Annotated in this window: 56 protein-coding genes and 3 pseudogenes (2 of these 59 only partly in view); 26 read left to right on the forward strand and 33 right to left on the reverse strand. The window is 70.7% G+C overall.

Features of this window, described 5'->3' with window-relative positions:
* On the reverse strand, positions 1-830 hold the 5' portion of the coding sequence (locus ACH34T_RS18230; protein WP_395993337.1) for a PRC and DUF2382 domain-containing protein. It extends 235 nt beyond the left edge of the window; the window shows 830 of its 1065 coding nt (coding positions 1-830); the start codon lies at positions 828-830; its stop codon lies beyond the left edge, outside the window.
* A gap of 387 nt (positions 831-1217) precedes the next feature.
* Between ACH34T_RS18230 and ACH34T_RS18235 the strand changes: the two genes are divergently transcribed.
* The gene (locus ACH34T_RS18235; protein ID WP_395993338.1) at positions 1218-2261 is read left to right on the forward strand and encodes a matrixin family metalloprotease; all 1044 of its coding nucleotides are present in this window, start codon (positions 1218-1220) and stop codon (positions 2259-2261) included.
* A gap of 124 nt (positions 2262-2385) precedes the next feature.
* Here ACH34T_RS18235 and ACH34T_RS18240 read toward each other — a convergent pair whose 3' ends face one another.
* The 3 genes from ACH34T_RS18240 to ACH34T_RS18250 all read right to left on the reverse strand — a co-directional run bounded on the left by ACH34T_RS18240 (position 2386) and on the right by ACH34T_RS18250 (position 5423).
* Entirely contained in the window at positions 2386-2970 is a 585-nt protein-coding gene (locus ACH34T_RS18240; protein ID WP_395993340.1) for a class E sortase, read from the reverse strand.
* Between the two features lie 113 nt (positions 2971-3083).
* Positions 3084-4166: a chaplin family protein gene (locus ACH34T_RS18245; RefSeq protein WP_395993341.1), complete on the reverse strand. Its 1083-nt coding sequence runs from the start codon at positions 4164-4166 to the stop codon at positions 3084-3086.
* Between the two features lie 279 nt (positions 4167-4445).
* Positions 4446-5423: a hypothetical protein gene (locus ACH34T_RS18250; RefSeq protein ID WP_395993342.1), complete on the reverse strand. Its 978-nt coding sequence runs from the start codon at positions 5421-5423 to the stop codon at positions 4446-4448.
* A gap of 295 nt (positions 5424-5718) precedes the next feature.
* Between ACH34T_RS18250 and ACH34T_RS18255 the strand changes: the two genes are divergently transcribed.
* Entirely contained in the window at positions 5719-5961 is a 243-nt protein-coding gene (locus tag ACH34T_RS18255) for a hypothetical protein (protein WP_395993343.1), read from the forward strand.
* 336 nt (positions 5962-6297) lie between these two features.
* On the opposite strand, the gene ACH34T_RS18260 is transcribed toward ACH34T_RS18255, so the two are convergent.
* From ACH34T_RS18260 to ACH34T_RS18300, 9 genes are all read right to left on the reverse strand, one after another.
* Positions 6298-7542 carry an NAD(P)-binding domain-containing protein gene (locus ACH34T_RS18260; RefSeq protein WP_395993344.1) on the reverse strand — a complete coding sequence of 415 codons (1245 nt, stop codon included), beginning with the start codon at positions 7540-7542 and terminating at the stop codon, positions 6298-6300.
* 26 nt (positions 7543-7568) lie between these two features.
* Positions 7569-8915: an ATP-grasp domain-containing protein gene (locus ACH34T_RS18265; RefSeq protein ID WP_395993345.1), complete on the reverse strand. Its 1347-nt coding sequence runs from the start codon at positions 8913-8915 to the stop codon at positions 7569-7571.
* 234 nt (positions 8916-9149) lie between these two features.
* The gene (locus ACH34T_RS18270) at positions 9150-10427 is read right to left on the reverse strand and encodes a glycosyltransferase (RefSeq protein WP_395993346.1); all 1278 of its coding nucleotides are present in this window, start codon (positions 10425-10427) and stop codon (positions 9150-9152) included.
* Between the two features lie 45 nt (positions 10428-10472).
* The gene (locus ACH34T_RS18275) at positions 10473-11246 is read right to left on the reverse strand and encodes a hypothetical protein (protein WP_395993347.1); all 774 of its coding nucleotides are present in this window, start codon (positions 11244-11246) and stop codon (positions 10473-10475) included.
* The gene (locus tag ACH34T_RS18280) at positions 11233-12444 is read right to left on the reverse strand and encodes a glycosyltransferase (RefSeq protein WP_395993348.1); all 1212 of its coding nucleotides are present in this window, start codon (positions 12442-12444) and stop codon (positions 11233-11235) included. The genes ACH34T_RS18275 and ACH34T_RS18280 overlap by 14 nt, the downstream gene beginning before the upstream one ends.
* An 8-nt stretch (positions 12445-12452) precedes the next feature.
* Positions 12453-13190: a polysaccharide deacetylase family protein gene (locus ACH34T_RS18285; protein WP_395993349.1), complete on the reverse strand. Its 738-nt coding sequence runs from the start codon at positions 13188-13190 to the stop codon at positions 12453-12455.
* Entirely contained in the window at positions 13102-14865 is a 1764-nt protein-coding gene (locus ACH34T_RS18290) for a lipid II flippase MurJ (protein ID WP_395993350.1), read from the reverse strand. The genes ACH34T_RS18285 and ACH34T_RS18290 overlap by 89 nt, the downstream gene beginning before the upstream one ends.
* Positions 14862-16121 (reverse strand): O-antigen ligase family protein, encoded by a 1260-nt coding sequence (locus ACH34T_RS18295; RefSeq protein WP_395993351.1) that lies wholly within the window; start codon positions 16119-16121, stop codon positions 14862-14864. Before ACH34T_RS18295 ends, ACH34T_RS18290 begins: the two co-directional genes overlap by 4 nt.
* A 125-nt stretch (positions 16122-16246) precedes the next feature.
* Positions 16247-17692, reverse strand: a complete 1446-nt coding sequence (locus ACH34T_RS18300) for a sugar transferase (protein WP_395993352.1) — start codon at positions 17690-17692, stop codon at positions 16247-16249.
* Positions 17693-18213: 521 nt separating this feature from the next.
* Between ACH34T_RS18300 and ACH34T_RS18305 the strand changes: the two genes are divergently transcribed.
* Positions 18214-19431: an Ig-like domain-containing protein gene (locus tag ACH34T_RS18305; RefSeq protein WP_395993353.1), complete on the forward strand. Its 1218-nt coding sequence runs from the start codon at positions 18214-18216 to the stop codon at positions 19429-19431.
* Positions 19432-19460: 29 nt separating this feature from the next.
* Here ACH34T_RS18305 and ACH34T_RS18310 read toward each other — a convergent pair whose 3' ends face one another.
* The 4 genes from ACH34T_RS18310 to ACH34T_RS18325 form a co-directional block, all read right to left on the reverse strand.
* Positions 19461-20279, reverse strand: a complete 819-nt coding sequence (locus ACH34T_RS18310; RefSeq protein ID WP_395993354.1) for an ABC transporter permease — start codon at positions 20277-20279, stop codon at positions 19461-19463.
* Positions 20280-20283: 4 nt separating this feature from the next.
* Positions 20284-21282 carry an ATP-binding cassette domain-containing protein gene (locus ACH34T_RS18315; RefSeq protein WP_395993355.1) on the reverse strand — a complete coding sequence of 333 codons (999 nt, stop codon included), beginning with the start codon at positions 21280-21282 and terminating at the stop codon, positions 20284-20286.
* A 138-nt stretch (positions 21283-21420) separates the two neighbouring features.
* Positions 21421-21765: a hypothetical protein gene (locus ACH34T_RS18320; protein WP_395993356.1), complete on the reverse strand. Its 345-nt coding sequence runs from the start codon at positions 21763-21765 to the stop codon at positions 21421-21423.
* Entirely contained in the window at positions 21744-22181 is a 438-nt protein-coding gene (locus tag ACH34T_RS18325) for an ATP-binding protein (RefSeq protein ID WP_395993357.1), read from the reverse strand. The genes ACH34T_RS18320 and ACH34T_RS18325 overlap by 22 nt, the downstream gene beginning before the upstream one ends.
* A 100-nt stretch (positions 22182-22281) precedes the next feature.
* On the opposite strand from ACH34T_RS18325, the gene ACH34T_RS18330 reads away from it, so the two are divergent.
* The 5 genes and pseudogenes from ACH34T_RS18330 to ACH34T_RS18350 form a co-directional block, all read left to right on the forward strand.
* Positions 22282-23091 carry a Scr1 family TA system antitoxin-like transcriptional regulator gene (locus tag ACH34T_RS18330; protein ID WP_395993358.1) on the forward strand — a complete coding sequence of 270 codons (810 nt, stop codon included), beginning with the start codon at positions 22282-22284 and terminating at the stop codon, positions 23089-23091.
* Positions 23088-23273 (forward strand): DUF397 domain-containing protein, encoded by a 186-nt coding sequence (locus tag ACH34T_RS18335; RefSeq protein WP_395993359.1) that lies wholly within the window; start codon positions 23088-23090, stop codon positions 23271-23273. Before ACH34T_RS18330 ends, ACH34T_RS18335 begins: the two co-directional genes overlap by 4 nt.
* Positions 23274-23282: 9 nt before the next feature.
* Positions 23283-23477 (forward strand): DUF397 domain-containing protein, encoded by a 195-nt coding sequence (locus ACH34T_RS18340; RefSeq protein WP_395993360.1) that lies wholly within the window; start codon positions 23283-23285, stop codon positions 23475-23477.
* Between the two features lie 8 nt (positions 23478-23485).
* Complete coding sequence (locus ACH34T_RS18345; RefSeq protein ID WP_395993361.1) at positions 23486-23680, forward strand: DUF397 domain-containing protein; 195 nt, start codon at positions 23486-23488, stop codon at positions 23678-23680.
* A 191-nt stretch (positions 23681-23871) separates the two neighbouring features.
* A pseudogene (locus ACH34T_RS18350) lies at positions 23872-24347 on the forward strand (transposase); the annotation flags it as partial.
* Between the two features lie 99 nt (positions 24348-24446).
* On the opposite strand, the gene ACH34T_RS18355 reads toward ACH34T_RS18350, so the two are convergent.
* A complete protein-coding gene (locus tag ACH34T_RS18355) occupies positions 24447-25085 on the reverse strand; it encodes a TetR/AcrR family transcriptional regulator (RefSeq protein ID WP_395993362.1) in 639 nt (212 codons plus the stop codon).
* Positions 25086-25258: 173 nt separating this feature from the next.
* On the opposite strand from ACH34T_RS18355, the gene ACH34T_RS18360 reads away from it, so the two are divergent.
* Positions 25259-25870 carry a dihydrofolate reductase family protein gene (locus ACH34T_RS18360; protein ID WP_395993363.1) on the forward strand — a complete coding sequence of 204 codons (612 nt, stop codon included), beginning with the start codon at positions 25259-25261 and terminating at the stop codon, positions 25868-25870.
* A gap of 324 nt (positions 25871-26194) precedes the next feature.
* A complete protein-coding gene (locus tag ACH34T_RS18365; RefSeq protein WP_395993364.1) occupies positions 26195-26476 on the forward strand; it encodes an STAS domain-containing protein in 282 nt (93 codons plus the stop codon).
* Positions 26477-26695: 219 nt separating this feature from the next.
* Here the strand turns inward: ACH34T_RS18365 and ACH34T_RS18370 are convergent, their stop codons facing one another.
* Positions 26696-30349, reverse strand: a complete 3654-nt coding sequence (locus ACH34T_RS18370; protein WP_395993365.1) for a helix-turn-helix domain-containing protein — start codon at positions 30347-30349, stop codon at positions 26696-26698.
* 634 nt (positions 30350-30983) lie between these two features.
* Between ACH34T_RS18370 and ACH34T_RS18375 the strand changes: the two genes are divergently transcribed.
* Entirely contained in the window at positions 30984-31829 is an 846-nt protein-coding gene (locus ACH34T_RS18375) for a peptidoglycan-binding protein (RefSeq protein WP_395993366.1), read from the forward strand.
* 49 nt (positions 31830-31878) lie between these two features.
* Positions 31879-32769, forward strand: a complete 891-nt coding sequence (locus ACH34T_RS18380; RefSeq protein WP_395993367.1) for a peptidase inhibitor family I36 protein — start codon at positions 31879-31881, stop codon at positions 32767-32769.
* 937 nt (positions 32770-33706) lie between these two features.
* Here the strand turns inward: ACH34T_RS18380 and ACH34T_RS18385 are convergent.
* Both ACH34T_RS18385 and ACH34T_RS18390 read right to left on the reverse strand, forming a co-directional pair.
* Positions 33707-34075 carry a hypothetical protein gene (locus tag ACH34T_RS18385; protein ID WP_395993368.1) on the reverse strand — a complete coding sequence of 123 codons (369 nt, stop codon included), beginning with the start codon at positions 34073-34075 and terminating at the stop codon, positions 33707-33709.
* Positions 34076-34163: 88 nt separating this feature from the next.
* Positions 34164-34286, reverse strand: a complete 123-nt coding sequence (locus ACH34T_RS18390; RefSeq protein WP_395993369.1) for a hypothetical protein — start codon at positions 34284-34286, stop codon at positions 34164-34166.
* Positions 34287-35213: 927 nt separating this feature from the next.
* On the opposite strand from ACH34T_RS18390, the gene ACH34T_RS18395 reads away from it, so the two are divergent.
* Positions 35214-35636, forward strand: coding sequence for a peptidase inhibitor family I36 protein (locus tag ACH34T_RS18395; protein WP_395993370.1), 423 nt, complete (start codon positions 35214-35216; stop codon positions 35634-35636).
* Between the two features lie 170 nt (positions 35637-35806).
* Here the strand turns inward: ACH34T_RS18395 and ACH34T_RS18400 are convergent, their stop codons facing one another.
* From ACH34T_RS18400 to ACH34T_RS18410, 3 genes and pseudogenes are all read right to left on the reverse strand, one after another.
* Positions 35807-36148, reverse strand: coding sequence for a hypothetical protein (locus tag ACH34T_RS18400; protein WP_395993371.1), 342 nt, complete (start codon positions 36146-36148; stop codon positions 35807-35809).
* Between the two features lie 40 nt (positions 36149-36188).
* Positions 36189-36431 (reverse strand): annotated as a pseudogene (locus ACH34T_RS18405) (ISKra4 family transposase); the annotation flags it as partial.
* Positions 36432-36687: 256 nt separating this feature from the next.
* Positions 36688-36882: pseudogene (locus ACH34T_RS18410) on the reverse strand (ISKra4 family transposase); the annotation flags it as partial.
* A 1076-nt stretch (positions 36883-37958) separates the two neighbouring features.
* Here ACH34T_RS18410 and ACH34T_RS18415 point away from each other — a divergent pair.
* Together ACH34T_RS18415 and ACH34T_RS18420 are read left to right on the forward strand one after the other, a co-directional pair.
* Positions 37959-38279 (forward strand): DUF397 domain-containing protein, encoded by a 321-nt coding sequence (locus ACH34T_RS18415; protein ID WP_395993372.1) that lies wholly within the window; start codon positions 37959-37961, stop codon positions 38277-38279.
* A gap of 141 nt (positions 38280-38420) precedes the next feature.
* Positions 38421-38921, forward strand: a complete 501-nt coding sequence (locus ACH34T_RS18420; RefSeq protein ID WP_395993373.1) for a hypothetical protein — start codon at positions 38421-38423, stop codon at positions 38919-38921.
* A gap of 13 nt (positions 38922-38934) precedes the next feature.
* Here ACH34T_RS18420 and ACH34T_RS18425 read toward each other — a convergent pair whose 3' ends face one another.
* Positions 38935-39492 carry a TetR/AcrR family transcriptional regulator gene (locus tag ACH34T_RS18425; RefSeq protein WP_395993374.1) on the reverse strand — a complete coding sequence of 186 codons (558 nt, stop codon included), beginning with the start codon at positions 39490-39492 and terminating at the stop codon, positions 38935-38937.
* Positions 39493-39597: 105 nt separating this feature from the next.
* Here ACH34T_RS18425 and ACH34T_RS18430 point away from each other — a divergent pair, with 105 nt between their 5' ends.
* Genes ACH34T_RS18430 through ACH34T_RS18445 form a run of 4 tightly spaced genes read left to right on the forward strand, consistent with a single transcriptional unit; the run spans position 39598 to position 42771 of the window.
* Positions 39598-41028, forward strand: a complete 1431-nt coding sequence (locus ACH34T_RS18430) for a DHA2 family efflux MFS transporter permease subunit (RefSeq protein WP_395993375.1) — start codon at positions 39598-39600, stop codon at positions 41026-41028.
* Positions 41025-41369, forward strand: coding sequence for a PadR family transcriptional regulator (locus ACH34T_RS18435; protein WP_395993376.1), 345 nt, complete (start codon positions 41025-41027; stop codon positions 41367-41369). The genes ACH34T_RS18430 and ACH34T_RS18435 overlap by 4 nt, the downstream gene beginning before the upstream one ends.
* On the forward strand, positions 41366-42256 hold the full coding sequence (locus ACH34T_RS18440; RefSeq protein ID WP_395993377.1) for a hypothetical protein: 891 nt from the start codon (positions 41366-41368) through the stop codon (positions 42254-42256). Before ACH34T_RS18435 ends, ACH34T_RS18440 begins: the two co-directional genes overlap by 4 nt.
* 35 nt (positions 42257-42291) lie before the next feature.
* Positions 42292-42771, forward strand: a complete 480-nt coding sequence (locus ACH34T_RS18445; RefSeq protein WP_395993378.1) for a hypothetical protein — start codon at positions 42292-42294, stop codon at positions 42769-42771.
* A gap of 29 nt (positions 42772-42800) precedes the next feature.
* Here the strand turns inward: ACH34T_RS18445 and ACH34T_RS18450 are convergent, their stop codons facing one another.
* Positions 42801-43244, reverse strand: coding sequence for a hypothetical protein (locus ACH34T_RS18450; RefSeq protein WP_395993379.1), 444 nt, complete (start codon positions 43242-43244; stop codon positions 42801-42803).
* 374 nt (positions 43245-43618) lie between these two features.
* On the opposite strand from ACH34T_RS18450, the gene ACH34T_RS18455 reads away from it, so the two are divergent.
* Complete coding sequence (locus ACH34T_RS18455; protein WP_395993380.1) at positions 43619-44815, forward strand: sensor histidine kinase; 1197 nt, start codon at positions 43619-43621, stop codon at positions 44813-44815.
* A 202-nt stretch (positions 44816-45017) separates the two neighbouring features.
* Here the strand turns inward: ACH34T_RS18455 and ACH34T_RS18460 are convergent, their stop codons facing one another.
* The gene (locus tag ACH34T_RS18460) at positions 45018-45611 is read right to left on the reverse strand and encodes a TetR/AcrR family transcriptional regulator (RefSeq protein WP_395993381.1); all 594 of its coding nucleotides are present in this window, start codon (positions 45609-45611) and stop codon (positions 45018-45020) included.
* Between the two features lie 108 nt (positions 45612-45719).
* On the opposite strand from ACH34T_RS18460, the gene ACH34T_RS18465 reads away from it, so the two are divergent.
* Positions 45720-46292 (forward strand): dihydrofolate reductase family protein, encoded by a 573-nt coding sequence (locus ACH34T_RS18465; RefSeq protein WP_395993382.1) that lies wholly within the window; start codon positions 45720-45722, stop codon positions 46290-46292.
* Between the two features lie 29 nt (positions 46293-46321).
* Here ACH34T_RS18465 and ACH34T_RS18470 read toward each other — a convergent pair whose 3' ends face one another.
* Positions 46322-46819: a GNAT family N-acetyltransferase gene (locus tag ACH34T_RS18470; protein ID WP_395993383.1), complete on the reverse strand. Its 498-nt coding sequence runs from the start codon at positions 46817-46819 to the stop codon at positions 46322-46324.
* Between the two features lie 53 nt (positions 46820-46872).
* Here ACH34T_RS18470 and ACH34T_RS18475 point away from each other — a divergent pair, with 53 nt between their 5' ends.
* Both ACH34T_RS18475 and ACH34T_RS18480 read left to right on the forward strand, forming a co-directional pair.
* Positions 46873-48285, forward strand: a complete 1413-nt coding sequence (locus ACH34T_RS18475; RefSeq protein ID WP_395993384.1) for a PQQ-binding-like beta-propeller repeat protein — start codon at positions 46873-46875, stop codon at positions 48283-48285.
* Positions 48286-48506: 221 nt separating this feature from the next.
* Positions 48507-49628, forward strand: coding sequence for a methyltransferase domain-containing protein (locus ACH34T_RS18480; RefSeq protein WP_395993385.1), 1122 nt, complete (start codon positions 48507-48509; stop codon positions 49626-49628).
* A 53-nt stretch (positions 49629-49681) separates the two neighbouring features.
* Here the strand turns inward: ACH34T_RS18480 and ACH34T_RS18485 are convergent, their stop codons facing one another.
* Positions 49682-50710 (reverse strand): aldo/keto reductase, encoded by a 1029-nt coding sequence (locus ACH34T_RS18485; protein ID WP_395993386.1) that lies wholly within the window; start codon positions 50708-50710, stop codon positions 49682-49684.
* 120 nt (positions 50711-50830) lie between these two features.
* On the opposite strand from ACH34T_RS18485, the gene ACH34T_RS18490 reads away from it, so the two are divergent.
* Both ACH34T_RS18490 and ACH34T_RS18495 read left to right on the forward strand, forming a co-directional pair.
* A complete protein-coding gene (locus tag ACH34T_RS18490; protein WP_395993387.1) occupies positions 50831-51436 on the forward strand; it encodes a TetR/AcrR family transcriptional regulator in 606 nt (201 codons plus the stop codon).
* 91 nt (positions 51437-51527) lie between these two features.
* Entirely contained in the window at positions 51528-52001 is a 474-nt protein-coding gene (locus tag ACH34T_RS18495) for a carboxymuconolactone decarboxylase family protein (RefSeq protein ID WP_395993388.1), read from the forward strand.
* Positions 52002-52078: 77 nt separating this feature from the next.
* On the opposite strand, the gene ACH34T_RS18500 is transcribed toward ACH34T_RS18495, so the two are convergent.
* Complete coding sequence (locus ACH34T_RS18500) at positions 52079-52690, reverse strand: hypothetical protein (RefSeq protein WP_395993389.1); 612 nt, start codon at positions 52688-52690, stop codon at positions 52079-52081.
* Between the two features lie 237 nt (positions 52691-52927).
* On the opposite strand from ACH34T_RS18500, the gene ACH34T_RS18505 reads away from it, so the two are divergent.
* Positions 52928-54280 (forward strand): hypothetical protein, encoded by a 1353-nt coding sequence (locus tag ACH34T_RS18505; RefSeq protein ID WP_395993390.1) that lies wholly within the window; start codon positions 52928-52930, stop codon positions 54278-54280.
* A gap of 23 nt (positions 54281-54303) precedes the next feature.
* Here ACH34T_RS18505 and ACH34T_RS18510 read toward each other — a convergent pair whose 3' ends face one another.
* From ACH34T_RS18510 to ACH34T_RS18520, 3 genes are all read right to left on the reverse strand, one after another.
* Positions 54304-54663 carry a hypothetical protein gene (locus ACH34T_RS18510; protein ID WP_395993391.1) on the reverse strand — a complete coding sequence of 120 codons (360 nt, stop codon included), beginning with the start codon at positions 54661-54663 and terminating at the stop codon, positions 54304-54306.
* A 95-nt stretch (positions 54664-54758) separates the two neighbouring features.
* Positions 54759-55319, reverse strand: a complete 561-nt coding sequence (locus ACH34T_RS18515; RefSeq protein ID WP_395993392.1) for a thioredoxin family protein — start codon at positions 55317-55319, stop codon at positions 54759-54761.
* Positions 55320-55456: 137 nt separating this feature from the next.
* Positions 55457-55552, reverse strand: the final stretch of a protein-coding gene (locus tag ACH34T_RS18520) for a hypothetical protein (protein ID WP_395993393.1). The gene runs 393 nt beyond the window's last position; 96 of the gene's 489 nt are visible here — the last part of the coding sequence; its start codon lies off the right edge, out of view; it ends in the stop codon at positions 55457-55459.

Here is a 55552-nt window from a genome sequence, read left to right on the forward strand (position 1 = left end):
GCCTCGGCGATGGACACGTCCGGGCTCGGCCGGCCGTCCTTGATGGGCTCGCGGTCGATCTTGATCTCCTCGTGCGCGACGGTGACGGTGCGCTCGACCATCTCGGTCTCGACCCACTTGTGGATGCGGACGCGTCCGGACTCGTGCCGCTCGGTGTCGACGCGCATCCGCTCCTCCGACCGGGTCATCTCGGTCATCGGGGCCTCCGCGCCCGTGCGCGGCGACTGCTGCGGCATCGCCTGCTCGCGCTCTCCCTCGCGCCCTTGATCACGCTTGGCCCGGTCGGGACGGACGGCCATCCCGGCCGCGCCCGCCATTCCGGCGGTGCCGGCCGCGCCCGCCATGCCCGGGTCGTCCGGCTTGCCGGACCGGCCCTGCGAGCCGGACAGGTCGGCGGCGCTCTCGCCCTCGGCGCCGGCCTTGTCTTCGGCGGCGGCCTCGCCCCCGGCCTTGGGGCGGTCTTCGGCCGTGCCCTGCGAAGTGTCCGTCTCGCCGCCGCCGCCGCTGCGTCCGGCCGGGGGACGCACGCCGTAGTGGCGGTAGAGGTTCACGATCTGGCCGTGCGACAGGTGCTCGTCCGCGTCCACGTTCGGAGCGCCCTTGATGGTCTCCTTGTCGTACGGGACTCGCAGCATGTCCTCGCTCTTGCGCGCCCCGGACAGGGGTACGAAGCTCTCCCTCATCCCGAACCATCCGGTGTGCACGGTCACCCATTCGGGGGCGCCGGAGTCGTCGTTGAGGTAGACCTGCTTGATCGTGCCGACCTTCGTGCCGTTGGTGTCGGTCACGCTCATGCCCATCAGTTCCCGCACCTGTGTCTGCGTCTGCACGTTGAACACCTCTGCTTCCGTGAACGCTGCCGGACGGCGGGGGGTGAGGGGAGGCGTGCCCGCCACTCGGTAGCGGTGAATCTCTCGGACCGGACGCCGGCGACCCCGACGTCTTGTTCTGTTGATCCCGAGTTGCCGGATTACTCCCTGCTTTTCCGTGCAGACCATCGATAAACACGTTTACCGGATTATTGTTGACGGTTTGCCAAAGACTTACGCGTCCTCACCGGGCCACACCTCCGACATTTCCCGCGAAAAATGCACTTAGTCGCCGGTTCACGAATGGCGCCATTCAGAATATGGTGATCATTTTAGCGGGCGGCGGTTTCACTTTTCCCGGCTCGCGCAAGACTGCGGAGGGACGCTCCCACACATCGGAGAACTGATATGCACGGATTCTCACGCGCCGCCAGGGCGGGGGTGGCGGTGCCGGCCGCGCTGTCCGCCGCCTTCGCCTGCATGATGATCGCCGGATCGGGATCCGCCGGGGCAGGCACCGCTGGCGCGGGCACCGCCGGGGCGGGCACCGCCGGGGCCGACCGGCGCGCTCCCGCATGGTGCAAGCCCGGCGGGACGCTGTCCGCCCGCGCGATGCCGCACAAGATCAAGATCGCCGACTGCGACCTGCGCGGCCGGCTCGTCCGCGGCGCGAACGGGCTCACCGCCACCGTCCCCGCCGACGGGACCTCGCTGGTCGCGCACTCGCTGCGCACCAGCGGAGCCGCCGGACTGCGCATCGGCGTCGACGACCGCGCGGGCGAGATCACCATCACCACGCGCGGCGGCCGGGTGCCGGAGGGCAGGCCCCGCACGTCCCGGGCGCCGCTGGACCCGTGCAGGGACGGCACGCACCGTACCGAGCCGAGCACCTGGCCGAAGGGCGGCACCGTCGAGTGGAGGTACCACCCCGGGACGACCGGGCTGCCGATGTCCGGTGTCGCGAAGGGCATCTCCAATATGGTCCTCGCCAATACCGACTGCACCGATGAACGTCGGTTCACGCCGCCGCCGAACGTCGGCGAACGCTATTCCGGCATTTCGTCCAACGGCCCCAACGTGACCCCGGAGGCGTCCTGCGGCAGCCGGGACCGCGTCAACACGTTCGGCTGGAAATCGCTGACCGGCGCGGAAAGCGACGTCCTGGCGGCGACCTGCATCTGGTTCAGGGGGACGTCGACCGTCGAGACGGACATGGCGCTGCAGGAGCACGCGAAGAGCTGGTGGACGACCGGCACGTGCACCGCCGGGAGCTATTCGGTCGAGGCGGTCGCGACGCACGAGGCGGGCCACGTCCTCGGCCTCGGGCACGTCGAGGGAGCGGACCACTCCAACCTCACGATGACGCCCGCCGTCGCGTCCTGCGACAACGGTCCCGCCACCCTCGGCAAGGGCGACTACGACGGCCTGATCGCCCTCTACGGCGGACGCTGACGCCGACACCGACCGAGAACGACGGATCAGCGCCAGAAACTCGACGGCAATCGATGCCGGCTGGGGCGCGGGGGCGGTGGACGCTGAGCCTGGGGTGCGGGGCTCAGCGTCCGGCCTGGTGCGGTCAGGTGCCGCGCTTCGACGTGCCGGCGAGTTTGCCGACGACGACGAGACGCCGCCGGTCCGAGCCCTTCGGGGTGCAGGTGATGAGCGTGACGTACTCGCCGTCCGGGGCGCTGCGCCAGTCGAACGGCACCGGCTCCAGGACGTCCCGGTCCCGCGGCTTGATCACGTGCTTGCTCCGCACCCTGTAGACGTAGGACGTGCGGCCGACGCGCAGGACGATCCGGTCGCCGCGCCGCATCCGGTCCAGCTGGTTGAACGGGCGGAGCCAGGTGGTGCGGTGGCCGAGCAGGACCGTGTTGCCCTCCTGCCCAGGACGGGCCGTCCCCGGATAGTGCCCGACGCCGCGCCGCAGCACCGGCTCGCCGACACCCTCCCTGACCTCGGCCTTCAGGCCCATCCGCCGGATCCTCAGATGCGCGATCACCGCCCCTTTCCGCGGCCGCGCCGCCTCGGCCGCGACCGCGCCCACCGCCCCCACCTGCGCTGGCGCCTGCGTTGTCGCGTGTGCTTGCGGGACGCCCATCAGGGACAGCCCGCAGCAGACGGCGATGGCCGCCGCGGAGACCGACTTCCGATCGATCATGGGTTCACTTCCATCGATTCCGGGTTCTGGTGGCAAAGGGAAGGGGGCGGCACGTCTGCCGCCCCCTCCCGCAGGTCATCGGCGGCGGATCGTCACCCGCGCCAATGCCCGACTCACTTCAGCACTGGGGAGCCGACCTTGACCGGCAGCCCGTCCTTCGTCGACAGCTTCGGGCCGATCTTCCCCGGCTTCACGTCCACCCCGGGGACCTTGACGGACCGCTTGAGCCCGTCGATGAACCGCTGCACGCCCGGCAGGCGGTCCGCCTTCCGGTAGTCGGTGGTCGTGCTCGTGGTGGTGGACGGCCGCGCCATCCTGGAGTTCTCCTCTCGCAGGGTGGACGGCAGCTTCTTGTGTCCGGCGGCGGGCCGGTGCTTGGACGGCTTGTAGACCTTCTTCTTCGGCGGCGTCCGCAGCGTGGGCGGCAGCGGGTCGTGGCCGCCCCCGACCGACGCGCCGCCCTTGCACTGCGCCTCCGCCAGGCCGAGGACCGCGATGGCATTGCCGCACACGTTCACCGGAATGCTGATCGGCGCGTACACCTGGTTGCCACCCAGGATGCTGAAGTTCCCCGACGTCTTCATCTTCGGGTCGCCGTGGCCCTTGCGCTCGACGGACGCGCCGCCCTTGCACTGCGCCTTCGCCAGCCCGAGGACCGCGATGGCATTGCCGCACACGTCGATCGGGATGCTGATCGGCGCGTACACCTGGTTACCGCCCAGGACGCTGAAATTGCCGGAGGTCTCCATGCCTCCGCCGCCCCCGCCGTGGCGAAGGTCCCAGCCGCTGCCCCTGTCCTCCTGGCCGGTGGCGCTCCGGTAGCCGGAGCCCTCCCAGCCGTCGCCGGACTCGCGGTGGGACGAGACCTTGGCGCCGCCCTTGCACTGCGCCTTGGCCAGCCCGATGATCGCGATGGCGTTGCCGCAGACGTCCACCGGAATGCTGATCGGCACGCGCACCTGGTTGCCGCCGGCGATCGAGAAGTTCCCGGACGTCTGCATGTCGCCGCCGCCGCCGTGGCGGGCGTTCGCCGTCTCGGCGCCGCCCCTCGCCTGGGCCTGCAACGCCCTGAGCGCGGCGGCGGAGTCGCCGGACGTCGTATCGGCGACGGCCCCGGACCCGAACGCCGCGCCGATGGCGACGGCGCCCGCGGCCAGCAGTGCGGCGCGGCCGGTGTTCCTTGCCCACATACGCATGGAGTTTCTCCTGTCTCGTGTTTCGCGATTGGGTGATTCGGTGGTGATCGCTGCGCGGCACCGTCCGGGTGAGCGCAGCCCGCAACCGGCCGGGCAAGGCCGTTGCTCATCGAGGAAAGATCATGGGAAGCGTCCGGAGCACCGCGAAGAGCGGTACGGACGAACGGCGAACGGTGGACGGCAGGCCGAAGGCGGGCGCGCGGCGCATGAGCGCGTAGGTGCGTGACCGCGTGCGTGCGTTAGATGCGCGAGTGCGTGAGCGGGCCGTCCGGGGTCGCCCTAGTCAGGGACGACGGAAGGGCCGCGGGGCGCGGACACGTCCGTCAGCGCCGTGCGGTGAAAAGTGCTCGGGTCGACGCCCGGCGGGACCGCCGGGTAGCGGCCGCTCCTCAGCTCGGCGACGGGCGCGAGCTGGTGTCCTCCGGCGGAGCCGCTCCACGGCTCGTCCTGGTCGACCGGCAGCAAGGGGCCGTGCCGATGGCGCTGGCATCCCGCGCAGTGGCCCGCGTCCCGGTCGCCCGCGTCACCGGCGAGCGCCTCAGGCACGGTCACACCGGGACCGGGCCGCGCAGCCGCAGCCTCCTCCGACGCGTACTCCGCGCGTCCATGCTCCGGCCGCTCCTGGACCGGGGGCTGCACGCCACCGTCCAGGACGGGGCGAGAATCCACAACTCCGGCGGCCAGCCCGCCCACGATGGGCGTACGCCGGACGTCCGGAATCCGCACACGCGGCACCCCGGCCGCGTCGGCCAGGTCCCTCAACTCGTGGACGGCCCGGTCCTTGCGGTCGAACACGTCGTGCCGCCGCTCCTGCAGATACCGGACGGGGTCGTCCCCGATCTCCTGCACGGAGCCACGGAGCTCGGGGAGGTCGTGGCGCCACGTCCCAACAACGCGGTCAGGACGGTCACCGGCCTCCCAGGCGCCGTCCGACACGTCGCCTGGCGTGTCGCCCGACCGCGTCCCGAACTCCTCCAGCGGACGGTCGCCAACCTCTTGCACGCGGCCGGACAAACCGTCCCACGACTCGACCTTGTCGGCCGGAGCGCCCTGCGGCGCTGAGGGGGCGGGGGCGGCGTTGTCGGTCGGAGTGGTCGGCGACGCCGCGGAGGCCGGGCCGCCGAGGGCGGAAAGCGCGATCCAGCCGGCGAACGCGAAACCGGCGATGGCGATAATGCGGACAAGGACCGGAATCGCGGCGCGGCGCGGCCGACCCAGGGGGCGAACCGCCCCGCTCCGGATCGGTGCGGACTCCATTGCCGGTCCCTCCTTGTCGTGGTTCGGACGGCACGAACGTAGCACCGCGGAACGCACGATCAAGGAGCCATTGTTTTGTCTCCCGGCGTGTCTCCGGATCATTTACCGGCCCATTGGTCGCGCTTTATCGCGAGCATTGATGCCCGTATTGCCGGGCTTTAACGATTTGCCGTGGATCGCGGCGCGCGGCACCGGCCGTCCAGCGGGGGTTCAGGACCCGCATGGCGGACGGTATCGAGTGCGCTACATTCGGTGAACCGTGGGCCGCGACGGCCGCCCGACCGAGGAGTTTGCGATGCCCCACCCCTCGTCCGCGATCATGCGGCTGCGGCCCGCGCGCCGGCGTTCGGCGCCGCGCCGGTTCGTCACCAGGACGGAGGTCCAGCTCATCGTCCTGTCCAGCATTTCCGCAGGTCAGACCGCACGCTCGCGCGGCGGCCGCACGTGCGCCTGGACGCTGTACTCGCGCTGGCAGTGGTCCCTGGCCACCGCCCGCGCCGAGCGCGCGCGCCGCAGGTCCCGCCCGCCCTGGCGGTAGCCGGGACGGCCCGCCGCGGCCCGCCGTCCTGGAGCCGGGCCACCGGAGGAAGATTCTTCACCCCGCCCGACGCGCCCGCCTCCGGCAGAGAGCCGGGGCCGTTGCCGCCGACCCCCCAGAAAATGCGGCCGATCGACCCCGGCTCCCTCAGGCCCGCCTCACTCCCATTTCACTCCGCGAGCGCCCAACCCCGCGGACCGGTCCACTCCGCCAGCACTCCGCTCTGCGGGCTGGTCCACTCCGCCAGCACTCCGGCTATGTGGACCGGCTCACTCCGCCCGCGCTCCACCCCGCGGGCCGGTCCACTCCGTCGGCGCTCCGGCTATGTAGGCCAGGTCACTCCGCGAGTGCTCCGCTTCGTGGGCCGGGGCGGCGCGTGGGGGGTCGCATGGCCGGCGTGTCGCGGATGATGTGGTGCGCGATCCGGCGCGCGGCGAAGTCGGCGCCGTGGACGAATCGCATGACCGGCCCGAACGTGGCCGCCGCCGCGAGCCCGGCGAAATAGAGCCCGGGCGCGGACGACTCGAAGTCCCGGCTGAGGACCGGCGCGCCGAACCGGGTCGCGACGCGGCGGCGCAGGTCGGACGAGAGCAGCGTGAGGCGCTCGACGTCCGGGACGAATCCGGTGGCGGCGATGACGTGGTCCACCTCCGTCACGAGGCGGCGGCCCGAGCGGTCGGTGGTGGTGACGGCGACGCCGTCGTCCTGCTCGGCGACCTTCCCCAGGAACCGGCCGGTGGAGACGTGGACGCGCCGGTCCAGCCGGTCGCGCAGCCACCACGCGCCCGCCGGCGGGAGCGTCTCGCGGACGATCCGCTGCCGCGTCCGCTCCGGCAGGTACCGGACGAGCCCGGGACGCTCCGCCCACAGCCACGTCCGGTATCCGGCGCCGAGCCCGGACCGGGGCCCGCCGAGCAGCTTCGTCCCCAGGGACCGCCGCACCTCGGGCACCGCGTTCCAGTCGAGCTCGTGCCTGCGCGCGAGGACGTGCGGGTACGCGCCCGCGTCGGCCAGCAGTACCGCCGTCTCCAGCGCGGACTGCCCGGCGCCGACCACGGCGACCTCCTGGCCCGCGAACGCGTCGAAGTCGCGGTGGGCGGTGCTGTGCGAGACGAGCCAGGACGGCAGGCCCGCGAGCTCGTCCGGGATGTGGGCGAACGGGCCGACTCCGACGGCGACCACGACAGTGCGCGTCGCGATCGTCTCGCCCGTGGAGAGCGTGACGACGTATCCGCTCGCGTTGCCCCGCTCGACGTTCACGATCTGCGAGTCCTCGGTGCCGGGGATCACCACGGACGCGAACCAGAGCCCGTATTCGACGAACGTCTCCAGGGGGATCGGCTCACCGACCCGCCAGTCCGGGTGCCGGTCGGTGAAGCCCATGCCCCGGTGCGGCGCGCCCAGGTTGGACGCGAACGGCTCCGACTTCAGGAACATGCCGCGCGGCATGTTCTCCTCCCAGAACCGCATCGGCTTCCCGATGATCCGGACGTCGAGGCCGAGGTTCTGCAGGTAGGCGGCCGTGGACAGGCCGTAGGGTCCGGCGCCGGCGATGACGACGTCGCAGGCCGAGTCGTTCATGTTCGTTCCCCCCGTGTGTATGTGGTTTACCTGGTGCGGAGCCGTCCGACGGCGCGGAGCACGCTCTGCCGGCCCATCGCGAGGAACGGCGGCAGGTCGTCGCCGGCGTACCAGGCGAACTCGTCGGCCTCGCGCAACGGACGCAGCGTCCCGCGCAACGGGCGGAGGGTCTCTCGCAACGGGCGGAGGGTCTCGTGCAGGGGGCGAACGGTCTCTCGCAACGGGCGGGGGGTGTCTCGCAGGGGGCGGACGGTCTCGCGCAGCAGGGCGCGTGTCTCGTGCAAGGGGCGGGTGGCGGATTGCTGGAGGTAGTGGTTCTCCACCAGCAGGTTGCGGCCGAACGCCGGGCGGGCGTCCGGGACGCGGCGGCCGGACTGGTCGAGGTGCAGGGCGCGGGCGAGGTCGAGGCCGTTCAGGTCGGTGAAGAGGCGGAACTGCGCGCCGAGGCGCGGGTTGAAGTCGAGCAGGTGGTAGCCGTCGTCCGCGTCCAGCCGGAAGTCGAGGTCGACGAGACCGCGGCAGCCGAGGAGCCGGACGATCCGGACCGCGAGCCGTTCGAGCTCGGCGTTCTCGACCCACTCCCCCGCGACGGTGTGCCCGGCCTGCGGCGGATGCGCGAGGTGCTTGCGGCCGACCCCGCCGAACAGGCAGTCGAGGGACTCGTCGAAGTAGCCCTGGAAGAACCAGTCGCCGCCCTCCGGCGGGATGCGCCGCTGGAGGATGAGCGCGCCCGCGTCGCCGTCCGGGTCGCGGACGCGGCTCGCGGCGAACAGCCGGTGCGCCTCGCCGAGCGTCCGCACGAGGGTGGTGCTGCGCAGGCCGGGGCCGCGCCGCCAGGGCCGCGCCCACTTGGCGATCAGCGGCAGGCCGAACTCGCGGGCCGCCTCGTCCACCTCCTGGGCGGACGCGGGCGTCCGGCTCGGCGGGCACTGGACGGCGTAGCGGGTGCACGCGTCCAGCAGCAGGTGCTTGTCGGCGACGCTGCGGGGGGCGTCCGGGGCCTGGTGGGGGAAGACGAAGTGGGGGGCCAGCGCGTCCGCGTGCTCGGCGACGAAGATGGCTCCGGCGTCGTCCAGCGGGACGAGCAGCGCCAGGCCGCCGACGCGCTCGCCGATCGCGCGCAGGTGGCTCAGCAGCGCGGCCGGGCGGGCGGGCGACGGCGCCCACGGATGCCCGCGGTGCAGGTAGCGGGACCTGGACGACGGGTTGCCGCGCCCCTCCAGGATGGCGTGCACCGGCACCCCGGCGCGGCCGAGGCTGCGGATGGCCGCGAGCGTCCCGTGGTGGAAGTGGTTGCGGTCGGTGCGCAGCAGCAGGACGGGCAGGCCGGTGTCGAGCCGCGGCGCGGCCGGGACGTGCGTGTCGAAGAACATCCGCTCAGCGGACCCGTTCCAGCGAATGGTGAAGCACGGCGACCTTCCCCGTCGTGATAATTCCTTGCGTCCGGCTTGCGGCGGAGATATCCCCGCGAATTCCGCCGTCAAAACCCTTACGATACGCCTGCGAGTTGGGGATATCCATCCGCGCGGGCCCCCATTCGGACATCGCCGAAAATACCCGTCCCCTTCTGTCTGCTCTTTCTGTTTCGGCCGTTTTCGCCGTACTGGTCAATATGTACGGTCAAGAGCACGGCCAGGGGCGGGCCCCATGGCAGGGCCCACGTCCAGGACGTCGGGCAGAGCCCCCTCGGGGACGCCGGGGATGCCGGAGACGCCGAGGACGCCGGGGAGTCCGGCGACGTCGCGGGTGACGGCGGCCAGCAGCGCGACCGTCCGGGAGATGTCGTAGGCGGCGGACGCGGCGGCCGCCTCCCGGCCCTCCTCCTCGGCGGTCCCGGGGGCGAGGAGCCGGCGGACGACCTCGTCCGCGAGCGCGGCGGGATCGTCCACGGGCACGAGCACGCCGGTCCCGGGACGGACGACCTCCGCGATGCCGGGAATGTCCGTCCCGACGAGGGGGCGTCCGGTGGCGAGGGCCTCCAGCGCGGTCAACGGCAGCCCCTCCCACCGCGACGGCAGGACGACGACGTTCGACGCCGCCAGCCAGTCCCGCGGATCCCGCACCGCCGGGACGAACAGCACGCCCGCCACGGGCTCGCGGCGCAGGGCGTCCAGGTCCTCGCCGTCCCCGACGATGGCGAGCCGCGCGGACGGGCACCGCTCCGTGACGCCCGGCCAGGCCGCGACCAGGACGTCCTGCCCCTTCTGCCTGGTCAGCCGGCCGACGCAGACGGCGAGCGGCACGCCGGGCGGCAGCCCGAGCCGGGTCCGCGCGCCCAGCCGGGCGGTGCCGTCGGCGGGCCGGAACCGGCGCCGGTCCACGCCGTTGCGGACGAGCCGGTACGGCCCGCGCACCCCGGCCCGCATCCCCTCCCGCAGTTCCCCGACCCCGACGCAGACCAGCGCGTCGCTCCAGCGCGCCGCGAGCCGTTCCCACCGGCGGCTGACGGCGACCTGCCGTCCGGTCGCGGCGAGCCACGACCAGCCGTGCGGCTGGAAGATCGTCGGCGTCCCGTGCGGGCGGCGCAGCAGCCGTCCCGCCAGGCCCGCCTTGGCGGAGTGCAGGTGGACGACGTCGGCCCCGAAGTCCTTCACCAGGCGGCGGAGGCGGAAGGATTCCAGCAGGGTGCGGGGCCCGGGGGCGCGTCCGGCGGGCCAGTTGAACCACGGCACGCCCGCCGCGGCGCACCGCGCGGGCAGATCACCGCCTGGCGGGCAGGCGACCGCGACCTCCCAGCCGCGTTTGCGCTGGTCACCGACCACCTGACCGATGTAGACGGCGACCCCGCCCGCGTTCGGCTGGCTGACGTGCAGCACCCGCACCGGCGTCGCGCCGCCCGCGCGGGGCGTAACGGCCGGTGCCGCGATGCCGTCACGTTCAGGCATGGACGGCGGGCCATCGACGGCGGCGCACACCCGGCAGATCGGCCGTCATGACCCCACCTCCACGCGGTCGCCTGGCGTCCCGGCGAGGACGGCGTCAGGCGGCGGGCGGCGTTCGGAGTCACCGTCCAGGCCCCCGGCGGACGGACGCCGCCGCCGCCCGCTGAGGACGGCGGCGCCGAGCCCGGCGAGCAGTGCCCCGGACGCGGCGCCGACCGCGACGCCGAGCGCGAGCTTCGGCGACGACGGCGCGGCCGGAGGCGTCGCGCCGCCCATCAGCGTGACGCGGACGCCGGTGTCGGCGCGGTGGGACGCCCCGTACTGGACGAGCGCGTCCGCGGCGGCGTTGGCGAACGCGGCGGCCTCGCGCGGCGTCCGTCCGCTGCCCGCCAGCCCGATCACCGGCGTGTCCGGTGACGTGGTCGCCCGGACGTGCTCGCGCGTCGACCCACGTGGTGCCTCCGGCAGCGGGATCGTGGCGTACCGGAGCGTCTCCTCCAGCGGCGCGAGCCGTCCGTACAGCTGCGCGTAGCTCATCGCCGCCGGACCTGACCTGTCGGCGCCGACGTCGTCCACCACCAGGACGAACGCGGACGCGGTGTACGTGGCGGGCGCGTACAGGCCGTATCCGAGGCCGCCGAGGAACCCGGCCAGCACGAACGCGATCGACGGCCCCCACCGCCTGAGCAGCCCGGCGAACGGCCCGCGACACGCGGCTCCCGTGGCGCGGCCGCCATGCCGGACGCCGTGCCGGACGCCGTGGCGGCCGCCGTCGTGTCTCTTCGTGCCGGGCGGTCTCTGCTCGGCGTCACGTTGCGGCATCTTGAGCCCTTTCTCGCATCGGAATGACCCCGCCCTCCGGCGGCCCCGGACGCTGAACCGGCGGCTCCGGACAGTAGAGCCGGGCCAGTTCGGCGGCCTGCTCGGCGATGGCGTAGCGGCCGGTGACGACCGGCGGCACGCGCGTCCTGTCCCCGCGCGGGGCACGCAGGGCGTGCCGGAGTTCCGCGCGCCAGATCCGCGCATCGGGTGGCACGTACCGGGCTTCGGACGGCGCTTCACCGGGCGGGACGTCGTCGAGGGCGGGGCAGGTCGTATAGCGGACGGGCAGCCCCGCCGCCAGCGCCTCCACGACGCCGAGCCCGAACGTCTCCTGGACGGACGGCGCCGCGAACACGTCCATGGCCGCCAGAGCGCCCGCCACGTCAGACGTCCCACCAGCGAAGACGACCCGTCCCGCGACTCCGGTGTCGTGTGCGAGCCGTTGGAGCGTTCCGCGCAGTGGGCCCGTCCCGACGAGCAGCAGCCGGACGCCGTCCAGCCGCGCCACCGCCTCGATCAGCAGGTCGAACCGCTTCGTGGGCACGAGCCGCCCGACCGCGCCGACGACGGGCTCGTCCGGCCCGATGCCGAGGCGCCGCCGCGTCGCGGCACGGCGGGCGGCGTCGAACGCGAACTCGGCGGCGTCGACCCCGTTCGGGATCACGACGATCCGGCCGGGCGGGACGCCCCAGCCGCGCAGCCTGGCCGCGACGGTCGGCGACACCGCGACGGTCGCCGTCCCGAGCCGTTCCGCCGCCCGGTACAGCGCCCGGACGCCGCGCGTCACGGGACGTCCCTCGATGTGGCCGTCGCCGAGCGAGTGCTCGGTCGCGATGATGCGGGGCGTCCCGGCCATGCGGGCGGCGACGCGGCCGTAGACGCAGGCGCGGTACAGGTGCGTGTGGACGACGTCGTACCGCCCCCGCCGGATCAGCCGCGCCAGCCTCGGCAGCGCCGCCAGGTCCCGGTTCCCGCGCATGCCGATCTCGTGGACGGGCACGCCCGCCCGCCGGATCTCCGCACCGAGCGTTCCGGTCCGCGTAAGCGTCGCGACCTCGCACCACACCGGCAGGTGACGGAGCAGCAGCGCGAGCTGCCGTTCAGCCCCACCATGCTCCAACCCGGTAATGACGTGCAGAACCCGCGTTCCGCGCCGCGTCATGCCGGGCGTCACGCAGGGCGTCACACGCGGCGTCACGCGGGGCGTCACACGCGGCTCCGGCGGCGCAGCTCGTGCCGGACGAGTTTGGCGCGCAGCCGCAGCGGCCCGTCCCGGTCGCCGACGTAGGTGCGGGGCAGCGCGTGGCGTCCCGGCTCGTCCGGGGTGATGTCGCAGGCATAGTCGTAACCGGCGGCGCGCACCGCCTCGACCTCGCGCGGCGTGGCGTGCCCGTACGGGTAGGCGAACCCGGTGACGGGCCCGTCGACGAGTTCCTCCAGGGCCGCCCGGCTCTCCTCCAGTTCCTCGCGGAGTTCGGTGTCGTCCGTCCTGGGCAGCGAGACGTGGTGCCGTCCGTGCGACGCGACCTCGATGCCCGCGCGCGCCACCGTCCGGATCTGGTCGGCGTTCATGAGGGGTTTGCGCGGCCCGTCGTCCCAGGCGTTGTAGGTGCCGATCCGTCCGGACACGACGAACGCCGTCGCCCCGAACCCGTACCGCAGCAGCGTCGGGACGGCCCGCGTCGCGAAGTCGGCGTAGCCGTCGTCGAACGTGAGCCCGACGAGGCCGCGGGCCCGTCCGTCGGCGTGCGCGTCCAGCAGCTCGCGCATGCCGACGCCACGCAGGCCCCGCGCCCGCAGCCAGGCCATCTGCCGCCCGAACCGCGCCGGCGACACCGTCACCAGGTGCGGGTCCTCATCGAAGTGATCGACCGAGTGGTACATCAGCACCAGCGGGGCCGGCCGGATCTCCTCCACCGGACGCGCGGGCGCGGGCATGGGCATGGGCGCGGGCTCCGTCACCCGTGCCGGTTCGGTCGGCTGGCTCACTGGTCTCCCCCGATTCGATACGGCCGCGCCGGACGAGCGCGCCGAGCACCCTGCGCACCCCGGCCGCGAAGCGCGGCCCGGGCGGCCCGATGGCGATCCATGAAGCGACGAGGCCGGGTCCCGCCAGGACGGTCAGGACGGCGAACGCCGCCGCGGTCACCAGCCCCCCGGCGGCGAGCTGGACGATCACCGGCGGCCGCCCGCCGACCGCGCCCGCGACGGCGAGCCCCGCGCCGCACGCCCCCGCCGCGGCGAGCACCAGCGGCGCCACGTCGGCGGCGATCCGCCGGAGCGAGACGGGCGCGACCCCGGTGCGCAGCCCGGCCAGCATGAGGACGGCGGCGAGCGTGATCCCGGCGGCGTTCGCGGCGGCCAGCGCGACCGTCCCGCCGGACGCGGCGAACGCGCCCCCGATCACGGCGGTGACGGCCAGGCCCGCGAACAGCACGGCAGCGGGCCGCCACGTGGGCCGCCGCCCCGCGAAGAACGCCCGTGCGGCGAGCCCGACGGCCATCTGCCCCCAGAGGCCGAGGGCGTAGACGCGCATGACGGACGCGGTGCTCCCCGTGTCCGCCGCCGTGAACTCGCCGTGCTCGAACAGCACCTTGATCACGAGCGGCGCGCAGGCGACGAGGAACGCGGTCGCGGCCAGCACCATCGCGCTCGCGACGGCGAGGTCCCGCTGGATGCGGTGCGCGACGGCCGCGGTGTCGCCGTCCGCCGAGGCCCGCGCGAGCCGCGGGAACGTGACCGTGACGATCATCAGCGACAGGATCATCGGGACCTGCGCGACCTTCTGCGCGTAGTTCAGGTGCGAGATCGACCCGGCGGCCAGCCCCGACCCGAAGAACCGCTCGACGAACACCTGCGCCTGCCGGGTCACCGTGTAGACGACGACCGGCGCGACGGCCGCGAGCCCCACCCACACGTCGACGTCCTGCACGTCCGTCACGCGGGAGCGCGACGCGCGAAGGCAGCGGACGAACGACGGCGCCTGGATCGCGATCATCAGCACGCTGCCGCAGGCGACGCCGAGCGCCGCGCTGGTCACGCCGACCGTGCCCGACAGCCCGCCGATCAGCGCGAGGATGCCCACGTTGTACGCGAGGTAGATCGCGGCGGGCGGCCCGAACCGGTGGTGGGCGCGCAGCGTCGCGCTCATGAACCCGGCGACGCCGAACGTCACCACGGTGATCGCCGCCAGCCGGACGCACCGCACGGCCGGGCCCCGCTCGGTGAGGCCGGGCGCGAGGGCGTCCACCAGCACGGGGGCGGCGGCGACGAGCGCGATCGTGACCACCGACAGGCCGAGGACGATGCGCGGCAGCGTCGTGCCGACCAGCGGACGCAGCCCGTCGCCCCGCGCGAGAAGCCGCGTGACCACGGGGATCATGAGCAGCGCCATGGCGTCCTCGATGAGCAGCGGCGAGACGGTCTCGGGGATCGTCCACGCGACGAGGAACGCGTCCGTGCTGCCGCTGGCGCCGAACAGGTGCGCCATTTGCAGATCACGCAGGAACCCGAGCCCCGTCCCGGCCGCGACCAGCACCCCGGAAAGCGCGGCGGCCCGTCCGACGGAGGCCCCACCAAACCCCTCACCAGAGTTGGCGGACGTTTCGGCGGACGTCATTCGCGCACCGCCCCGAACGCGCGGGACGCGACGACCCCGAGCACGATCGCCGCCAGCGAGCACGTCGGCCCGCCCAGGTCGGCATACAGAAAGTTGACCAGCAGAAACGTGACCAGCCCAACACTCGCGATCCAGAACGGATCCCGGACGCTCCGCCGCCTCCACAACCCCGCAACGATCACCGCAAGCAGACCGACAAGCCCGGCCAACCCCACCAACCCCTGCTCAGACAGAAAAAGCAGATACTCGCTATGCGGCGACAACAACGGCTGCCGCGAATATCCATGAACGGGGTCATCCGTCTCACTACCGGACGACAGCCCGATCCCGGCATAAGCATCGCGATAAGCGGGGAAATTCTTAACACCAACCCCGGTGCCAGGATTGTCTTCCCATATCCGGACAGCGGCGGCCCACAGGTTGTACCGATCGTCCACCGACTGATCAGGGCTGTTGATCGACCCGACCATCGACCGGGACCTCTCGACCACGGCCTGCCCCCCGCCGCCCGCACCAACCCCCGCAACCGCCACGACCAGCAACGCCGCACAGCAGGCCAGCACCTTGACCGCCGTCCACCGGTCGAACACGACCAACGCGACGACGGCCGCGGCGCCGAGCGCGATCCACGTGCCGCGGCTCAGCGACATCCCCACCGCGACGCCCAGCACGCCGAGCCCGCCCAGCGCGGCCACGACGGCCGCGACGCCCCGCCGTGGCGCGAACAACGCGAACGCGGTCAGCATCAGGAACGCCACCCCGACCACCACGGACATCGCCATCACGTTGGTCGCGCCGAACGTCCCGACGGCCCGGATGTACGCGCCGCCCATCGACGCGCCGTTCCCGGTGACCGACTGCCAGATCCCGTACCCGGCCTCCCAGAACCCGAGGACGAGCACCGACGAGCACACGATCGCGAGATCACGGCGGTCCCGCACGAGCAGGACGACGGCCAGCGGCACCAGCACGAAGATCTGCACGTACCGGACGAACCCGGGCAGGCTGGACGCGATGTCCGCGGAGCACACCGTGCTGATCCCGAGCCCGGCGACCAGCGGCCCGAACGCCACCAGCGCCGCTCGCGGCATCTCGACCCGTCCAGCGACCAGCAGGGACGTCGCGACGAGCACCAGCAAGGCACCGGCGGCGTCTCCAGGGGTGAGCTGCGTCCCGCCGCCGAGCAGCTCCGAGCCGGGCGGAATCCCGATGCTGACGACCGCCGCCGCGACAAACCAGCTCGGCCGCCTGAACAATCCACCAGGCCGCCTGAACGAACGACCCACCAACCCGAACAGACCACCCACCAGCCCGAGCAGACCACCAACCACCCGCCCGCCCGGGCTCGCCTCAGGCGGGGCTAGGGGCGGCGCGCCCGCCGTCATCCCGCGTCCCGGAAGATCATCGCCCGGACGGTCAGCAGCAGGATCTTCAGATCCCCGCTGAACGACCAGTGGTCGATGTAGTGGTTGTCGAGCCTCGCCCGCAGCTCGATCGACGTGTCCCCCCGGAACCCATGAATCTGCGCCCACCCCGTCATCCCGGCCGGAACACGATGCCGCAGCATGTACCCGGGACAACTACGGGAGAATTGCTCCACGAAATGCGGACGCTCCGGACGCGGCCCCACCAGGCTCATGTCGCCACGGATGACGTTCCACAACTGCGGAAGCTCGTCCAGCGAAGTGGCCCGCAGGAATCGCCCCACCCGCCCGATCCGCTCGTCGTCCCGCACCGTCCAGCGGGTGTCGGACTCGTGCTCGTCCACCTTCCGCAGCGTCCGGAACTTCAGCAGGACGAACTCCTCGCCGCCGAGCCCGATGCGCCGCTGCCGGAAGACGACTCCAGGACCGCCCTCCAGCCGCACCGCCACGGCGCACGCCGCGATCACCGGCAGCGCCGCACAAAGGATCAGGGAGCCCACGACGAGGTCGAGCAGCCGCTTGGCCCACCGCGCCGACGGCTCGCGCAGCCGCCACCCGACGCGCGCGCACGGCAGCCCGGCGAGATGCTCCCGCCGCGCCGCCGCGACTGGGACGACGTCCGACGGCGGCTGGACGAGGAGCGTCTCGCACGGCAGCCCGAACGAGATCCGCAGCACGGTGCCCAGGTGGCCCGGATGGACGTCCTCCGCGATCACGACCAGCGTGTCGATCCCGTGCCGCTCGACGAGCGCGGGCAGATCCGACGTCTCCCCAAGAACCGGCGCCGCCGCAGCCGTCCCGGCGGCCACCTGCCCGACCGCCACGAGCCCGAGCTCCCCGCGTTCCCGCAGGATCTCGACCAGATGCGCGGCCGTCCCGCCCGTCCCGACGATCAGCGCCGCACGCGCCCGCGACCGCCGGCACCGATACGTCCTGATCGCCGCGTTCACGAAAGCGCGGACGCCGAGCGCCAGCACCCCCGCGACCAAGGTCATCCACAGCCAGGCGACGGCCGCCTCATGCGCCGCACCCGGAAGGAGCACGGCCGCGAAAGCGCCCACGACCAGCGTCCGGACGAGGATCGGCGGCGCATCCACAAGAAGCGAGGGACTACGGCGCGGCCGGTACAGCCCGCCCCCGGCATTGAACGCGATCACGCACACGGCGGCCGCGCCGGGCAGCACCGCGCCCGGCGACGGCAGCACCAGGGACACGGCGGCCGCCATCGCCCAGCCGTCCGCCACTGCGAGGCATACCGGATACAGAACGGCCAGGACCCGCGCCCCCGTGACGCCACGGCGGTACGGGACGACCGGCGCGAGAACGGCGGGGCCGTCACCCGAAATGAGATCCGCGGGGGTGGCGCCCGAGTCGATGGAGGGACTCAGCCCCTGGGCTCTCATCGCGCGTCCCTTCACAGACAAGAACTCACCGGGAGGTGACCTGGACCGTACCGGCGGCCACGGGCCCAGCATCGCAGCGCTTCCCGGCCCGGATCGCCGCTTTTAACCGCCCCCTCCACAATCTTGAATAGAAGATCAGGACCAACCCCCTGACCTGCGAGAACACCCCCAGGAATGCCCATCATCAGCCCAACACGAGGCCCAATACGCGACCAGTTTCAGGGCATTTCCTTCTTCGCCCCGATTAGGCCATTTTCATCCGGCTGCGTCCGGCCGCCGGGCACGCCCCGCACCACCCGCCACCGCCGCCCGAACTGTGAAAGATCTGTGAAGTTCCCCCGGGAGTCGAACCTTCGCGGGACGATGGTCGTTACAAGTGTTCGGACGCCAGAACCCGCCGTCCCGCCACCGCGCGGGCCGGGAACTCGAAGGCCGTTCCGTAAGCGATCTTGTTGCCGTCCCGCCGTGGCGCGGGCCCGGCGGGCTGATGAGGGAGAGCGGTGCGAGGTAAGGCGTTGGCGATGGCCCTGGTCCTGGGGCTGGCGGCGGCATGCGGCGGCGGCGGGGACGGAGGCGGCGCCGGGACGACCGCGAAGGGCGGCGACGACGGCACCCCGAAGGTCACGATCACCCCGGCGAACGGCGACGGCAAGGCCCGCCCGGACGAGGGCGTGACGGTCACCGCCGCGGGCGGCACGCTCGGCGCGGTGTCGGTGAAACTGAAGGGCGCGGACGTCCCCGGCGCCCTCTCCGCCGACAAGACCAAATGGCGTTCGACCTGGACATTGCGGCCGGGCGGCAGCTACCAGGTGTCCGCCACCGCGACGTCCGCGAAGGGCAAGTCGACGACCGCCACCAGCGCGTTCCGCACCACCCGCGCCACCGCCGCGACCCGGGTCAACAACGTCGTCCCGAGCCAGAACGAGACGGTCGGCACCGGGATGCCGGTCTTCGTCCAGTTCAACAAGGCCGTGCCCGAAAAGGCCAAGGCCGCCATCGAGCGCAGCATCGAAATTTCGTCGTCCACCCCCACCGAGGGGGCCTGGCGCTGGCTCGCCCCCGGCGAATCCTTCAATGGACTCCCCTCCGTCGTCTTCCGCCCGAAGCGCCCCTGGAAGCCGAACCAGAAGGTCAGCCTCACCGTCCATTACGCGGGCCTGAAAATCGGCGACGACGTCTTCGGCGACCGCGACGTGACCCGCACCTTCCGGATCGGCGACTCGCACACCGTCAACATCAACGCCAAAACCCATCGCGCCGTCGTCAAAAAGAACGGACAGACCATCCGCACCTGGGGCGTCAGCCTCGGCTCCGGCGGCGACGTCCAGAAGGACGGCGTCGACCACCTGCTCACGACCAGCGGCGTCCACCTCACCATGGACCGCAGCCGCATCGAGCGCATGCGCCCGCCCGGCAAGAAGAAGGGCGACCCCGGCTGGTACGACGAAAAGGTCCCGTGGGCCACCCGCATCTCCAACAGCGGCGAGTACATCCACCAGAACATGGACGACCCGTCCTGCCTCGGTAACCGGAACTGTAGCCACGGCTGCGTCCGGTCCCCCGGCGGCGACGCCAAGTGGTTCTACCACTGGTCCTATCGCGGCGACCTTGTCACCATCACCGGCACCAAGCGTTCCCTCGCCTGGTGGAACGGCTGGGGTTACTGGCAGGTCCCCTTCGCCAAATGGACGAAGGGCGGCGCGCAAGGCAAAGCCCTCACCACGACCGCCCTTCGCTAGCCAATCTGGTCGTCGGCTACCTCACCGCCTCACGCCGCCTTCTGATAGGTACGAAAGGCGCGCGTCGACACCAGTCCCATCACGACGGCTGCCGCTGTCAGCAACCCGAGGTGCGTCCAGACCGTGCTCCAGTCGGGACGGGCGAGCATCGCCTCCCGGGCCGCGGTGACCGCCCATTCCATGGGGTTGTAGTCGGCGACATGGCCGACCCAGGCGGGGGCGAGGCCGAGGTCCATCACGGCCGAGCTGAGAAACATCAGCGGCAGCGTGGTGAACTGGGAGATCGCGATGAGCGACTCCTGCTGCCGGGTCAGCAGGGCGACGGCGTCGGACAGCGTCGAGAAGATCAGCGCCAACAGCACCGCGGCCAGGAACGTGACGAAGACACCGGCAACACCCCCGGGGAACCTGGCACCGGCGACCAGGGCGATCGCCACGATGATCAGGCTCTGCACGAGCGTCTGGATCGCCTGGTAGGTCATGGTCGCGATCACCAGGGCGGCCCGGCTGGCGGGTGAGGTGAGGATCCGGTCCATCACGCCGCGATCGATGTCCTGGAGGTAGGTCGTCCCGGACCAGGCGCTCGCGAACAGCGCGGTCATCATCACCACGCCCGGCGTGAGGAACTGCAGGAAGCCACCGCCCGCATCGGTGAACCCGGGCAGGTTCACGACCGAGCGGAAGAGCTGCCCGAACAACAACAGCCAGATCACCGGCTGGACGAGCCCGATGACGAGAAAGGTCGGCATCCGCCTGAGGGCACGCAACAACCGGCCGGTCAGCAGCGCGGAGTGCGTGATCACGGTCACCGGAGCCGAAGTGGCCAACCGTGCGGATGCGGCGGTCACTTCGTCACCTCCAGACTCCTGGGGCCGCGTCGGCGTCGAGGCTGTGACCGGTATGCCGGAGATAGACATCGTCGAGCGAGGGCCTGGCAAGACTCGCGGAGCTCACCGCGACACCCGCCTCCTCGAGCGCGGCCAGCACGGGCGGCAACGCCCGCGCCCCGTCACCGGTACGCCCGCGGACGGTGCTCCCGTCCAGGGTGATCTCCCGCAGCCCGGCCACTCTCCGCAGCACAGCGAGCGCCCTCTCATCGGCCTGGGCGAGCTCCACGTGGACGACATCGCCGCGCAGGCCGCTCTTGAGTTCGTCCGGGCTGCCCGCGGCGACCACCGCGCCGTGATCGACGATCGCGAGCCGGTCGGCGAGGTGGTCGGCCTCCTCCAGGTAGTGCGTCGTCAGGAGGACCGTCATCTCCTCCTCCTCGGCCATCCGCGCGATCTCGGCCCACATCTCGCCGCGCGCCTGCGGGTCGAGCCCCGTCGTCGGCTCGTCGAGGAAGAGCACCCGGGGCCGATGCATCAACCCCAGAGCGACGTCGAGCTTGCGCGCCATGCCGCCGGAGTACGTCCGCACCAGCCGGTCCGCGGCATCGGCCAGGCCGAACCGGTCGACCAGCTCGCGGGCCCGCGCCACGGCGTCCCGGCGGGACATCCCGTGCAGCCGCCCGGCGAGCACCAGGTTCTCGGTCGCGGTGGCCATCGGGTCCGTACCGGGCTTCTGGGACACGAACCCGATCGCCCGGCGCACCCGCTCAGGCCGCGTCCGCACATCGATCCCGGCCACACGCGCCGACCCCGAGTCGGCGGCCGAGAGCGTCGCGAGGATCTTCACCGTGGTCGATTTCCCGGCCCCGTTCGGACCGAGCAGCCCGAAGACGCTCCCCTTCGCCGCGGAAAAGCTCAGCCCCCGCAACGCCGAGACCGGCGCCTTGTTCCGGCCCGCCGGGTAGGTCTTGACCAGATCGACGGCCTCCACGGCCGGATCCGCTTCGTGGGCAGCGCCCATCGTCACACCCCTTGTCAGGATCTGGTGTGACTTTCACCTTCCCGATGTCACCGGACACCAGGAGGCTGAACTGCGAGGGCGGACCCTACGGTGAGAAGTCGCCAGAAACGCTAGCACACGCGACCATTCCCGCCCTGATCACCAGGTGGACGGATACATGCGGTGCTTCAACAGCAAATCGACCTGCTCCGCCGCCGCTTTCGCGTCCCCGCACGGGCAGAGGTAGCCGCCCGTCCCCCGCCGGACGTCGTGGTAGGCCCAGATCCCACCGGAGTAGACCCGGGCCGCGACCACGACCCCGACGTCCTCGGCGACGCCGCTCGCGTAGACCCAGAGCAGCGGACGGGGGAATTCGCGCGCGTACAGCTTCACGCACCGGTACCCGCGCGCCTTGACCGCGAGCGCCAGCACGTCCAGGTGACGCAGGGCGGTCCGCCGCCCCCGCCACATCCGGAACCGGATCAGCACGAGACCGCCGCCCACACCCATTTCCCGACGGGCTCGGTCTCCCTGACCCCGCAGTCGGACGCCAGCCCCCGGACGATCTGAAGCCCCCGTCCACCCTCCTCATGCCCCGGCTCCAGAGCAAGCGGATCAGGCTGGACATCGTCCAGCTCCATCACGGGCTGGACGACAGGCATCCCCTCGGCCGAATCCCATACGGCGAGCACGACCCCATCGCTTTCCCGCGTGAACCTGACCCGAATCTCCCGATCCGGCGTGCTCTGCACCGCATTCGCGACCAGTTCCCCGGCGACCAAAAGCACATCCCCGGCGACGCCCGACAGCCCCCATTCCGCAAGCCGGAACCCAACCAACGACCGCACCATCCCCGGCACCGTCCGCCCAGCCCGACAACAAATGTCCAACTCGCCCACTTGCGTGGCTTTCACTGCCATTTCACCCGCCCTCCTTTCTTTGCGTTTCCAGGACAAGAGTGGCCAGTGCGAGTTAAATTCGGAAGGTTCGTGAAGCAGATGCAACAATGGAGGAACACCGATGAGCCGCGCCGACTCGCTGCGCCCCGACTTCTCCCTCTGGCATCTCATAGCCGTTGAGCTGCGCAGACAGCGTCAGCTCCGCAAGATCTCCGGGGCCGCCTTAGCAGTCATCCTCGACTGCGATCGCTCAACTGTTGCACGGTACGAATCGGGCGACGTCCAGCTCCCCATTGCGCGGGCGCGGATCTTGGACCGCGAGTGGGGCTTGCTGGGCTTCTTCGAGAACCTCGTCAAACACGCCAAAAACGCCCAAGACCTCGATTGGTGGGAGACGTTCAAGGAATACGAGCGGCGCGCGAACCTCATCAAGACTTACGAGCCCTCACTGATCCCAGGCCTGCTCCAGCGCGAGAGCTACGCCCGCGCCGTCTTCACGTCCAGCCGCAGAATGGACGCGGACGATGCGGTCGCCGAGCGCCTGGCCCGCCAGGAGATCCTCACCCGCCAGAACCCGTGCAAGCTCATGGCCATCCTCGACACGGCGGCCGTCCTGCGAGTCTTCGGAGACGTGGACGTGATGAGCGACCAGCTCAGCTACCTCCTCGAAGCCTCCGAACGTCCGAACGTCTACCTGCGAGTGACGTCGGACCGTCTGATCGGCTACGGCGGCGTCGGAGGCGGCTTCACAGTCATGCAGACACCCACCGGCGACCTCGGCTTCGCCACAGTCGGCTCCACGGGTCACATCTCGCTCGACCCGGCCGATATCCAGGAACAGGCGATACGGTACGACCAGATCGGCATGTCCTCGCTGACCGTCGAGGCATCCCGTGCCTTCATCGCCAAGACACTGGACTCACTTTCATGATCATTCAATGGCGCAAATCTGCGCGGTCAGAAGACCACGGCAACTGCGTCGAGCTGGCCGCACTCCCCCACGCCATCGCCATCCGAGACAGCAAAGCCCCCGAGAACGACCACCTCACCCTCACCCCCCAGGCCTTCACCGCCCTCATCCATCACGCGAAGCGGGACGAGCTGCTTCCCTGAGGAGAAGCCATGAACCGTCCGACATGGCGCAAGTCCAGCCGAAGCACACAGGGCACCTCCGAGCAATGCGTGGAACTGGCGCAACTCCCCCACGGCGTCGGCCTCCGAGACAGCAAGGCACCCGACGTCGGCCACCTCACCCTCACGCCCCAGGCCTTTGCCGTCCTCATCCGTCGGGTGAGGCGGGGCGAGTTGCTTCCCTAGGAGAAGTCATGACCACGTGGCGTAAGTCTGCGCGATCGTACGAGTGCAGCAACTGTGTTGAGTTGGCCGTGCTGCCGCAGGGCATCGCCATCAGGGACAGCAAGGCGCCCGAAGCAGGGCTCCTCACGCTTACTCCTGAGGCCTTTGCCGCGCTCCTCAATCAGGCGAAGCGGAGCGAATCGGGGTTCACGGCACCGGCCTGACCCGGGCCGGCGCGGTCGACTCCGGGCCGCGGTCTTTTGTTCGCGGCGGTGCAAGACCCGGGCGCGGCGCCAGCGGCAGGCGGCGGCCGCGCAGGCCGTTCGTTCTGGGGGCACGGTGCCCGACCCGCGAACGGATCCCTGATCGCTCTACCAGGTCCGCAAGGGGCTGCTCTGCTAAGGGGAGGCCGGTGATGCGCAGGCGCCGCTATTCCTCCGACACCACCGCGGCCGAATGGGCGCTGATCGAGCCGCTGCTACCGGTCCCGGCCTGCCGCACACCGCGCGGAGGCAGGCCCGAGAAGCATCCACGGCGGGTGATCGTGAACGCGATCCGCTACGTGGTCGACAACGGCATCACATGGCGGGCGCTGCCGCACGACTACGGCGTTCCCTGGCAGACGGTCTATGCGTTCTTCGCCCGCTGGGCACGAGTCGGCGTGATCGGCCACATCCGCGATCAGCCGCGCGCCCGCCTGCGCACCCGTCGCGGGAAGACCAACGGCCACAAGCGGCAGCTGGCCGATGATTTGGGCAGCCTGCCGGTGATGGTGATGGTCACCCCGGCGGGCCATGCCGACCGCGACGCGGCCCGCGACCTGCTGGCCCGGCTACGGCTGATGCACCCTGAGCTGACTTGGCCTACGCCGGCTCGCTGGTCACCTGGTCAGCGGCCCTGCGCCTCAGCCGCGGCCAACCGACCTGAACCGATCAGCCCGTCTGAAAAGCGTCAGCCCCCGCCCACTGGTTGATCGAGGGGGTTGCGGGTTCAGCGTGAGCGTTGGGTGATGAGGAGTTCCAGGCTGTCGAGGATGCGTCGGAGGCCGAACTCGCGGCTGCTGCCCGGGGACGGGGTCCCGGCGGCTGTGATCGCGGCGGTCAGCGCGGGAAAGCGATCGGCGGGGTCATCGAGCAGGGCGTTGATAGCGGGGTTGAGCCGCCGGTCGGCTGTCCATGGCTGGGTGCCGGCCGCTGTGGTTGACCGGGTGTTGCGGACGTGGCCGCTGAGTAGGAGAACGGCGTCCAGCTGTTCGGCGCCGCTCAGCCCGATCCCGGCCAGCGCGGCGACCGCGGCCTCGGTCCAGCCGACCTCTCGTGGGCCCATGATCCGGTCGCCGACGGTGGCGCCCGGCAACCACGGGTGGCGGTCCCAGGTCGCCCACATCTGATGGGCCCACTGCCCGAGCTTGCCGCGCCAGCCGCCCGGCACCCCGGTCAGATCGGGCGGGTCGCCGACGGCCAACTCGATCATGACGGCGAGCAGCTCGTCCTTCCCTCTGATATGGCGGTAGAGCGCCATTTTGGTGAAGTCGAGTTCGGCGGCCACCCGCTGCATGGAGATCCCGGCGAGCCCTTCGACGTCGGCGATGTCCATCGCGGCCCGGGCGATGCGGTCAACGCTGAGCACAGGCTTGGGTCCGCGGCTCGGCGGTTGCCGCAACCCCCACAGCAACTCCACGGTGCCGTTCACATCGAGCCTCCGAAACTTCGGGCTTGTCGCCACTCGCAAATTGTGTCTAGCATACACAGAATCCGATGGACACTGTTTACGAGACCGTCAACAATGAAACGGAGACCACCATGACCGAGACCACTGGACCGCAGCGCACCGTCATCGCCGACGCCGTCGTGTCGATCGATGGCTACAGCAGCACCGGACCCGATGACGACATGAGCTGGGCCATGGAGCACATCATGAGTCCGCAGAGCGAGGTCTTCTATGAGGGGATCTGGCGTGGTGCGAGCACAGCGATCGTCGGCCGGACCAACTGGGAGGGCTTCACCTCCGTATGGCCCGGACTGACCAAGGACCCGAGCAGTTCGGCCCGAACCCGTGATCTGGGCAACTGGCTCGCCACCGTCGAGAAGGTGGTGTTCTCCACGACGCTGCAGCAAGCCGATCTGGAGAAGACCGAATGGACCAACGCCCGGATCGCCCGCGACCCCGAAACAGAGGTCCGGTCACTCAAGGCCGCTCCTGGCCGGGACATCCTCGTCCTGAACAGCGCCAGCATCATCCAAGCGCTCCTCAAGGCAGGCCTGGTCGACGAGCTCTACCTGACCGTGGTGCCCGCGACCCTCGGCGGTGGCGTGCGCCTGCTCCCCACCGACCACGCATCCACCTGGCAACTCGCCGGAACCACCACCATCCCCACCAGCGGCGCGGTCACGCTCCACTACCGCCGCCCCTGAACACCCCGCAAGTCGGCTTCACAAGCTGATCGCCGTCGGCGCCGCGAGGGCCTGGCCGCCGTCCAGGCCCCGCGGTCACGGCGGCGCCTGGGGTCCCGGCAGGGGAGCCTCGCATCCGATGCGGGTTCAAACTCAGGCGCTAAGCCTAAGTGCCCGTTCCCGAACCTCAACCGTTGGAGGACGACTCGGGGCGTAATGGGGGCATTCAGGGCCTCTGTTGGCCCGGGTGGGGATTGGTGAGATGGCCGCGACCCCATATGGGGCAATGCCTGGGCCTGGGCTGGGTGTGGAGGTCGAGTCGGCCGGCCGGTGGCTGAGGGTCAGGTGGCGACGGCTCCGGAGCTGCTGGATCGGGTCGGGCTGTTGATCGTGCAGGAGGCGGCGCCGCGGATCGCGCTGGAGCTATCGCTGGCGCCCTTTTGTGATTCCTCGGGCATCAACGCCTTCGTCCGGCTGTGGAAGGCCGCTGTTGCCGCTGGTGGGGAGCTGGTGCTGCTGCGTCCGCATCCCCGGTTGGTGGAGGTGCTGACCAGGATCGGGCTGGACCAGCTGGTGCGCGTCGGCGAATCGTTCCCGGACGCTCCGGGGCCGGGGATCCGGCCCTGAGCTGACTAGCCCTCGGCGGTCCCCGCATCGGTGATCTCCCCTGTGTTTTCGTGGGCGGTTGGGTGCTGTCCTGGGAGAATGGTGAGTGTGGGCCAGCGGAAGGACGCGCGGACGTGCGCGAACTGTGAGCTGGCGTTGCCGGAGGGCTCGCGGTCGTCGCGGAAGTATTGCTCGGCGGCGCGCAGGTCGGAGCAGGGACGCCTGCCTCTCGCGCGGGTCTTACGCGCAGGTCTTAGGGGGCGGGATATGGGGCGCGTAGTTCTTCCATTCCTCGGCGTTCCGGGGCAGGGCGCGGGTGCATGCGTGCTCGCGGACGCGGCCCGGGTCGAGGTCCCAGAGGCGGACGGTGCCGTCGACGCCGGCGCTGGCCAGCAGCGGCTTGGTGGGGTGGAAGGTGATGCTGTCGACCTTGTCGTGGTGTCCGGTGAGGGTGGCGAATGGCTGGTAGGTGCGGCTGTCCCAGAGGCGGATCGTGCCGTCGCTGGCGGAGGCGGCAAGGAGTGTCCCGTCGGTGTTGAACGCCACGCTGCGGGCTTCGGCGGCGAAGCGGGTGAGGAGCTGGTGGGTGCCCTTGTCCAGGTTCCAGACGCGTGCCTCGTGGTCGTCACTGGCGCTGGCCAGGGTGGTGCCGTCGCGGGTGAAGGCCACGCTGCGGACCGAGTCGTGGTGGCGGCCGATCGGCTTGGGCGGGGTGGACGAGGTCAGGTCGAGCAGATGGATCTGGCCGACGTCGTTGCCGAAGGCGAGCCATCGTTCATCGTGGCTGATGGCCAGGGCGCAGGGTGCCGCGTCGGCCCCTTCGCCCCGCAGTTTCACCGTGCGGTAGCGGCCGTCGATGCCGCGGTTCCAGATGTGGAGGGTGCCGCCGGAGTCTCCGGCAGTGATGATCTTTCCGGTTGGGCTGACGGCGAGTCCGCAGACCCCGGTGGTGTGGTCGAGGAGGAGCTCGCGCTGGCGGCGGGTGGCGGGGTCCCACAGGCGTACGCTGCCGTCCCACCCGGCCGTGGCCAGGACCTGGCCGCTGGCGTCGGTGGCCAGGCGGTACACGCCGCCGGTGTGGCCTTCGAACGCGCCCTGGTAGGCGTGCGTGGTCGTGTCCCACAGGCGGACGGTCCTGTTGTCGCTGGCCACGATCGACACGCCGCCGCGTAGAAAGGTCACGGCTTCGTGGAATTGCCCGGCGGCGCCCGGCACCATCGCCCGGGTCAGGTCCCACTGGGCCGTGGTGCCGTCCTCTGCGGTGCTCAGCAGGGTGCGGCCTTGGCCGGTGAAGCCGACTCCGTGGACGGGTGCGGTGTGGCCTACGAGGGGGACCAGCGGTCCTCGGGTGGCGACGCTCCAGAGACTGAGCCGCAGTTCGTCGCCCGCCGTGACCAGGATGCGGTTGTCGGGGCTGAACGCCGCCGACCGCAGGGCGGACCCGGTGACCGGAGTGGTCAGCGTTTTCGCGTGGTTCTCGCGCAGATCCCACAGCAGGGCCAGCCGGTCGTGTCCGACGGCCGCCAGGTAGCGGCCGTCGGAGGAAAACGTCGCAGACAGCAGGTTCCCGTCCCGGACGGCGTGCCTGCGCCGGGGCTCGTCTGGGTTATGGGCGTCCCAGACGGCGATGACTCCGTCTTTTCCTGCCGTGGCGATCTGCCTGCCGTCGGGGCTGTAGACGAGGCCTTGCACCGCGCCGCGGTGGCCGCCGGTCAGGGTGGTGAGCGGTTGCCCGGTGCGGGCGTCGATGATCCGCACGCTGGTGCTGTCCCCGGCCACCGCCAGAGCCTTTCCGTCCGGGCTGAGCGCGACGCAGGTGACCGCGTCGGGCATCTCGAAGGTGCGCGGTGTGCCATCGGACCACACCCACACGCGCTTGGCCGACCCCTTGCCGACCGCGACGGTGTGCCCGTCGGTGCTGACGGTGACGGCCTGGGGGGCGATGGTCTCTGGTCCGGTGGCCAGTTCACGGCGCAGCATCCCGGCCGGTAGATCCCACAGCTGGACCCGGTTGGCCTCGTCGTAGGTGGCCAAGGTCCGTCCGCCCGGTGAGAGCGCCTGGCCCAGCCGCCGGACCGAGCGTGGCGGGGACGGCAAACGGCGGGTGAGCAGATCGCCCTGGGTACTCAACAGTGCGCTGCGTGCCTGCACCGCGCCGGGGTCGAGCCGGTACGCCGCGGCCGCGAGGAGATCAGCGGTCTCATTGCGGCCCTGGGCGCGGGCTTCGGCCGCCGCGGCGGCCAGTGCCGCCGCGTTCGCCTGGGCAGTCTGGTGCCGGGCCCTACTGCTCTGGTGGACGGCGACAGCGGCGACACAGGCGACGAGAACGGTCAGGACGGCCAGGGCTGCGGTGAGTCGCCGTAGCCGCCGAGACCGGAGGCGTTCCGCCCGCGCCTCGGCCTCCTGCCGTTCTTGCGATGCGCGGATGAAGTCCTGTTCCTCCTGGCTGACGCGATGTTCGACGGTGAGGTCCTGGGCGGCGGCGAGCCGGGCCCCCCGGTACAGCAGGTGCGGGTCACCGCCCTCCTGCCGCCAGGCCCGGGCCGCCGCGGCCAGCTGCTGGCGGGTGCGCAGGGCGGTGCGGCCATCGTCGATCCATGCGCGCAGCCGAGGCCAGGCCCCCAGCAGCGCCTCATGGCTGATCTCCACGTGCCCGGCGTCGGCGGTCAGCAGCCGGGCCCGCGTGAACGCCTCCACGACCCGCTCCGCCGCGGGGTCCGCCGCGACCAGCGCGTCCCGGCCGGCCGGCTGCCGCACGTCGTCCCCGTGGTCACCGACCCGCACCATGCGCAGTATCACCGCCCGGGCCGCATCCTGTTCCTGAGGGCTGAGCTGGGCGTAGACGCGTTCGGCCGAAGCGGCGATGGCACCGTGGATTCCGCCGGTGCGCTCGTAACCGGCGACGGTCAGGACACCGTCGGCGCGGTGCTGCCAGGTGGCGCGCAGGGCGTGCGACAGCAGCGGCAGCGCCCCCGCCGCGCACAACTCGGCGCCGGGGGCGGCTCCCAGGTCCCGCAACAGCACCTCCACCAGCCCCGGCTCCAGCGACAGGCCCTCGGCCAAGGCCGGTTCGGTGATCGCCTGGCGCAGCTGCGGGACGGTCATCGGCCCCAAGGGCAGCGCCCGCTTGCGCAGCGCGTCCAGCAGACCCGGGTGGGCCAGGCAGTGCCCGTAGAAGTCGGCGCGCACACCGAGCACCACTGGGACGCCGTCGGCGGCGCTGCCGCACACCTCCTCGATGAACGCCTCGCGTTCCGCTTGGTCCCCGCACAAGGTGAAAAGCTCCTCGAACTGGTCCACCACCACCAGTGCGTACGACTCCAGCCGACGCCGAGCCTCCCGGCCGCGCAACTCCTCCACCGGGCGCGCGGTCGGCGTCAGGTACAGCGTCTCCGGCGTGCCGGGCTGCCGCGCCGGCAGCGCACCGCGGGCGACCGCCGCCGCCAACCCGGCCCGCAGCAGCGAAGACTTACCGATCCCGGACGGGCCGACCACCACCGCCGGATGCCCGGCCGTGCCCGGATCCGCCAGCAGCCCCAGCAGATCGGCGACCGCCCGATCCCGTCCGAAGAACCATGGCGCGTCCTGCTCCCGAAACGAGGTCAGCCCGGGGTAAGGGCAGGTGCCGGTGGCCGGGCCGACCGCGAGCGTGAACAGCGCGCCCCCGGCCCCGAGCGCGTCGTCCAAGGCACGCGCGAACGCCTCGCTCGGCCGCTGCAACCCGCGCTCCAGCCGGCTCAGGTATCCCTTGTTGGTCCTCAGCTTCCCGGCCAGGTCCGCCTGCGACTTCCCCGCCTCCTGACGCAGGCGGCGCAGCTCCGCCCCGAAGGTGGTCTCGGCCCCGTCCGCGCTCGTCTCGGCCTGAGGCGCGCCTTCGCCACCGACCAGGTCCATGAGATCGCCCTCTCGTCTGTGCGCCGAAGGCGCCCGCCCACGACAACACCCACGAGCCTATGGCTACGCATAGTTATGAAGCAGTTGCTTTTGGTGAGATCCGCTGTTCGCGGGGTTTCCTGTTGCCAGGTGGGCTCGGAAACCCGCAACCCCTTCCGCGGACGGGGCGCAGCCGGTCAGGCTCCGTGGTGCGCCAGGCCTCTCCCCAGACCGGCGTGGCGGGGGCGGTGTTGCCGCAGGCAGTGCGTGCTGGCGGCGACACCGGCCCCGGCCCGGATCGGCGATGGCCGCGCCCATCAGGTGAACCAGAACACATGAGGTGAGTGATGCCCGATTACCGCGGCGGACGGGGCGCCCAGCCTCCACCGCCTGCCCGGTCGACGACCTGCCGAGGCCGGCCGGCGACCTCAACGACCACGTGCCGTCCTCGTGTAGGCGGTCCCGCAGTGGTTGGCCCCCAGGCGAACATTCCCGTTGGAGCGGTGAGAACCTCGAGACGGCGCGGCGACTGCCCGGCGGTTCCGGGGGGACCCGGACGGCTCCGGTCACGAGGCGAGTCCGCCGGATCCCCCGGTGCCCGGCGTCGGCCGTTCGCCCGCCGGTGCGTCCGCCGCTCGCGCGGCGGGAGGCGGCGATGAAGCCGGCCTCGTGTGCCGCCGCTCTCGTGGCGGCGGCCGTGCTCGCCTCTCCGACCGGACCGTTCGGCACTCCGGCCGCGCGGGCGTCGGGCACCGCGGCCCTGCCGACCGTGGACATGGAGGCCATCGTCAAGGCTGCGCAGATCGACCCGCGCAGGGCCGATGGCACGCTGACGCCGGGTGCCAAGGCCAGCGTGCTGCTGGTGGAGCGGGCGCTCCGCGCCCAGCACCTGCTCGACCGCCGGTGGGTCGACGGCCACTTCGGCACCACGACGATCGCCGCGTACGCCGCCTACCAGCGGTCGCTCGGCCACACCGGCCTGGACGCCAGCGGCCTGCCGGGCCGGGCCTCGCTCGTCCGGCTCGGAGCCGGGCGCTTCACCGTCACCCGCCTCATCGGGCCGGGCCCGCGGGTGTCCACCGGCGGCGCCGTCGTCAACACCCGCACGCGGGACATGCTCGCCGAGGCGGAGCGACTGCTCGGCCGCCGCCTGGTGCTGGAACAGGGGTCCTACAACCCCGGCGGCGACCCCACCTCCGCGGGCACCCACGACGGCGGCGGCGCCGTGGACATCTCGACCAAGGGGATGGGGCCCGCCGCCCGCACCGCGGCGGCCGGCGCGCTACGCCGCGTCGGGTTCGCGGCGTGGGTGCGCAGCCCCCGCCAGGGCGACTGGTCGTGGCACATCCACGCCGTCGCCATCAGCGACACCGACCTTTCCCGTCCGGCCCAGCACCAGACCGGTGACTACTACCTCGGCCGGAACGGACTGGCCGACCAAGGCCCGGACGACGGCCCGAAGGTGACCATCCGCACCTGGGAGGAGTACCAGCGCCACTGACCACCCAGATCCGAAATCCGCACGAACGACACGAACATCGGGGAACACCATGGGAACGTTCAGCAAGGTCCTGGCCGTGACGACCGCCGCCATCGCGCTCGGCGGCGCGGCGTCGGCCATCGCGCCACCCGCCGCGGCGGCGAGCCGCAACGGCGTGTGCGAGAGCGGCGAGTTCTGCTACTACTTCAACAGCGGCACCAAGGGGTCGGTCTCCGACTTCACCGGCTCCCTCTCCAACTACGGCGCCAAGCAGCCCTCCTGCTACGAGTTCAACGGCCCCGGCGACGGCAAGGGCAAGTGCGTCAAGAACAACGCCGCCTCGGTCTGGAACCGCAGCGCCAAGACCGTCCGCGTCTACTTCAACAGCGACTACGGCGGCCATTCCCAGGACTTCAGGGCAGGCGCCAAGGGCAACCTGGACTCCACGCTGAAGAACCAGAACGCCTCGCACCAGTTCGCGCCGTCGCCGAGCGTGAACATGTCGTACGGGCTTTACCAGGCGAGCGGCGGCCGGATCACCTGCAAGTTCGACGGCTACTCCAGGAAAACCCGCGGTCGGCACGAGGGCATCGACTTCGCCCGCAGCATCGGCTCCGACGTCCACGCCCTGGTGAGCGGTCAGGTCATCTACATCGCGCGCGGGCGCGACGGCAGGCGGGGGCTTTCCACGATCGCCATCTACAACTCCTCGCTGAAGAAGACGGTGATCTACCTGCACACCGATCCACGGGACGGCCTGCGGGAGGGGCAGCACATCAGCCGCGGGCAGACCATCGCCGACGAGGCGTGGCGCGGCGTGTCGTCCAAGTCGAACGCGCACACCCACGTCGAGATGCGCCCCGGACGGCGGACGCACGCGGCCAAGAGCCTCGGCGACCCGCACCTGGAGAACCCGAACCCCAACTCATTCTGGCGCTCCCAGGGCTACAACGTCCGGTAGAGCCGTACCCCCTCCTCCATCCGAGACCGGAGGGGTTGAGAACCGAAGGCCCCGCCCTCTCCGACCGCAGAGGGCGGGGCCCTCCCCCTGCGGTCGGGACGATGGTGAAAAGAATCCGGGAGGCGGTATCGGATCGGGGTGGTGGCGTTCGTGGCTGAGGTGAGGCCGCCCACGAGGGGCGGCGCCAAGACGAAGGAACCGCGATCATAAAGCTAATGACCGTGACTCAGGTCACCCTCGAACGTGTCGCGCGAGTTGCTGTGCCGCCAGCGAGGGGGAGGACGGTTTGTTTCCAAGGGGGCCAACCGTCCCGGGACCTCGCATGAGATCGGGTGCTCGTGGGCATTGGCTGGGGCCGTGGCAGCACGACTGACGGCGCACGTCCTGCTGTCGCGGCCCCTGCAGTCGAGACTCGTTGCCACGCGCCCTGGCCAACTCCAACCCAATCCCCAACCGGCAGTTTCCCTGTCCGCCCACCAGCACCCGCTGGCCACCCGCCGGCACTCGATCTGTCCGCCAAACCGCACCCGGCTGTCCGTCAGCCAGTACCACCCACGTCCATCAACCAGCACCCCACCAGTCCGCCCACCAGCACTTTCACCCTGTCCGCTAGCACCGCGCTTGCCCGCTGGGCGTGAGATCTTCAGGGTGCGGGCGGCCTGATCTGCATGAGCGACCTCCCGCCGACCGATCCCCCGAGCCGTCACCCGGTGCGCCCGACGCAGACTCTCACCCCTCCCCGGCCGTCGATCCTGCAGCGTTCGGTGCTTCCTCATCTCCCGCCGTCGTCGTAGGCCGTTCACCGCCTCGGCTGGGGTGCTGGGACCCGCGCGGATCCTTCTTCGGCTTGTGGGCCGTGTCGCGCGCGTTCGTGGCGGCGCCGCCTTGGCCACGGTCCTTTGCCGGTCCAGCTCGTCCAGCACGGGCAGCGGCAGGATCAGGTGGACGTCATCGCCGGGCGTCGCCCCTCCAGGAGCCGGATGTGCTCGCCGATCTCTGCTGAGATCAGGCCGCGCATCGGGCCGGGAAGCGCGCTGAGCTGGACTATGTGTTTTCCCGTCAACGGGACCTGCAAGGCGAGGATCGCCATGAACTGCGGCGTGGTGATCAGGCGGTCGATGTCAGCGCTGCTGATAAACGTGCGAAGACTGTGTCTCGCCTCGGTCGCCCAGGTGACGTACGCGGCTTGAAGTTCGTGGGCATCGCCCGGACCGCTGCTGTAGAGGTTCCTGGCCTGGTGCAGCACGTGACCGAGGTTCTGATGGGCCAGTTCGCCATGCGAGTCCGGCGTCAGCGTGATCAGCATGGGACACAGAGTGGCCGGTCGGCGGGATGCGCACCACTGCTTTTCCCGGCATGCCGGGAAAAGCAGACCGAGAAACCGTGGGAACGAGTCAAGCCGCGAGCCTGAGCGCTTGATCTGAGCTGGGGTACCAGCGGGCGAAGTCGTTTTCGAGGTCGTGGTTGAGGACGCGGGTGCGGATCTGCAGGAGCAGGTGGGCGCCGCGGGTGTCCACCGCATCTGCTGTTTCTTGACCATTCGGCGGCTGATGACCTGGTTGACGGTGGCCTCGGCGGTGGCGCTGGAGATTGCCTCGCCACAGCGGTGGCGTTCGCCGTAGTTAGGGATCTCGTATTGGTTGCGGTCGATGTAGCCACGGAACTCGCTGAACCGGGTGAAGAAAGCCTGCTGCTTGTCGTCGGGGTCCCTCAGCGCACGCGAGTTCGAGATCGTCGACCAGGTCGTTCAGCAGGTCCAGGGCGCGGAAGGTATTGCCGTGCCACAGGTAGTGCTTGACCCCCTCGAGGGTCCGGTCGGCCTGAGCGGGGTCGACGGTGTACGGCTAGTCGTGGTCATCGCCGCAGCGCCGAACCCCGTCGAACGGTCGCCGTCATAGGCATGGGAGCTCCAGGCCTACCCGCGCTGACGCAACGCCAACGCCCGCCACCCCGACGTGCTGGCCGCCCAACGCCGCGAACGCGCCCACATCCGCAGCGAACGCAGACAACGCTGGGGACGACCCCGCCCCAAGGCGGCCCGACCAGACCCGGGCAAGGTTTGTGGTCACCGCACTAGGCGGGTACGCCGGAGCGGTCGGCGATGTCTGCAGCCCGGCGCCGAACTCGTGGGCTGGATGCGCAGCAGGTCGCCCATCCTCACAGCGACACTCCGGCCGCGCGCAGCCAATCGGGGACATCCCGGCGCTTCACATGGAGTCCCACCAAGAGATGACCGCTCAAGGCGGGTTTCCTGGTGCTGGCACGAGCAGGAAACGAGCAACCGGTTCCGCTGCTGGTCCACGTCGTCGAAGTATGTGGGCGGCAGGAAGCATCACGCCGGGCCAGAAGGGCCGGCAGGCGGAGAAACGTCATCCCCGCCAGATCACCGGCACCTGCCGTCGGCCCGGAACCGACCCGGTACGCAACCAGACAGGAGATTTCCCATGCTTGGAAACAGGATGGTGCCCGCGCTGCTCGTCGGCGCCGTGGCGGTGGCCTCTCTCGCGGGGTGGGCGCCTCTCGCGTCCGCGGCACAGGGCGCTCCCGCCGCCACGGGAGCGCCCGATGGACACTGCGACGCGAAAGAGTTCTGTCTCTTCACCCAGCAGGACAGGGGCGGCCTCGTCTGGGATCGCCTCTCCTACGACGACGACCTTCACGGCACCAACGTCGGCTACTACGCACGCTCGTGGTTCAACAAGAGCGCTTACTCTTGGCGCGTCTACTCAGAGACCCACTGTCGCGGCGCGTCCACCCCGTTAGGCGCCGGCGACTGGGGCAACGTGAACGGTCAGTGGTACGGACACATCAAGTCCATGGCCCGCGAAGACCCCAACGGGGCGAGCGTGCGCGAGTGCCGGAGCTGACCCAGGGCCGAACGGCCTGGCGTTGACACGCCCTTGACGATGCGCCGGTGGCCGGGCTCCGGCCACCGGCGCATCATGACCTGGTCGGCGTGTCCGGCCTGCAAGACGTGGGTGCGGTCGATGACGCTGTGGATGGCGCCTCAAGGCAGGGCGATTGCAAAGTTGATCTTCTATGAGGCGAGTGCCGGCAGTGCGCGTTCTGGTTTGCGGGTACGCGCGCGTAGGGTCTTGGCGCCCACCCTGGTGCCGTTGGTGTCGCGCCTGGTCAGGGCGGTGTTGCGGAGGATGGCGAGGTTGATCGGGCCGTTGCTGGTACGGGCGGCGTGGGCGCTCGCCGAACACGACGTCGCGCTGCCAGTGGACGACCTCGCATCCCCAGTGCTCCTCACGGTGCGCGCGACCCGGTCGGCCTGGGCGTCGCCATGCGGTCGGCTGGTGACGATGTAGACGTTCTCGTGGGTCCACGCCGGGTGGCCGGTGAAGGTCTTCTTCCGCTTGGCCGAGCGTCGCACTCTGGCCGCCTGGAGGAACCGAGAGAAACCGTGGAGAAGGTCAGGCCGCGAGTTCGACCGGTGAGTGATCCGAGCGGTTGAGCCCGGGATACCAGCGGGCGAAGTCGTCGGCGAGGTCGCCGTTCAGGACGCGGGTGCGGATCTGTAGGAGTAGATGGGCGCCGCGGGGTGACCAGCGCATCTGCTGTTTCTTGACCATGCGACGGCTGATCACCTGGTTGACGGTGGACTCGGCGGTCGCGCTAGAGATGGCCTCACCACAGCGGTGGCGTTCGCCGTAGTTGTAGCCGCGGAGTAGCCGCGGAACTCGCCGAGCCGGGTGAAGAATGCCTGCTGCTTTTCGTCGAGGTCGTCGGCGCACACGAGTTCGAAGTCGTCGACCAGGTCATTGAGCAGGTCCAGGGCGCGGAAGGTGTTGCCGTGCCACAGGAAATGCTTGATGCGCTCCAGTGTCCGGTCGACCTGGGCGGGGTCGACGGTGTATGGCTGGTCGTGGTCGTCATGGCTGGCCGCTGGTGGCGGGAGGGACCGGGTCATCCGGCGGAGCACGGTCAGGCGCATGGTGATGTGGAACCAGTCCAGGTAGTGCTCGGCTTGGGGGTTGAGATAGCGGGGCAGGTCGCGGATGTCCTCACCGCCGTCGGTAAGGAACACGACCTGCTGGTTGTCGGTCATGCCCTGGGTGCGCAGCACCTCGTACAGCCGTCGTTGGGTTTGTCGTCGTAGGTCTGCACGAAGGCGAAGCACTTGGCGGGGCCGCCGCCGGTGGGAGTGCTCCTGCCGGTGACGGCCTCGAACTGAGCTGGCCAAGTCCGGGAGCAACCTGCTCGGCACCCGGCTCGCCGCCATCCGCACCCTGGTCCTGGACATGCCACCAGCCGTTGCAGCCCAGGCCCCTGGGCTACACCGCCGAGTGCGCCGAGGACCACGCCATCCTGGCCGGGGCGTACTGGGCCAGCTACGCCTCCCACCGGCGTCAGCGCATGGAACTCACGACACCTTGATACGCGATGCCATCAGTATGATCTTGGCCCGGAGAGGTTCCAAGCGTCCTGACGGCTTGTTCCAGAGCTGGGAGAATCGGGTGTGTGGGCCGGCGTGGGGACACGCGGAGGTGCGCGAACTGCGGGCTGGCGTTCAAGCTGCAGTCCGAGCTGGCCGACTCAAGGGACGCCGGAGGATTGACCCCTCACGGGCCCACTTCCCCGGCGAGTGCTCAACTCACCGGCCCGGTACGCCGCGATCAGCAGGCGGCCTGCGCGGCGACGCACGGGCCAAGTGCGGGGGTTCCCTTGGCGTACCTGACCAAAGCGGACCTGCGCGGCGCGGACCCGACCGGCGCGGACCTGCGCGGAATCCGGGGGGTCTCGGCTGAGCAAGTGCGCAAGATGGCCACGACCGATACCACAACCCGGTTCTAAGTTCGCGCCTGTGAGGGCGTTGGCAGGCTTGGCTCGGCACGCTCACGCTTGAAGTGTGGCCGAGGGCGGGTTGTGGCGGTGTCCTGGATGTGGGGACTCGCTTCCGGGCTGGTTGCGGCGGGATGCTCGCTTCTGTAGCGCGTCGTGCCGGGCTCGGCATTGGCGGTGGGTGCGACGGGGCCGGGCCCGGGTGGCGGTGATTCTGGATGGCTCGCCGGCGGCCCGGGCGATGTGTCCGGAGTGCGGAACCGAGTGGGTGGTCGGCGCCGAGAGACAGACGGGGGCGATCTTCTGCAGTCCGCGGTGCCGGACGCGGGCGTGGCGGCGGCGGAAAGCCGTTCGCGAGGGCGTCACGGTGACGGAGTCGCGAACGGCTGAATGATCCGGAAATGGCTGGATCTGTCCTGGGGGAACAGCCGCCCGCACCTCCCAGGACGTCGGCCCGCGATCGGCTCCCACCGCCGCCAGCTCCGCCACCGCGGCGGCATACACCTCGCTGGAGCGCTTCAGCTTGCGCCACTGCTCCGAGCGGCACGCGGCACAGCAGTACTTCCGCGACGACCGTTGAGTTGGCCGTGCTGCCGCAGGGCATCGCCATCAGGGACAGCAAGGCGCCCGGGGCGGGGCTCCTCACGCTTACTCCTGAGGGCTTTGCCGACCTCGTCAAACAGGTGAAGCGGAGCGAATCGGGGTTCGCGGCACCGGGCTGATCCAATCCGGCGCGGTCGACTGCGGGCCGCCGCATCTGGACGTGGCACCGGGGCAACCGTCAGCGGGCACGGGACGTCTCCTTTGACAGTCGGTGTCAAATTTTGTGATGGAGGTCCAGGATGCGCGCATTATCCGGGGGGTTGCTGACTCTCGTGTTGTCGGCCGTTCTTGTCGGGGTGCTCGGCACGTCCGCGTCCGCCGCGTGCGACACCGCGTGGGGGACGCACGTGGTGGCAAGGGTGGGCAGCTCGAACGGGCAGGTTGAGCGGCTCCATACCGAGCGTCAGACCTGTTATGACGAACTGGTCATCGAGGTGGACGGGTCGGGCTTCAGCTACCTCGTCGGGTACGTCGACGAGGTGGAACAGGTGGCCTCCGGCAAGCCGATTTCGCTGCGAGGCGGCGCCAAGTTGCAGATCGACGTCCGAGCGGATGCCGCCCCGGGGTTCCCGTCCGGCTCGTCCGAGCTCGCGGATGTCGGTGGCTACACCGCGTTCCGGCAGGTGGCGGGAGCAGGCTCGTTCGAGGCGCACACGAGGATCGGCCTGGGCGTCCGGGAGGTCCTGCCGTTCCGGGTCCGCACTTTCCCGCGCGACGGCGGCGGCGAGCTGCTCGTGGTCGACGTGGCCCACACCGGATAGTTCCGCTGAATCTCTACGGGCCGTCCGTTGTGAGGCCCTCGTGGATGACGGCCAGGATGCGGGTCACGCGGTCCGGTTCGGTGTGCTCCGACAGCCAGCCGATGGCTCGTGCCGTGGCGAGCAGGTCTCCGGCGTCCACGTCCCGGCGCACCTGTCCGGCGTCCTGGGCCCGGGTGAGGAGCCGCGCGACGGACTCGGCCATGGCCCGGGACGCGGCCTGGAGTTCGGGCTGCGTACCGGGCTGACCGGTCGGCATCGGCAGCGCGCACCACGCCCGGGAGCGTGCGGAGAAACGCTCCAGCCAGGCCAGCAGCGCCTCTCCGGGCGAGTCGGCGAGGAGTCCCTCGTCGGCCTCGGCCGTGAGGGATTCGAGGCCGTCCCGCAGCGCGGCGTCCAGCAGCGCCTCGCGCGTGGGGAAGTGCCGGTAGAGGGTGCCGATCCCCACCTCGGCCCGGCGGGCGATGTCCCGCAGCGAGACGTTCGCGCCCTCCTCGGCGACGACCTGCCGGGTCACGGTCAGCAGCCGCTCACGATTGCGGCGCGCATCGGCGCGCAACGCCGCTTCGCCCACCGGGAACACCTCCACGCTTGCCTTCCGGAGCAGTGCTCCGTATATTTCCGGAGCACTGCTTCGTTTCGTCCGATCACTCATCCTACGGAACTGGACGGAATCCGAATGGGCACGTCCTTCTCCCCCCAGCTGCGCCGGGTGCTCCTCGTCACCACGCTCGGATCGTTCCTGGCCTTCCTCGACTCGACGATCGTCAACGTGGCGCTCCAATCGCTCGCCACCAGCACGGGCAGCCCGCTGTCCACGATCCAGTGGCTGGTCACCGCCTATCTGCTGGCCGTGGCCGCCGTGCTTCCCGTGTCCGGATGGGCCGCGGGACGCTTCGGCGCCCGGCCCGTCTACATCCTCGGCATCGCCGCCTTCGGCCTGGGCTCCCTGGCCTGCGGCCTCGCCGGATCCGTCGGACAGCTGATCGCATTCCGGGTCGTCCAGGGCATTGCGGCGGCGCTCGCGAGCACCGCCGCGCAGATCCTCGCCGTCCGCGCCGCCGGGCCCGAACGGCTGGCCCGGGTCATGAGCGTCACCGGTGTCCCCACCATCCTCGCCCCGATCATCGGCCCCACGATCGGCGGGCTCCTGCTGCAGCACGCGGGCTGGCGCTGGATCTTCCTGATCAACCTCCCGCTCTGCGCCCTCATCGTCGCGCTGGCACCGCGCATGCTGCCGCCCGACCCGGCCCGGCAGCCCGGACGCCTCGACCTGCCCGGCGTGATCACGCTCGCGCTGGGCTGCGTGGGACTCACCTACGGGCTGACCGAGCTGGGCGAGCACCGCGACATCGCGTCGGCCGCCGTGCTGGGGCCGGTCACGGCCGGGCTGGCGCTGCTCGCGGGCTTCGTCGTCCACGCCCTCCGGACGCCGGCGCCGCTGCTCGACCTGCGGCTGCACCGCAACGCCAGGTTCGCCGCCGCGTCCATGGCGAACTTCTTCCTGGGCGCGGTGATCTTCGGCGCCATCATCCTCATGCCGCTGTACTTCCAGATCGTGCGCCATGAGGACACGGTCACCACCGGGCTGCTCCTCATCCCCCAGGGCATCGGCATCGCCGTCGCCATCGGCGGCGGCGACAAGCTGATCAAGGCTCTCGGCACCGGCCGGACCGCGCTCCTCGGCGGCCTGATCAGCGTCGTCGCCACGGTGCCGTTCGTGTTCGTGACGGCCGGCACCTCGTACTGGGAGCTCGGCGCCGCCATGACCGTCCGCGGCCTCGGCGTCGGGGCCACCGTGGTCCCCATCATGACCGCCGCCTACCGCGCCGTTCCTGCCGCCGCCATCAGCGACGCGACCGTCCAGCTCAACGTGATCCAGCGCATCGGCGGCTCGATCAGCACCGCGCTGTTCGCCGTCGTCCTGCAGGGCCGGTTGGACGGCGCGACGACCCCGGCCGCGCAGGCGTCCGGCTTCGGCACCGCGTTCTGGTGGGTCCTGGCGATCGGGCTGTGCGCCACCGCCCCGACCCTGCTCCTCGTCGTCGCCGAACGCCGGCCCCCACCCGCTCGCGATACTTCGGCAGCTGATGTATCGTCAGCCGTATGATTGAACGAACCACGGTGATGCGTGAGCCCACCTACTTCGTCCTGGCCGCGCTGCTGGACGGGCCCCTGCACGGCTACGGGATCATCAAGCGCGCCCAGACGCTCTCGGACGGACGTGTCCGGCTCGCCGTCGGCACCCTCTACGGCGCACTCGACCGGCTCGCGACCAGCGGACTGATCGTCGTGGACGGCGAAGAGACCGTCCAGGGCCGTCCGCGCCGCTACTACCGGCTGACCGAGGACGGGCGCCTCGCCGTCACCCGCGAGGCCCACCGGTTGGAGCAGGCCGCCCGGGTCGTCACGAGCCGCACCTCCTTCGCGACGGGGGAGGCCGGAGCATGAGCGGAGCATTCACCGAAGGCTGGTACCGGCTCTTCCTGCGGGCGTTCCCGTCCGGCCACCGCGCGGAGTACGGCGCCGAGATCCTCGGCACGCTGCTGAACGACACCACCCGCCGCGTCCCCTCGCCACGGGAAACGGCCGGGCTCCTCACCGCGGGCTTCGCCGCCCGCGCCCGCGCGGCCGCCGGAGACGCCACACCCTCCTGGTGGACGGACGGCGCACACCTCGGCCTGCTGACACTGTCACTCGCCAACCTCGTCTACGGGATCGCCGACCACGCGTCCACCGGGTGGCTGGCCGCTTCGGCAGCGCTCGTCGTGGCGTTGCTGCGCGGCTGGGTGCTGATCGTCCTGCCACTCGCCCTGGCCGTGGCATTCTCGACCGGCCGGGCCATGCTCGTGGGGCCCGAAGCCTCATCCTGGCTGCCGCAATTCTTCGGACCGGCGTACCACAACTGGGCCTCACTGGCCCCCTACGGTGTGCTGGCGATCGGGGCCCTGGCCCTCGCGGCGCTGGCCCTCGCGGCAGGCCGACCGCGAAACCTGCGCACGCGACCGTTGTGGTGGCTAGCGATCCCGGCGGGCGCCGCAGCGCTCACCTACCTCTCCCAAATCCAGGAGTACGGCGAGACGTGGCAGCTGCTCAGGGCGGGCACGGAGAGCGTCCTCCTGCTTGCCGGAGTGCTGGCCACGGCCGTCGCGCGCAGCCCGCGCTGGGCACTGGCCGCGGCGATCTACGTCCTGTCCGGCGTGACGTCCCAGGTGACCAACCCGCCGCCGAATGCACAAGACCTCGGCTACTGGCTGACCCTCACCGCGCTCCTCCTGGCCATCGCCGCGACAGCCTGGCGCCCCCAACCCATCCCCGACCCTCGCCGTCCGCGATAACCGAGGCACCGAACGCCTCGACGAAGGAGAACGCCATGCGTCGGGCGATCGACAAGGCACTGGTGTACGTCATCGGCTGGGTCAACCAGGCCGTGTTCTCAGCCTCGCGTGGCCGCGTGGTGCTCTATCGCTTTCACGGCAGGTCCGGCGTGCTCCTCACCATCACCGGCCCGGCCACGCCCGTCGGTAAGACCATCGGCGTCGGCTACCTCCCAGACGGCGACGACTACATCGTCCTGGCCACCAAGGCCGACACCACCCTCCACACGGCGCTGCGCACCGCCACTGCCATGACCATCGATATCGCCGACCAGCAGATACCGGCCGACATCACAATGCTGACTGGTGACACCCAACGCGCCGCCGCCCTGCTCGACCGGCTGCTCAAGCAGACGTCCATCGACGAACGGCACGAGGTGACCCGGCTCCAACAAATCCCCATCGCTCGCCTGACACCCCACCACAAACCCGCGCCCGACCATCCAATAGCAGTCAGCCGAGGCAAAACGCATTGAAAGGTCGGCCGCGGGACGGGCGTGGCTCATCAACCCTGGACGTCGTCGCCTGCGGAGAAGCGCAGCTCAACCTCAGTGCCACCGGAGTGCCGGTACGACAGGGTGAAGCCGCTGAACCCGTAGTCGACGACCTGGGCGAAGCCCAGGCAGTAAAGGCCGAGCAGCGCGGCCGAAGGCATCAGTCCGGCCTGACCGGCGAACGGGGCGACAACGAACGCGATCACGGCGCCGAAGAATCCGCCGCTCATCAACAACCCAAGGGCCATGACGATTTGCGTCAGTCGTGGCCACCTGAATTCCAGCCGATGCAGGGTGTGACCGCCCCATCCCGCCACCGCTCCCACGCCGATGGTGCCGATGAGGATCAGCCACCATCGTGCGTCATCGAGCCAGTGGGCCAGGACGACATACGGGGGCCAGATCAGCCCGCAGATCACCAAAAGCCAGCTGATGCGCCACGGCTTAATGATCACCTCTCCAGACTGCTGACACTCCACCTGAAATGTCCAGAGCCGACCTGGAAACGGCCACATGTGGAGGCATTCCCGAACGTCTCGCCGCTGGTCACGCGGGTGGCCCGACCGGGCCGGCGGTGATCGGCCATCGGGGCGCGCTGCGCCGACGGCGGCGACGGACGACGACAGGCGGCGACGCGGCGCGGGGTCGGATTCGGTGCGGGCGACGACACGGAGTCCCTGCCTGAGCACAAACAGGAAGCGCGGGCACCCCAGTTTCCGGCATGTATGGAGTTTCGATATGCCGACGATATGTGTCGGCTCGTAGCCTCATTAATCGTGCGCGTGTCGATTGTCGAGGACGATCCCTATCCGGCAGAAACCATCCATAAATGGCCTGTGCATCGAAGGGAAGCGCGTCGGCTACCGCACCAACACGCAACCTGAGGCCGGACGCGAGGGAGACGAGCGTGAATAGGGCACCTGGATTGAGCGTTCGGGCCAAACTCACCCTCAGTTACGCCGGATTCCTCATGCTCGCGGGTGTCCTGCTGCTCGCGGCGGTGTGGGCGTTCCTCCTGCGCTACGTCCCCGACCGTGCGCTCATCATCCCCGGCTCCACTGACATCACCCTTCGAGTTTTTCCCATCCGCTCCAACCTCCTGCGTGTTTTCGCTCCAAGGGCGGCCTCGGTGTTGGCGATCCTGCTGGTGCTCGGCCTCTCGGGAGGGTGGGTCCTCGCGGGCCGGATGCTCGCCCCGCTGACCCGCATCGCCGACGCCACACGCCTGGCCACGAACGGATCGCTCTCCCACCGCGTCCGGCTGCCGGGCCGCAAGGACGAATTCCGCGAACTGGCCGACGCATTCGACGCGATGCTCGCACGACTCGAAGCGCACGTCGCCGAGCAGCAGAGATTCGCGACCAACGCCTCCCACGAGTTGCGCACCCCGCTGGCGATCTCGAAGTCACTTCTCGACGCGGCGCGCTCCGATCCGAACCGCGACGCCGTCGAAGTCATCGACCGCCTCCACGTCCTCAACACTCGGGCGATCGACCTCACCGAGGCGATGCTCCTGCTCAGCCGCGCTGAGCAGCGGTGCCTCATCCGCGAACAAGTCGACTTGTCGCTCCTGGCGGAAGAAGCCACCGAAACACTTCTTCCCCTCGCGGAAAAGCACGGCGTCGCCCTCGAGACCCGCGGCGAAATCACCCCCACGTTCGGATCGCAAGCGCTCCTGCTCCAACTGACCACGAACCTCGTGCACAACGGGATCGTCCACAACCTGCCTGAACAGGGCACCGTGTGGGTCACTACGAGCCTCCGCCCCGAGTCTGTGGTCCTCGCCGTCGAGAACACCGGCGAGAAACTCACCCCGCAACTGGCCTCGACACTCACCGAACCATTCCAGCGCGGCGCCGGGCGCATACACACCGACCACGCAGGCGTCGGTCTCGGCCTGGCGATCGTCAAGACCATCACCCACGCACACGACGGCACCCTCACCCTCACCCCACGCCCCGCAGGCGGTATCCACATCACCGTCGAACTGCCCACGACGCCCCCGCCTACCACCAGGAAACACTGAGCCCCTGCTGAACGGACTCACCCGAAGATCACGCAGGCGGCCAAACCGAACTAGCATCCGACCCGACTCGCGGCCCGACCCGACTAGCAGCAGGATCGGGCTACCGGCCGGATCGGGCTAGCGGCCGAATCGGGCTAGCGGCCGAATCGGGCTAGCGGCCGAATCGGGCTAGCGGCCGAATCGGGCTAGCGGCCGAATCGGGCTAGGGGTGGTCGGTCAGTGGGGCGAGCGCGGCGTCGACGGCGTCGGTGAGGCGGCGGGGGTCGGACTCGGCGCGGGCGACGACGTGGAGTCCCTGCATGAGCGCGAGCAGGAGGCGCGCCTGGGCCCCGCAGTCGACGTCGGGACGGATCTCGCCTGATCGCTGCGCGGCCAGAAGCCCCTGCTCCAGGCCGCCCTCCAACGCGCCGAAGCCGTCATGGACGAGCCGTCCGGCGGTCTCGTCCGCGGGGAGCAGTTCGGCGGCGGTGTTGCCGAGCATGCAGCCGCGTCCGGGGGTCTCCTGCGCGGCCTGGAGGACGCTCAGCAGAAGCGCCCGGATCCGGGGCAGGACATCCCCGTCGCCGTCGAGCTCGGCCGCCTGTTCCCGGGCCGCGTCCACATAACGTCCCAGTGCCCGCAGGAAGAGCCCGTGCTTGTCGCCGTACGCGGCGTAGAGGCTCCCGGGCAGCACACCGAGTTCGTCCTTGAGATCCCGCAGCGACGTGGCCGCGTACCCGCGCCGCCAGAACAGCTCAAGAGCTTTCCCGGCCACCTGGCCGTCGTCGAAGGAGCGCGGTCGTCCGGTGCGGGGCATGGCCGGATCGTACAACTTCTTGACAGCTCATTCAAGAAGTGCGAACGTGTTCCCATCGACTTCTTGATCGTCTGTTCAAGAAGAACATCATCACTCCGAGGAGATCCCATGAGGCGCCTGTTCCTGCACATCAACGTGTCGGTCGACGGCTACATCGCCGACCCGGCGGGCGACATCGACTGGCGATTCGCCGACCAGGAATTCCAGGACCACATCGACGCCATGCTGGAGTCGATCGACGGAATGGTCTTCGGCCGGACCGCCTACGAACAGCTCGCCGCATACTGGCCCACGGCCGGCGACGAGGTCTCACCCACACAACGGCGCCGGATGCACGAACTGCCGAAATACGTCATGTCACGCACCCTCCACAGCACCGAGTGGCACAACTCCCACCTGCTCGGCTCCGATCCGGCCGCCGCCCTCAACGACCTCAAGCGCCAGGACGGACGCGACCTCGCCCTCTTCGCCGGAGGCCAGGCCGCGACCGCCGCCCTCCGCCTCGGCGTCTTGGACCAGCTGCGACTCGTCGTCAACCCCGTCCTCCTCGGAGGCGGGACCCCACTGTTCGACGGCAAGTACCCGCAGAAAGACCTCCGCCTAACCGACACCCAAAAGTTCACCTCGGGCGCCCAGCTCAACACGTACGACCTCACACCCGACACACCTCCGCACAGCTGACCACGCCACCGCAACACCGCAACCGACGCTCAGCAAAGGCGCTCGTATTCGACCTGGGTGATAGGGGTTCCGTCGCCGTAGTCGAAGGGACGCGTAACGCCGGATTCAGTGAAACCGCACTTGGTGTAGAACCGGCGGGATTGCGGGGTGTCGCGCAGCGTCCACAGATGCACCCAAACGAACCCTTCCTCGCGAAGGCGGCGCAGCGTAGCGGTCATCAGCGTGGCGGCGATGCCGCCGCCCCAACCGTCCGGATGGCAGTAGAAGGCGAAGATCTCCGCCAGCCCCGGCCGGGTAGGGGACGGACGCACGAACGACAACGCCAGCGGACGCCCGTCCTGGACGGCCAGCAGAATCACCCCCACCCCCGCCGCGATCCGCTCGTGCCATTTTGTACGCCTGCTCTGGACGGCCTGCGCCGCGAATTCCGGCGGAAAGAAGGGCGCATGGGACGCCTCCCAAGCCGCGGCGTGAATCTCGCCGAGCACATCGCCGTCCTCCGGCCGGGCACTCCGAACCTCGATCATCCGATCAACCTACTGACGTAGGCCACCGGGCCATGATCACCTAGGCTGCGGGCATGCTGCATCGGCTGTTTCGGTGGTCGGCCGCGGCGGTGGTGGTGGTCGGCGCGATGTGCGGGTGCGGCGACGCGAACGGCGCGACGACATGTGCCACAGCCTTCCGGGAGCGTGCCGAAGGCGACGGCCTCAGGTCGGCGCGTCCGGCCGCCGAGGCCAAGTACCGGCCGCTGATCACCACCGGACGCGGGTTCGCCGAGCTGTACGAGCAGGTCTTCGAGCAGGCGCGCGCCTTCCCCGGCGACCGCGACGTGCTCAAGCTGCGCTGGGCCGCGGCCCATTCGACCACCCGAAACCACAGCCGGTTGGGCCCGGTCGCCAACGGCGCCGTGCTGGTCGCGGGCGCCACCGATGAGAACGGCACCGATGAGAACGGCGTGGTCAAGGGCGGCCGCGTCGGTGCGCTGCGCGTGTCGGACGGAAAGCTGCTGTGGAACCGCTCCGGCGCCTTGGGAGCCACGTCGGAGGCGTCCGACGGCGTCAGCGTCGCCCTCGCCGAAGGGCCGGACGGCGGCTTCATGATGGAGGACGGCCCGCCACGACCGCGCACCGCGGGCCTCGATCTCCGCACCGGACGGCGGCTCTGGTGCACCTCGGCCGCTGACCCGTCCGCGATGCCGTACTGGCTGTCCCCTGCCGCTCCGCGAGTCGCCGCCGGGATCTTCTTCGCCGACGAGGGACGCGCCGGAACGCTCAAGGCGATCCGCAGCGCCGACCGCGGCGTCCTGTGGTCGGCGGCGGCGCCGAAAGGCTCCAACTACCGCGAGCTGGTGGCCGGTGAAGGGATGGCGGCCGTCGCCACAGAGCCCGCCTCGCCCTACTCCGGCGGGGGACCGTCCGAGCTCGCGGGCTACCGCATGTCGGACGGCGCGAAGCTGTGGCGCAAGGGCGACAGCGCGGGTCTGGGCCGTCCAGGCCACACCGATCATCGTCCCGTGGCGATCGGCAAGGGCTCGGTCGTGGTCGTGGAGACGTCCTTCAGCCGGTCCGCGCCGAAGGGCGAGACCCGTGTGGCGGCCTACCGCGCGACCGACGGACGCCTCCGCTGGTCCCGTCCCGTACCGGAGACCACGAGCAGCGACCAGGTGGACGTCGTGGGCTCACGAGTGGTCGTCGCCGCCGCCAACCAGGCCACGGCGTTCAACCTCACCAACGGCCGGACGACCTGGACCCACAACACCGACGACCGCCCCCAAGTACGAGACGCCGCCGTCCACGGCCCCTACCTCTACGCACCGCAAAAGGACGGCCCAGGCCTGGCGGTGCTCGACCTCGAACGCGGCACCACCCGCACAACCCTCAATTTCTTGAAAGACCCGTCCTACGACGTGACCGCCACCGACGGCGTCCTCCTAATCCAATACGCCAACCTGACCCTCGCCTTCAACCTGCCCCCCAAGAACCAACCCTGACAAAGCATCTCCCCAAGCAACACAACCAGGCACCTTTCACCATGATGTACAGACAGTGATTATATGTTCACTGTTTGCATGAAGTTGGACGATGGCTGAGAAGGAGCGCGGGTGGGCCAGCACGAAGATCCGGCGGAGAAGAACGGGCACAAGCCCGACAAGCCGATTCCTCCGCCGAACAAGGATGACAAGGGCGACGGCAAGCGAGGAAAGTAGCGCGTATGGAGGATGTCGGGCGGCGCCTGGAGGCGATGGTTGCGCGGTTGACATCCGCTGGGTGGCTGACCCAGGGCCGGGTTAGGACGGCGTTGTATGACGTTCCCCGCCATGGCTTCGTCCCGTCCGTCGCCTGGACCGGTGAAGGCGACCGGGTCGACAGGGACACCGCCCCTGACCGATGGCTCGATCTGGCATACGGCGACGATGCGATCATCACGCAGCTCGACGACGGGCGGACGGCCATCGTCGCCGGGGACGGCCGGTTCACCTCCTCGTGTTCGGCGCCGAGCACCGTCGTGTCCCTGCTGGAGTTGCTGGACGCCGAAGCCGGTCACCGCGTCTTGGACGTCGGGACCGGCACCGGATGGACGGCCGCGCTCCTGACACGCATCGCGGGGCCGGAGAATGTGACGAGTGTGGAGATCGATCCGGCCGTCTCCGCGCTCGCCGCCGAGAACCTCAAGAAAGCGGGGTTCTCTCCCCGGCTGATCGTCGGCGACGGCGCGGAGGGTTGGGCCGAGGGACGGCCTTTCGATCGCGTGCATGCCACCTGCGGTGTTTCACATGTCCCTTACGCGTGGGTGCGGCAGACGCGCCCCGGCGGCGTGATCGTGACGCCGTATGCGCCGGGATTCGCGTCCAGCCATGAATTGCGCTTGGTGGTCATGCCCGACGGGTCGGCGATCGGCAAATTCACCGGATACGCCTCGTACATGATGATGCGTTCGCACCGCCATTCGCCCTGGCCCGCGCCGGACGACGATGAAGGAGCCGAGTCCACCACAGCGATCGATCCCCGGACGATCGGGTACGCGCCCGCAGGCGCGGATCTCCTCATGGGCGCTTTCCTGCCGGGTGTGAACGCCCGGGGAATTCACGAGGGCGACGCCTACGTGATGCGCCTGTGGACGCCGCAAGCGTGGGCGACCGCGACCTATCGCCCAGGTCAACTCGCCTATCAGGTGCGCACCTCAGGTAATCGGAACCTGTGGGAAGAGGCGACCGACGCCTATTTCCGGTGGGTGGGTCGGGGCAGCCCAGGGCGGGACCGATTCGGGCTCACCGTCACCCCGAATGCTCAAAGCGTCTGGGTTGATTCGCCGGGGGCTCCGGTCGGCGGGTGAGGGGGTCCATGGCCGGGCCGATCAGGCCGATCAGGGCCGGGCCGATCAGGGGGTCAGGTGGCGGGGCGGGTTTCGGGGTGGCGGCGGCGTAGGCGGGGGTTTTCGATGGGGGGCGGGTTGTAGGCCACGTCGAGCCTTCCGATGTCCGTGCCGGGCGGGACGATGGCGTCGATGCGGTCGAGGATCTCGTCGGTCAGGGTGGTCTTGGCACCCGCGAGGAGGTCGTCGAGCTGCTCCATCGTGCGTGGGCCGATGATCGCGGACGTGACGCCGGGGTGGGTGATCGCGAACGCCATCGCCAGGTGCGTCAGCGATATCCCGGCGTCGTCGGCGAGCGTGATGAGCTGTTCGACGGCGTCGAGGCGGCGCTCGTCGCTGAGGTGCTTGAACCCGAATCCGGACCGGTGGCTGTCGGTCTGCTGTCCCTTCCGGTAGCGGCCGGTGAGCAGGCCCTGCGCGAGCGGGCTCCAGACCAGGGCGCCCATGCCGTAGCGCTCGCAGACGGGCAGCACCTCGCGTTCGATGCCGCGGTCGAGGATCGAGTACGGCGGCTGTTCGGTGCGGAAGCGCTCCAGGCCGCGCCGCTCGGCGACCCACTGGGCTTCGACGATGTCCGACGCCGGGAAGGTGGAGCAGCCGATGGCCCTGACCTTGCCCGCGCGCACCAGGTCGCTGAGGGCGGAAAGGGTCTCCTCGACGTCGGTGTCGGGCGCGGGCCGGTGGACCTGGAACAGATCGACGTGATCGGTCTGCAGGCGGCGCAGCGAGTCGTCCAGCGCGCGGACGAGCCAGCGCCGCGAATTGCCCCGCCGGTTGGGGTCGTCGCCCATCGGAAGGTGCGCCTTGGTGGCGAGGACGACGTCGTCCCGCCGTCCCTTGAGCGCCTTCCCGACGATCTCCTCGGACTCGCCGCGCGAGTAGGCGTCGGCGGTGTCGACGAAGTTGACGCCCGCGTCCAGCGCCTTGTGGACGATGCGGACGGAGTCGTCGTGGTCGGGGTTTCCGGCCGCGCCGAACATCATCGCGCCCAGGCAGTAGGGGCTGACCTTGATGCCGGTCCGGCCCAGCGTGCGGTACCTCATGGCTCTCCTCGACGGTTGGCGGACGCATGCCGCGGCCCGCTACCCTGAAGGTAAGCGGAACGGCGTTCCGTCTTAGACGATACGGAACAACGTTCCGGTTAGCAACCCCGGGAGTGCTCTGTGGACGATCGACCGGCGGGCGATGACCAGCCCCATCGGCGTGTGCGCGCCGACGCGCAGCGCAGCATCGACGCGCTGCTCACCGCGGCGGCCGAGGTGTTCACCGCGTCCGGCGTGGACGCCCCCGTCCGGCAGATCACCGCCAGGGCGGGCGTCGGCGCCGGCACCCTCTACCGGCACTTCCCGCAGCGCTCGGACCTCATCGCCGCCGTCTTCCGCCACGAGGTCGACGCCTGCGCCGACGCCGCCCCCGCCCTCGCGGACCGCCACGAACCGGTCGAAGCCCTCACCCAGTGGCTGCGGCGCTTCGCGGGATTCATCGCCACGAAACGCGGGCTCAGCGCCGCGCTGCACTCGGGAGACCCCGCCTACGACAGCCTGCCCTCCTACTTCCAGCAGCGCTTCGAGCCCGTCCTCGGCGCGCTGCTCGCCGCCGCGGCGGAGGCGGGCGAGATCCGTCCCGACGCCGACCCCGAGGACCTCCTGCGCGCCGTCGCGAACATGACCCTGCCCGCCCAGGACGACGACGGCCACACCCAGCGCATGATCGCCCTGCTCATCGACGGCCTCCGCTACGGCGCCGCCACCCGGGAGACCCGCCGCTGACCCGGCGCCACGGCCGCTCGGCTGCGGCTGTCACAACCGGCCGGACGGGAGCGTCTCTTGCGCGTAACCGCGTCAACGGCAGGAGATAGAAATGGAACCCCGGTTGAGCTACCACGACGACACCGTCACCGCGAAGTTCGTGAAGCGCCTCGTCTCGGCGACCAAGGTCGTGGCGGAGACGTCCTTGCCGGCCGAGACCCAGTTCCTCTGCATGATCCGCGCCAGCCAGATCAACGGCTGCGCCGGCTGCCTCGACATGCACACCAAGGACGCCCTGCACGCGGGCGAGACCCAGGTGCGGCTCAACCTGATCGCGGGCTGGCGGGAGGCGAAGGTCTTCACCGAGGCCGAGCGTGCGGCCCTGGAACTCACCGAGCAGGGCACCCGCATCGCGGACGCGGGCGGCGGCGTCTCCGACGAGGTCTGGGCGAACGCCGCCAAGCACCACGACGACGAACAACTCGCCGCGCTGGTTTGCCTCATCGCCGGCATCAACGCCTTCAACCGCATGAACGTCATCAGCCGCCAGCCCGCAGGCGACTACCAACCCGGCCAGTGGTCCTAACCCCCACCGTCAGACCGCGAGCACCGTCAGGACGGGAGCACCGTCAGGACGGGAGCACCGTCAGATCGCGAGTGTCGTCAGGGTGGGGAGAACAGCCAGGGGCGGTGTAGGTCGTAGAAGGTGGCTTCGCCCTCGTAGTGCGTCATTTCCTCGTCGCGCCATGCCTTGAGGTCGGGCGGCATCGGCCTGCGCTCGCCGTCGCGCGCGTCCTCCTCGGTGGTGAAGTAGACCGCGATGGTGCAGCCGCCGTCCGGGTGGACGATGAACAGGCCGCCGATGGTGTCCGGGCGGGCCTCGGCCATGGCCTTGCCCTCCTCGTCCGTCCAGAACGGGCGCAGGGCCTCCCGGTCGCGGACGCGGGTCTGGATCAGCTGGACGAACTCGGCCGCGTCCGACCCGCCCGCCCCGAACAGCTCGACGTCCGTACTCTCGTGGACGGTCGGCTCACCCTCGATCAATTCCGACGTGGACGCCCACCATTCGCGCTGATCCCGCCGTTTCTCGTTGCGGTGGGCGGCCCAGGACGACTTGAAGCGTGTCAGCCAGATGAAATCGCCGTCGTCGGTGACTCCGGCGGTCGTGCCGAGCCATCCCCGGGAGCCGGGGGCCAGTTCCCGGTGCCAGTGGTCGGCGGCGTCGCGCAGGCCCGCGGGGTCTCGTGCTCTTCCCTGCACGATCTGAACGTGCATCCTGCTCTGGAATGGCATTGCCCGCCCCCGCACGTACCGCTGCCCTGTCCTGGCGCGATGTCGTTCTGACCGTCCGATCAAGCCGCCCGCACACTCCTACCCTGGGTCGCCGGATCCTCACATTGCGGCACCGGGCGCGCTTCCGGCGCGGGGGCGGATCGTCCAGGAGTGGCCCGGTCCATGGACGCACTTCGCAAGGGGGAGGTGCATATCAGGGCATTTCACTAGGATGCCCACGTGCGCGAAGATCAAGGTGTCCCGGACGACGGCGTGCTGACCGCGCCGCTCCGGCTGGCGGACGACGGACCGGCCGACCGTCCGGCCGAGGTCCCTGCGGGCGGTCCGGCGGGCGGTCCGGCCGAGGTCCCTGCGGGCGGTCCGGCGGGCGGTCCGGCCGAGGTCCCTGCGGGCGCGGGCGGTCCGGTCGGCGTGGGCGGCATCGCGGAACCGGTGGCCGTCGGGCGCGGCACGACGACCGAGGTCGATCCGGGTCCGGTCCGGGCGTTCGGGCAGGACGTCGAACGGCTCGCGGACCTGGTGGGTCGGCTCGCCGCGGCCGCGTCCACGCTCGGCGAACGGCTGGACGGCGAGGTGCGCGGCGCGCTCGACAGCGCGGAGCAGGCGCTGGCCGAGGCGCAGGGCGCACGCGCCGAGGCCGCCGACGCCGACGACCGGACCCGGCAGGCCGAGGAACGCGCGGAGGCGGCGCTGAAGGAGGCCGCCGACGCGCGGGAGGAGCTGCTCAAGGTCACCGCGGCGGCGCAGGCCAGCGTCTCGGCCGCCCAGGAGAGCGAGGCCAACGCGTGGAAGGAGGCCGGCGCCTCGCAGCAGGCCCGCGCCACCGCCGCCAACGAGGCCGCGCACGCCGATGGGCTCCGCAAGCGCGCCGAGTCGTTGTGGGGCACCGAGCATCAGGCGCGCGCCGACGCCGAACGGGAACGCGACGACCTGGCCGTGCGGCTGACCAATGAGCAGACCGCGCTGGCCACCGCGCGCACCGAGCTCGCGACCGCCCGCGCCGAGCTGACGGAGGCCCGCGACAGGCTGGAGGCCGCGGGCGAGACCGAACGGCAGCTGCGGGCCGAGCTGGCCGCCGCGAAGGGCGAGATCGCGGGACTGTCCGTCGAGCGCGACTCCGTCGTGGCCCGCGCCACCGAACTGGCCACGCGCGCCGACCGCGCCGAGGAACGGGCCGACGCCGCGGAGATCCGCGCCGAGCGGGCCGAGCAGCGCGCGGACGCCGCCGAGATCCGCATCGACCGCGACGCCACCACCGCCCGCGCTCTCCAGGACACCCTGCGTGCGGCGCTGGACCTGCCGTCCGTCGAGGAACTGTCCGACGGCGGCGGGGTCGGGGTGCGGGTGGGAGAGTCGGCCGCGGTGACCGTCCAGCCCGGCGCGCTGATCGGCGTCGACCAGGTCCCGGACGTCATGGACGGCGAGCTGGCGGCACGGTTCGCGCGCGCGATCCTGGCCGTCCGGGTCCACCAGGCCACCCGGCGCTCCGTTCACGACGACGACCCGTCCCCCGCCGCCGTCCTGGACACCGACGACGACGCCGACACCGAAGAACTCCCCACCGAAGACTGAAAGAGCGCGCCCGCGGATCGGTTCTAGGTGGGGAGCGTCATTGTCGTCGTCCGGTCGATTACGGGGGCCAGGCAGACGTTGCGGCTGCAAGCGCCATAGGAGACGACGACCTCCGCTGCGCCATTCGTCCGGCGGACGGGGAGCGAGATCGTGACCGGGCCGTCGGGATAGACCTGGAGCCTCGTATTCAGCGACGGCAGATCCAGCCGGCGCTCGGATTTGTCCGCGCTGGGTGCGCCAGCGGCCTTCAGACCAGCACGAACGTTCACGCGTGTGGGGATTCCCAGACCCCCGGCCGGAAGGTCAAGGCTGTAGATGTGAAAGCCGCGCCGGGTCGGACGAAAGGTCACCTTCACCATTTCCGCCGTGGCGTTGATGGACACGTCCACATCTCCCGCCGTGAACCGGGCGGTCGCCGGGTCCTGGCCCGACCCGCACCCGGTCACCAATGCAGCGAGGGGGACGAGGACGGCCCATTTCACTGCCAGCGCCTGAGGAATGGGGCGACGTTCTTGACCACAAGCCCGCTGTCTTCGGTCGCGAACAGGGTCTGGTTGCCGGCGGTGCGCACTTCGCCGTCCGGAGAAAGGACGACCAGCGCGGGAATCCCGGTCTCCGCAAGCTCCAACCCGTATTTCCTGGCCAGCCCGAGACGTCGATCGAAGCGGCCGACATCGATGGAGACGACGTGATAGCCGTCGAGGAGGGGCCGCACGGCGCGGCGGCGGAAGGTGTGCTCCAGCAACAGGCAGTCGGGGCACCACCGCGCGCCGAAATCGAGGAGCACGGGCCGCCGGTCCTGCTTCGCCTTCGCGAGCGCGGCCTTGACCTCGGCGTTCGCGTCGGCCTTGGGGTCGTAGGCGCGCGGCAACGGCTTCGGCGACGCCGCCGGCGTCGCCGGGGACTCGGAAACCGGCGGCGTCGTTGGCGCGGCCCAGGCGCGCTCGACTCCGCCGTCCGGCTCGACCGTTCCGCAAGCGGTGGCCGCGGTGACGGCCAGCACGATCGCCAGGACGAAGGGCAACCTGATGGCGGGCATGACGAACCTTCCCAGTGATCAGTGGAAGTAATGGAGGCTAGCGGCCCGCGGATCGCCCGGCTCAACACCCGGCTGATCAAGGCCGAGTCCGGCCAAATCCACCGATCAGGTCGCCGATAGGGGCGGCCCGTGCCCCCTCAGATGGGGACTTGTTCGCGGAGAGCACCCACGCCGAGGTCTTGGCGAATGGCGTTCCGAAGCTCGTGGAGCCGATCGCTGAAGTCCTCGAACTC

The organism is Actinomadura sp. 9N215 (assembly GCF_044326345.1).
Lineage (GTDB): Bacteria > Actinomycetota > Actinomycetes > Streptosporangiales > Streptosporangiaceae > Spirillospora.

Bases quoted from the DNA above. Each gene is read 5' to 3' on its own strand.
- ACH34T_RS18285 (WP_395993349.1), bottom strand. From the start codon at position 13,190: ATGCCCATGCCCGCGCCCGCGCGTCCGGTGGAGGAGATCCGGCCGGCC.
- ACH34T_RS18235 (WP_395993338.1), top strand. From the start codon at position 1,218: ATGCACGGATTCTCACGCGCCGCCAGGGCGGGGGTGGCGGTGCCGGCC.
- ACH34T_RS18460 (WP_395993381.1), bottom strand. From the start codon at position 45,611: ATGCCCCGCACCGGACGACCGCGCTCCTTCGACGACGGCCAGGTGGCC.
- ACH34T_RS18265 (WP_395993345.1), bottom strand. From the start codon at position 8,915: ATGTTCTTCGACACGCACGTCCCGGCCGCGCCGCGGCTCGACACCGGC.
- ACH34T_RS18290 (WP_395993350.1), bottom strand. From the start codon at position 14,865: ATGACGTCCGCCGAAACGTCCGCCAACTCTGGTGAGGGGTTTGGTGGG.
- ACH34T_RS18335 (WP_395993359.1), top strand. From the start codon at position 23,088: ATGATCATTCAATGGCGCAAATCTGCGCGGTCAGAAGACCACGGCAAC.
- ACH34T_RS18245 (WP_395993341.1), bottom strand. From the start codon at position 4,166: ATGCGTATGTGGGCAAGGAACACCGGCCGCGCCGCACTGCTGGCCGCG.
- ACH34T_RS18495 (WP_395993388.1), top strand. From the start codon at position 51,528: ATGGAACCCCGGTTGAGCTACCACGACGACACCGTCACCGCGAAGTTC.
- ACH34T_RS18255 (WP_395993343.1), top strand. From the start codon at position 5,719: ATGCCCCACCCCTCGTCCGCGATCATGCGGCTGCGGCCCGCGCGCCGG.
- ACH34T_RS18375 (WP_395993366.1), top strand. From the start codon at position 30,984: ATGAAGCCGGCCTCGTGTGCCGCCGCTCTCGTGGCGGCGGCCGTGCTC.
- ACH34T_RS18275 (WP_395993347.1), bottom strand. From the start codon at position 11,246: ATGCCGCAACGTGACGCCGAGCAGAGACCGCCCGGCACGAAGAGACAC.
- ACH34T_RS18240 (WP_395993340.1), bottom strand. From the start codon at position 2,970: ATGATCGATCGGAAGTCGGTCTCCGCGGCGGCCATCGCCGTCTGCTGC.
- ACH34T_RS18475 (WP_395993384.1), top strand. From the start codon at position 46,873: ATGCTGCATCGGCTGTTTCGGTGGTCGGCCGCGGCGGTGGTGGTGGTC.
- ACH34T_RS18445 (WP_395993378.1), top strand. From the start codon at position 42,292: ATGCGTCGGGCGATCGACAAGGCACTGGTGTACGTCATCGGCTGGGTC.
- ACH34T_RS18370 (WP_395993365.1), bottom strand. From the start codon at position 30,349: ATGGACCTGGTCGGTGGCGAAGGCGCGCCTCAGGCCGAGACGAGCGCG.
- ACH34T_RS18395 (WP_395993370.1), top strand. From the start codon at position 35,214: ATGCTTGGAAACAGGATGGTGCCCGCGCTGCTCGTCGGCGCCGTGGCG.
- ACH34T_RS18415 (WP_395993372.1), top strand. From the start codon at position 37,959: ATGGCTGGATCTGTCCTGGGGGAACAGCCGCCCGCACCTCCCAGGACG.
- ACH34T_RS18340 (WP_395993360.1), top strand. From the start codon at position 23,283: ATGAACCGTCCGACATGGCGCAAGTCCAGCCGAAGCACACAGGGCACC.
- ACH34T_RS18430 (WP_395993375.1), top strand. From the start codon at position 39,598: ATGGGCACGTCCTTCTCCCCCCAGCTGCGCCGGGTGCTCCTCGTCACC.
- ACH34T_RS18260 (WP_395993344.1), bottom strand. From the start codon at position 7,542: ATGAACGACTCGGCCTGCGACGTCGTCATCGCCGGCGCCGGACCCTAC.
- ACH34T_RS18500 (WP_395993389.1), bottom strand. From the start codon at position 52,690: ATGCACGTTCAGATCGTGCAGGGAAGAGCACGAGACCCCGCGGGCCTG.
- ACH34T_RS18345 (WP_395993361.1), top strand. From the start codon at position 23,486: ATGACCACGTGGCGTAAGTCTGCGCGATCGTACGAGTGCAGCAACTGT.
- ACH34T_RS18435 (WP_395993376.1), top strand. From the start codon at position 41,025: ATGATTGAACGAACCACGGTGATGCGTGAGCCCACCTACTTCGTCCTG.
- ACH34T_RS18440 (WP_395993377.1), top strand. From the start codon at position 41,366: ATGAGCGGAGCATTCACCGAAGGCTGGTACCGGCTCTTCCTGCGGGCG.
- ACH34T_RS18250 (WP_395993342.1), bottom strand. From the start codon at position 5,423: ATGGAGTCCGCACCGATCCGGAGCGGGGCGGTTCGCCCCCTGGGTCGG.
- ACH34T_RS18315 (WP_395993355.1), bottom strand. From the start codon at position 21,282: ATGGGCGCTGCCCACGAAGCGGATCCGGCCGTGGAGGCCGTCGATCTG.
- ACH34T_RS18305 (WP_395993353.1), top strand. From the start codon at position 18,214: ATGGCCCTGGTCCTGGGGCTGGCGGCGGCATGCGGCGGCGGCGGGGAC.
- ACH34T_RS18330 (WP_395993358.1), top strand. From the start codon at position 22,282: ATGAGCCGCGCCGACTCGCTGCGCCCCGACTTCTCCCTCTGGCATCTC.
- ACH34T_RS18465 (WP_395993382.1), top strand. From the start codon at position 45,720: ATGAGGCGCCTGTTCCTGCACATCAACGTGTCGGTCGACGGCTACATC.
- ACH34T_RS18515 (WP_395993392.1), bottom strand. From the start codon at position 55,319: ATGCCCGCCATCAGGTTGCCCTTCGTCCTGGCGATCGTGCTGGCCGTC.
- ACH34T_RS18380 (WP_395993367.1), top strand. From the start codon at position 31,879: ATGGGAACGTTCAGCAAGGTCCTGGCCGTGACGACCGCCGCCATCGCG.
- ACH34T_RS18385 (WP_395993368.1), bottom strand. From the start codon at position 34,075: ATGCTGATCACGCTGACGCCGGACTCGCATGGCGAACTGGCCCATCAG.
- ACH34T_RS18470 (WP_395993383.1), bottom strand. From the start codon at position 46,819: ATGATCGAGGTTCGGAGTGCCCGGCCGGAGGACGGCGATGTGCTCGGC.
- ACH34T_RS18300 (WP_395993352.1), bottom strand. From the start codon at position 17,692: ATGAGAGCCCAGGGGCTGAGTCCCTCCATCGACTCGGGCGCCACCCCC.
- ACH34T_RS18360 (WP_395993363.1), top strand. From the start codon at position 25,259: ATGACCGAGACCACTGGACCGCAGCGCACCGTCATCGCCGACGCCGTC.
- ACH34T_RS18270 (WP_395993346.1), bottom strand. From the start codon at position 10,427: ATGCCTGAACGTGACGGCATCGCGGCACCGGCCGTTACGCCCCGCGCG.
- ACH34T_RS18485 (WP_395993386.1), bottom strand. From the start codon at position 50,710: ATGAGGTACCGCACGCTGGGCCGGACCGGCATCAAGGTCAGCCCCTAC.
- ACH34T_RS18480 (WP_395993385.1), top strand. From the start codon at position 48,507: ATGGAGGATGTCGGGCGGCGCCTGGAGGCGATGGTTGCGCGGTTGACA.
- ACH34T_RS18455 (WP_395993380.1), top strand. From the start codon at position 43,619: ATGGCCTGTGCATCGAAGGGAAGCGCGTCGGCTACCGCACCAACACGC.
- ACH34T_RS18325 (WP_395993357.1), bottom strand. From the start codon at position 22,181: ATGGCAGTGAAAGCCACGCAAGTGGGCGAGTTGGACATTTGTTGTCGG.